This is a genomic window from Fundidesulfovibrio soli, from assembly GCF_022808695.1.
Classification (GTDB): Bacteria; Desulfobacterota; Desulfovibrionia; order Desulfovibrionales; family Desulfovibrionaceae; genus Fundidesulfovibrio; species Fundidesulfovibrio soli.
Map to the genome: position 1 here is coordinate 1 of NZ_JAKZKW010000019.1, position 57,671 is coordinate 57,671.

The window sequence follows — 57,671 nt, forward strand, 5'->3', positions numbered from 1 at the left end:
CCCCCCCCCCCCCCCCCCCCCCCCCCCCCCCCCCCCCCCCCCCCCCCCCCCCCCCCCCCCCCCCCCCCCCCCCCCCCCCCCCCCCCCCCCCCCCCCCCCCCCCCCCCCCCCCCCCCCCCCCCCCCCCTCTTCAACTTCCTCTTAGTCTTCCAGCTTCACGATGACGGGCTCGCCCGCCTTGGGGGCCCACACGTTGTCCAGAACGCGGTCCACCTCGCGGATGGAGGATTCCTCGCTGGACATGTAGACGTTGTTGCCGTGCTCGGCCACCACCAACGGACGCAGCTTGATGCGGTCGTTGAGGCCCATCAGGCAGGTGCCGTCGGAGACAAGGATGGCGAAGGGGCCGTTGAGCAGCGCTGAGCCGTAGACCATGCGCAGGGTCTCGTAGGCCTTCTTCTGCTCTTCGGGCATGCGGTCGATCTCGTCCCAGAACGGCGGGGCGAAGACCTTGCTGGCCATCTGCAGCGACAGGCCGTGCTTGCGCACCAGCAGGTCGAGCTCGTAGGCCACCACCTCGGTGTCAGTCATCAGCGTGCACTTGTAGTCGTGCTCGCAGAGGTAGCGCATGTTGATGCCGTAGGAGCTGATCTCGCCGTTGTGCACGACGGACCAGTCCAGCAGCGTGAACGGGTGCGCGCCGTGCCACTGGCCGGGGGTGTTGGTCGGGAAGCGGTTGTGCCCGGTCCAGATGTAGGCGCTGTATTCGTCCAGTCGGAAGAACTCGGCGATGTCCTCGGGGAAGCCGATGCCCTTGAACGCGCCCATGTTCCTGCCGGAGGAGAACACGAAGGCCGGCGTCTTGGAGTTGATCTCCATGATGACGTTGACCACGAAGTCCTTCTCGTCCAGGGAGCGCCACTGGGGCCGGTCCATGCCCTGCTTGGGGGTCAGGAAGTAGCGCCAGACGATAGGCGGGTTCTTGATGACCGGGGTGCGCTTGGTCGGGATCGGCTGGGACTCGTGCACCGTGAAGAACGACTTGATGATCTCCTCGGCCTTGTCCAGCCCGGCCTGGGTGTCGCACATGATGTGGAAGGCGTACTTGTCGGCCATGTCCGGGTAGATGCCGTAGGCCGCGAAACCGCCGCCGAGGCCGTTGCCTCGGTCGTGCATGGTGCACATGGCCTTGATGGGCATGTCGCCGGGGATCAGCTCGCGCTTGGTGTTGATGACGCCGAAGACGCCGCAGCCCGAGATGTCCTTCTGGAAGTCGTAATATCTGAAGGGAGCCTTCATTGGCTTGTGGTCTCCTTAAACGATCTCTTGCGCGCCGACCGGGTTGAACTTCTCGTCAAAGAAGCCTTCCGGCCACTGCAGGATGGAGGGGCAGCCCGAGACGAGCTTGGCCTTGGTGTCGGCGTCCAGGGGGAACTTGAACCGGATGAACCCGGTGTAGAGCCCGGCGTTGTCGATGTCGCCCAGCATCACGTAGCCCACGAGCCTGCCGTCCTTGAAGACGAGCTTGCGGTAGGTTCCGTTCTCCTCGTCCAGGTCTTCGGCCAGCTCGATGCCTTCCTCGCCGGGGGCGGGGTTGACGATGCCCACGCTCACGGTGGGCAGGCCGTAGAAGGCGATGGAGTTCATGGCCAGGCCGCCCAGGTAGGGGCTGTCGGCTCCTGCCATGTTCTTGCCCGCGTAGAAGCCCTGGTTGAAGGCGTTGGGCCAGATGGGCACCACGCGGTTGTCGTCGAGGATGAGGTCCTTGGCCTGGGCCACGTCGCCGGCGGCGAACACCGCCGGGTCGGAGGAGGCCAGCTTCTCGTCCACCACCACGCCGCGGTCCACCTTGATTCCGGCGTCCTTGGCCAGGGAGGCGGCGGGCACCACGCCGATGGCGATGACCACGGCCTGGGCGGGCAGGAAGGAGCCGTCCTTGAGGTGCACGCCCACGATGGCGCCGTCGGCGCCGCGCTTGATCTCGGTGGCCTGGGTGCCGCAGTGCACGTCGATGCCCACATCGGCCAGGCGCTTGGCCACCAGGCCGCCCGCCTTGTCGTCGAAGGCGGCGGAGAGCACGCGGGGAGCCAGCTCCACGATGGAGACCTTCACGCCGCGATCGTGCAGGGCCTCGGCGGCCTTGAGGCCGATGAGGCCGCCGCCGACGACCACGGCGGTCTTGCAGTTCTTGGCCACGTCCACCAGGGTCTCGGCGTTGGCCAGGGTGGTGAAGCTGTAGACCCCGGGGCCGTCCTTGCCCGGCAGGGGCGGCACGAAGGGCACGCCGCCGGTGGCCAGCAGCAGCTTGTCGTAAGGATGGGTGTTGCCGTCGTCGGTGGTGACGGTCTTGGCCTTGGCGTCGATGGACGTCACCTTGGAGCCCAGGGCCATCTTCACCTTGTACTTGTCATAGAAGGTGATGGGCCGAAGCGGCATGCGCTCGGGGCCGATCTTGCCCGCCAGCAGGTAGGAGATGAGCGGGCGGCCGTAGGTGGGGGTGCTCTCCTCGGAGATGACCAGAATCTCCCCGTCGGGATCAGCCCTGCGGATGCCCTCGATGGCGCCCACGCTGGCCACGCCGTTGCCCACAATCACGTATTTCATCGCAATTCTCCGCTTAGTCCTTGCCGCGATCTTCGTAGACGAGGCCGGCGTTGGGGCACGCTTCCACGCAGGCGGGCATGTCGCGCCCGGCGCACAAGTCGCACTTGATGATCTTTTCCTTCACCGGGTGCCTGCGGATGGAGCCGAAGGGGCAGGCCATCAGGCAGGACCAGCAGCCCACGCACTGCTCTTCGTTGTACTCGCAGCGCCCGGTCTCCGGGTTCTTGGTCAGCGCGCCGGAGATGCAGGCGGCCACGCACATGGGCTCCTCGCAGTGGCGGCAGGAGAGGGCCACGCACACCGGGCCCTCCTGGGCCACGTTGCGCCTGGGGGCCAGGCCCTCCTGGGCCTTTTCCACGTTGTGGGCCAGGATGATGTCCTTGGACTTGGAGTGGGCGGTGACGCAGGCCACTTCGCAGAGGTGGCAGCCGATGCAGACCGCCTTGTTGGGGTATATCTTCTTCATGGCCTATCTCCCGGCGGGCTTCACACCCAGGATGTCCATCTCGCTCTGGCTCAGGCCGACGGCGCGAAGCTTGTCGCGGTTGCCGCGCACGGACTCGATGGAGTTGAGACCCATGCCGCCGAGCATCTCCTCGATTTCGTGGGCCCAGGCCTTCATGAGGTTGGCCATCTTCTTGGCCGCGATATCGGGGTTCTGGCGCTTGGCCAGATAGGGATCGTTGGTGGCGATGCCCCAGGGGCACTTGCCGGTGTAGCAGCGGGCGCACAGCGTGCAGCCCACGGCCAGCAGGGCGGCGGTGGCGATGTACACGGCGTCCGCGCCCAGGGCGATGGCCTTGATCACGTCGGCGGAGCAGCGGGTGCCGCCCGCCACGACCACGGAGGCGTCGTTGCGGATGCCCTCGTCGCGCAGGCGCTGGTCAACGGAGGCCAGCGCCAGCTCGATGGGGATGCCCACGTTGTCGCGGATCATGGCCGGGGCCGCGCCCGTGCCGCCGCGCATGCCGTCGATGGCCACGATGTCCGCGCCGGCGCGCACCACGCCCGAGGCGATGGCGGCCACGTTGTGCACGGCCGCGATCTTCACGGAGACGGGCTTCGTGTAGTCGCTGGCTTCCTTGAGGGCGTAGATGAGCTGGTGCAGATCCTCAATGGAGTAGATGTCGTGGTGCGGGGCCGGGGAGATGGCGTCGGAGCCCAGGGGCACCATGCGCGTCTCGGAGACCATGGCGTTGATCTTCTCGCCTGGCAGGTGCCCGCCGATGCCGGGCTTGGCGCCCTGGCCGATCTTGATCTCGATGGCCGCGCCCGCGTTCAGGTAGTCGCGGTGCACGCCGAAGCGGCCGGACGCCACCTGCACGATGGTGTTGGGGCCGTACTTGTAGAGGCTCTCGTGCAGGCCGCCCTCACCGGTGTTGTAGTAGGTGCCCACTTCCGTGGCGGCGCGGGCCATGGCCACGTGCAGGTTGAAGTTGATCGAACCGAAGCTCATGGCCGAGAACATGATGGGAATGTTCAGCTTGATGTTCGGCTTCGTGGGGGTCTTCAACCTGGGGCCTTCGGGGGTCTCCTCGAATTCCAGGCGGTTGGGCTTGGAACCCAGATAGGTGCGCAGTTCCATCGGCTCGCGCAGGGGGTCGATGGAGGGGTTGGTCACCTGGCTGGCGTCGAGCAGGAGCTTGTCCCAGTAGACGGGGATGTCCACCGGGGAGCCCATGCCCGCGAGAAGGACGCCGCCGGAGTCGGCCTGCTTGTAGACGTTCTTGATGAACACAGGCCGCCAGAGGGCGTTGGGTTTGAAGTTGGAGGGCTTCTCCTGGATGAGAAGCGCCTGGGTGGGGCAGTACGCCTCGCAGCGGTGGCAACCGATGCACTTGGTGTTGTCGTGGCGCACGCACTGTCTGGCTTCATCCCAGTAGTGCACTCCGTATGAGCACTGGCGCACGCACACCTGGCAGTTGATGCAGGCGTCCTTGTCCCGGACGACGAAGAAGTCGTGGTAGTTCTTGTTGATGGGAGCGAAGGCCAAGTCGGTCACCTCTTCTGAAACGTTTTAGAGGGGTACTGGGGGCCGTCGGTTCGGCTTGCCCGGCCCGCTCCCCCTGCTCGGCTGCGGGCCCCTGCGATGCGTCCCGGCGGGTGGCCGGGCCTGAAAAAAGTGGGAAGTGGACAATGAAAATTATTGGCAGTTTCGTCAAGTTAAATAAGCACCACCATTTCAGCTAGATAGAACTCTGTTTTTTTAAAATCGAGGCCTGGCGGGCAAAAAAGTACATTTTTGCATGGTCCCCGGGGCTGAAAAAACACGTGCTACACTCCTGTAGGGCAGGCCCGGGAAGCTAGATATACCGGGATTCGTTCCGGTGTTGCCGTATTCTGGAAACGCCGTTCCGCCTACGGGTACGGCTGAATGTGTTTCATTTTTGTAGAGTGAAACAAAATATCATACCGTTGCGGTCTGGTATCTGGCGGACTCCACCTTGCCCGCCAGACCGTACCGTCAGTATTGGATTTAAGACTGGCGGGGGCACTGTCAATGGCGGTTCCCCGAATGCTTCCGAGCAGCCTGGGCCTTTGCTCGGTCGCTGACACGCTGCATCGCTCGCCATGCGAAGTGTCGGCCTGCCGACTCGACAGGGCCACAGTTCGGTGCCATAGGCTGCGGCGCGGCCCGGGCGCATCCGCCCTGCCCCGCGCATGCCACATACAGGACGTCCATCATCATGACCTCGCGCCTTACCCCTTTCCGGCTCCGCCGGCTGCTCCAGTACCTGTTCACGGCCATCTGCCTGTTGGCCGGCGTCCGGCTCTACCTTTTCTGCGCCTGGGCCGCGGGAGCAAGTGAGACCTTCGTGGCCCGGCCGCCCGTGGCCGAGGGCTTCCTGCCCATCAGCGCCGTGATGGCCCTGAAGTTCTATCTGTTCACCGGCCTGTTCGACCCGGTGCATCCTGCCGGGCTGACCATCCTGATGACCGCCCTGCTCGTCTCGCTCCTGCTGCGCAAGGGTTTTTGCGCCTTCGTCTGCCCGGTGGGCCTCGCCTCGGACCTGCTGAGCGCCCTGGGCAGGCGCCTGGGCTTCGGCGGCGCGGGGCCGCACTGGCTGGACCTCGCCGCGCGCCAGCTCAAGTTCGCGCTGCTGGCGGCCTGCCTCTACTTCTTCCTCTCCATGCCGCTCATGGCCATGCGCGGCTACCTGATGGGCGAGCACAACATCGCGGCGGACGCCTCCATGCTGCGTTTCTTCCTCTCGCCCTCGCCCACCACGCTGATCGTGCTCGGCGTGCTGGCCGTGGGCACCCTGCTGACGCGCAACATCTGGTGCCGCTGGCTCTGCCCGTACGGCGCCCTGCTCGGTCTCGCGGCCCTGACCGGCCCCACCGGAATCCGCCGCAAAGATGCCACTTGCACCAGATGCGGGCGCTGCGAGCGGGCCTGCCCTTCGGGCATCCTGATCCGGCGCAAGACGGACGTGCGCGTTCCCGAGTGCATCGGATGCGCTCAGTGCGTGGGGGCTTGCCCGGAGGAAGGAGCGCTGGGGGTTCGCGCCGCCGGGAAGGCGGTCTCATGGCGTTGGTTGGGATTTGGAACCGCCGGGGTGGTGCTGTCGGCCTGGCTGCTGGCCGAGGCCACGGGGCGCTGGGCCTCGGCCCTGCCGCTGGAGATGGTCAAGCCCATCTACGGGGCGATCTTCAGGACGTTCTAGCTGTAACCCAGCGAAGCGATATGGGAGTTGAGAGGGAGGAACTCCCTCTCGCGGGAGTGTCCAGAGAGGGCGGCGCCATCTCTGGCCGCCGGAGGCAGCCACCTTTCCTGGTGGCTGGCACGGGTTGAAGAGGCCTCCGGCGGCAAAAGGGAGTTCCTCCCTTTTGAATCCCGTATAGCTTCGCGCCGGGCCGGGGAGCTTGCCCGTTCGCCGGGACGTTCGCCCGGCAGGAGTCTACTGCGCGGGCGCGGTGGGCTCTGCCCTGTTCTGCGGGTCGGTACGCATGCCCGCCACATGGGCCTGCCATTCGTCCTTGCTGAGCTTGCCGTCGCCGTTGGTGTCGGCGCGCTTGAACTTCTCCTCGGTGAAGCCGGGGAAGGCCTTGCGGACCTCCTCCAGAGTCAGCTGGCCGTCGCCGTTCTCATCCATGCGAAGGAAAAGCTGCGGCTTGGGATGGTCCTTGTCGGGCTGTTGGCCCGGGGCCGCCTTGGCTGGGCCGGGGCGCTGGTTCGTCATCTGGGCGGATGCCCCCTGGGCGGCCAGGGCCGATGCCATCGTCAACACCACTGCGACTGCGATCTTCCTCACTGCACTTCCTCCAAGACGGACCTCCTGACTGGAGGCCCGGATAGCGTACCAGGTGACGCCGCGTACGGCGAAAAAAAGCCGGACGGCCTGGGCCATCCGGCGAACATGGCTCGACGCCACCTTATAGCAGGCAGCCCGGGAGCGGGCAAGCGCTGCGGCTACATGCCTCCGCTCTGACGCTTGGCGCGCACGGATTTGGCGTAGGCCTGCCACTCGTCCAGGGAGAGCTTGCCGTCACCATTGGTGTCGGCCTTGCGCATCGTGTCGTCGTTGAAGCGGGGGAACTGCCTCTGCACCTCGGATTTGGTGAGATAGCCGTCCTTGTCGGTATCCATGCGGTCGAACAGGGGGTGGCTGCCCGAACTCTGGGCGAAGGCGGCGGTGCTGAACAGGAGCGGGAACGCGAAGACGATGAATTTCATGCTGAAGCGCATTGGATGGTCCTCCTGGATGGTATCCGGCTTGGGCCGGGATTCCCAATGGAGTCTGCCGGATGGGGCGGGAAGTTACAATACGCGGTGGCCGCCCGGCGAGAAATCGGGCTGACATATGGCGCGTCAGAGGGGTTTAAGGTAGGTATCGTCCATGCAACTCGATTATGAGGGACTCTTCAAAGCCTTGAGCGAGGCCGGCATCCGCTACCTGCTTACCGGCGGGGTGGCAGTGAATTTCCACGGCCTGCCGCGCATGACCTTCGACGTGGACCTCATCGTGTTGTTCGAGCGGGACAATCTGGAACGGCTCACCACCCTGCTGGAGGGGCTCGGCTATGTTCCGAGGCTTCCCGTCCCGGCGGCCGGACTGGCCGACGAGGCCACCCGCGAACAGTGGAAGCGGGACAAGGGCCTGTTGGCCTACACCTTCATGCACCCCAGCCAGCCCATGGCCGAGGTGGACGTCATGATCGACACGCCCGCGCCGTTCGAAGAACTGGCGGCCAGGGGGATGAACGTCCCGTTCGGCTCCACGACGGTGCCGCTCATCTCCCGGGAGGATCTGATCGCTACGAAGCTCGGCTCCCCGAGGCGGCAGGATATCTGCGACGTGGAAGCGCTGCGAAAGTTGGAGGGCGGCTCGTGAAAGACGATGAACAGTCCCTGGTGGGCTTCTACCACGAACCGGACGAAGAGATGGTCAAGGAGTACGGGAAGTGGCCGCTGGAGCGACGGGCGGCCTGGCTGTTCGCGGGGCTCAAGATGCGGATGCTGCTGCCCAAGGAAGTGAGGGCGTTGCAGGATCAGTTTCGGAGGGGGGAGAGGTAGGCGAACAGGCTGGCTTGAGCGTCGATCACCGGCCATTGTGACAACAAAGCCCCGGACGGCATCACCGCCCGGGGCTTTCAATATGAGATTCCAAAGGGCGCAGCCCTTTGGCCGCCGGAGGCTTCTAACCCTCCAGCCTTTACTTCCTAGCTCTCGTAGTAGCTCCTCAAGTGCTGGCTCCGCACCGGGTGCCTCAACTTCCTCAAGGCTTTCGCCTCGATCTGCCTGATACGCTCACGGGTGACGTTGAACAGCTTGCCCACCTCTTCCAGGGTGTGGTCGCTCTTCTCGCCGATGCCGAAGCGTTTCCTGAGCACCTGCTCCTCCCTGGGGGTCAAATCCGACAGCACCCGGGCGATCTGCTCGGTGAGCTTGGTGTTGACCACTTCCTCGGCGGGGGCCAGGGCCTTCTTGTCCTCGATGAAATCGCCCAGGCTGGAATCTTCCTCGTCGCCGATGGGCGTCTCCAGGGAGATGGGCTCCTTGGCGATCTTGAGGACCTTCTTGACCTTCTCCAGCGGGTAGTCCATGCGCTCCGCGATCTCCTCGGGGGTGGGGTCGCGGCCGAGCTCCTGCACCAGGTAGCGCGAGGTGCGGATGAGCTTGTTGATGGTCTCGATCATGTGCACGGGGATGCGGATGGTGCGGGCCTGGTCCGCGATTGCGCGGGTGATGGCCTGCCGGATCCACCACGTGGCGTAGGTGGAGAACTTGTAGCCCCGCTGGTACTCGAACTTGTCCACGGCCTTCATCAGGCCGATGTTGCCCTCCTGGATCAGGTCCAGGAACTGCAGGCCGCGGTTGGTGTACTTCTTGGCGATGGAGACAACCAGACGCAGGTTGGCGCGGATGAGCTCCTGCTTGGCGCGGGCGGCGGCGTTGTTGCCGCGCTTGATGCGCCAGAGCACCTCCTCCAGGTCGGAGACGTGGTGGCAGCACTTGTCCTGCAGGCGGGTGAGGATCTCCATCTTGGCCAGGATCATCTCCTTGAAGGAGAAGACCTCGTCCACGGTCATGGAGAGGCTCTCGGCGGCCACCATGGGGTTGATCTCGCGGGCCTCCATCTGCTTGAAGATGGTCTGGATCTCCACCTGCGTCTTACCGGTGGAGAGCAGGTAGGCCGAGAGGTCGCGCTGGCAGTTGTGCATCTGGCGCACGTAGTCCTCGACGGTCTCGATGACGCGGTCGATGAGGGTCTTCTCCAGCTTGATGTCGCGCAGGCGGTTGACCACCTCGTCCTTGAAGGCCACGATCTCGCGCTGCACGCCAGCGACGCGGCGCTCCAGGCTGGCGCAGGAGTCGAGCTTGGTGTAGATTTTGCGGCGCTTCTTGAAGATCGCCTTGAGTTCGTCGAGCAGCAGGATGACGCGGGAGCGCTGGTTCATCTCGTCTTCGGAGGGGTCGTCCTCCTCGATGGTCTTGACCACGTCCTTGAGCTTGATGCGCCCGATCTTGAGGTCCTCGCCGACCTGGATCAGCTCCTCCAGGGCCACGGGGACTTCAACGAGGGCGTAGAGCACGTCCATCTCGCCGTTTTCGATCTTCTTGGCGATGGTCACTTCGCCGTCGCGGTCCAGCAGGGGCACGGCGCCCATCTCCCGCAGGTACATGCGCACCGGGTCCGTGGAGCGCGCGGAGTAGTCCAGCGCGTCCTCGCTCTCGGTAAGCTCCAGCTCCGGTTCCGGAGCCTCGTCGCCTTCGGTGGGCATCACCTCGATCTTGCGCATCTCCTTCTCGGAGTCCACAATGGCGATGTCCATGGAATCAAAGATGGAGATGACCTCCTCCACCTGATCCGGATTGGCGGTCAGCTCCGTGGGCAGCGCCTTGTTGACCTCTTCGAAGGTGAGGAAGCCTTTTTCCTTACCTTTGGCGATAAGGGTTTTTATCTGCTGGATGTCCTTGATATTGCTCACTGATCCCTCCCCACTAGATCACTTAAGGCGGCCATGAGGCGCTTCTCTTCCTCGAAGTCGCCCCTGTCCCTGGCGTCGCGCATGGACTCGATGAGCCCGCGCTTGCGCTCCTCCACCCTGACCCGCTGGCCGTGGGCCGATATGTCTTCCCACCAGCCGCGCGCCTCCTCCTCGCTGAGGGGCGGCTTGCTGGCGCATTGTCCCCAGAAGCTCTTCTGCTTGTCGTCCAGGTAGGGCAGCACGTCGTACTGGCCGTACCGGGAGAGAAGACGCCAAAAGGCCCTGGCTCTATCCGTGGCCAGGGTCTCGAAGATGTTCATCCGTTCCAGCTCCGGGATATGGGCCGGGCTGCGGATGGCGAATTCCAACACTTGAGCGTCCTTCTTGGCCTCGGAGCTCATGGGCTTGGCCGGCTGCTCGGGGGCCTCCCGCCGCTTCCCGGCCGCCGGGCGCGTCGCGTGGAGCCCGCGCAGTTCGTGCTCGCCCAGGCCCAGGCCGTGGGCCAGCCGGGTGAGCATGGCGGCGCGCAATCCGTCCGAAGACAATTCAGCCAAAAATTCCAGCGCCCAGTCCACAACGTCCTTGGGGGACGACGTTCTGCGCACGGCGGCCAGGCTGAAGTCCAGCCCCTCGCGGGCCTGGTCCAGGCAGGCCTGGAAGGCGGCCGCCCCGCCGCTCTTGAGCAGGCTGTCGGCGTCCTCCCCGTGGGGCAGCAGGGCCACGCGGCATTCCGCGCCCTGCAGCAGGAGCATCCGCGCGCTGCGCAGGGCTGCCTTCTCGCCCGCGGCATCCCCGTCAAACACCAGGGTCACCTGCCGGGTGAACCCGGTCAGCCGCTTGACTTGCTGCGGCGTGAGCGCCGTGCCGAGCACGCCCACGGCCTCGGTGAAGCCGTGCTGGTGCAGGGCGATGACGTCCAGGTAGCCCTCGGTGAGCAGCACCCGCCCGGCGCGGGCCAGGTTGGCCCTGGCCTGGTACAGGCCGTAGAGGTGCTCGCCCTTCTTGTAGATCACCGAGTCGGAGCTGTTCAAATACTTGGGGTCGCCCTCGCCCATCACCCGCCCGCCGAAGGCCACCACCTTGCCGGAGACCTCGTGGATGGGGAACATGAGCCGTCCCCGAAATCTGTCCCAGACGCGGCCGCCTTCGTTCTCGATGAGCAGGCCCGAGGCCACGGCGTCGGCGGAGCGGTATCCCTTGGGGCGAAACAGCCTCTCCAGGGAGTGAAAATCGTCCGGAGCATAGCCAAGCTGGAAGCGCTCGGCCATTTCCGGGCTCACGCCGCGCCGCTCCAAATATTGACGCGCCGCGTCTCCTGGGGGTCCATACAGGCAATCCCGATAAAAGTCCCGCGCCAGGGAGTGCATTTCGGCGGCCGCCTGCCGCTGCCTGCGCCTGGCCTCCTCCTGGGGGTCGGGCTTGAACTCGGCCAGTTGGACCCCGGCCTCCCGCGCCAGTTGCTCCAAGCCCTCCCGAAAGTCCAGGCCGTTGATGCGGCAATAAAAATCGATCACGTCTCCCGAGGCCTGGCAGCCGAAGCAGTGGAAGAAGCCTTTGTCGGGGTGGACGTTGAAAGAGCCTTTGGTTTCGTTGTGGAAGGGGCACGGACCGACCAGCCGGCCGCCGACGTTGCGCAACTCCACGTAGCGTCTGGCTATATCGGCTATGTTCAGCCTGGACTTGACGGCCTGTATGGCACGGGGATCGTTCTTCATGATCCTCGGTAGTTCCGGTTGTGCCCTAGGTAAGTCCGTTTCCGCGGGGAGCAAGTCCCCGCCTGCCACATTATTTCAGCTCCACCAGGGTCATGCCGTCGCCGCCCCTGTCTTCCGGCGCCAGAGAAAAGGAGGCCACGGCCGGAAAGTCCTTGAGCATGCCGTGCACTTCGCGGCGCAAGGCCCCGGTGCCGCGCCCGTGGATGATCTCCAGCCCATGCACGCCGCGCAGGATGGCCTTGTCCAGGAAGGCGGCCAGCTCGCCCAGGGCCTCGTCGGCGCGCATGCCGCGCAGGTCGAGGGTCAGGAACGGGCCGGAGGGCGCGCCCGGAGCCTCCTTGACCACGGCCGGGCCGGATGCCGAGGCTGCCTTGGCCTTGGCCGCCGCAATCCCGCTGGGGGGCGAGACGTCCTCGAAGGGGGCCCAGAGGCTCACGCCGCCCATGTCCAGCTTGAGGGCGCGGCGCTTCTCGTCCTTCTCGCGTACGAGGCCGGCCTTGTCCCAGCCCTTCAGGCTCACGGAAGCGCCCACGGCCACGTCCTCCCAGGCCCAGGCGGGCGCGGGGGCGGCTTCGGCTGGTTCCAGGCCCAGGCCCTCCACGGACTTGCGGGTCTGCGCCAGCTCCTTGAGGGCCTGCTTGCGGCTGATCTTGTCCTTCTGGGCTTCCTGCATCAGGGAGCGTGCCTGGGTGCGCAGCTCGTCCAAAAGTTTGCGGCGCTCCTTCTCGAAGCTCTCGGCCAGTGTGCGGCGGCGCTGCTCCAGCTTGAGTTTCTCGCGGGAGACCTCCTCAAGTTCGCGTTCGCGGGTCAGGGCCAGCTCGTTGAGCCGGTCGAACAGGCGGGCTGAGTCCTCACCGCCCATGAGCAGGTATTTCTGGGCCTGGTCCAGGATGTCCTCGGCCAGGCCGCACTCACGGGCCACGTCCAGGGCCACGGAGGCGCCCACCTGGTCGTAGGCCAGCACGAACACGGGCTTCTTGGTCTTGGGGTCGAAGAGCATGGAGGCCGAGCGCACCCCGGGCTTGGTCAGGCCGTAGGCCTTGAGCGCCGGGAAGTGCGTGGCAGCGGCCACGAAGGCCCCCTTCTCCATGAGCTTGTCCACCACGGCCTGGGCCAGCGCGGCGCCCTGGGAGGGGTCCGTTCCCGCGCCGAACTCGTCCAGGAGCACCAGGCTGTCAGCGCCCAGCGCGCCCCAGGCGCGGCTCAGGTGGCTGATCTGGGCCGTGAAGGTGGAGAGGTGGTCCTCAAGGCTCTGCTCATCGCCCATGAACACGTAGACCTTGCCCCAGAACGGCAGGCGGCTGCCCTCGCGCGCGGGCAGGGGCAGGCCGGAGAGGGCCATGAGCGCGCACAGGCCCAGGGTCTTCAGGCAGACCGTCTTGCCCGAGGCGTTGGCCCCGCTGATGATGAGGGCGCGCTGGTCCGGTTTGAGCAGGATGTCCAGGGGCTTGGCCTTGCCCGCCTCGGTGAGGGCCAGCAGGGGGTGGCGCGCGGCGAAAAGCTCCACCGAGCCCTCCCCGCCCACCTCGGGCACGCAGCCATCCATGAGCGAGCCCAGGGCTGCCTTGGCCAGGAGCACGTCGGTCTCCACGGCCACGGCGTAGGCGGCGCGCAGGGCGTCCTCCTCGGCGCGGGCCAGCCCGGTGAGGAACTGGAGCACCTTCTGCTCCTCCTCGCGCTCCTCGTGCTTGAGTTCCTGGAGGCGGTTGTTGATCTCCACCAGGAAGAGCGGCTCAACGTAGCAGGTCTCGCCGGTCTGGGAGTAGTCGTGGATGATGCCCTGGATGCGGCCCTTGAAGTTGGACTTGAGTGGCAGGACGTAGCGGTCGGAGGAGATGGTCATGTAGTCGTCCTGCAGGAACAGGGCGAGGCCCTCCTTGGCCACGAAATCCTTCACCTGGGAGGTGCAGCGCTGGTGGATGCGCCTGATCTCCTGACGGACGGAGAACAACTCAGGCGAGGCCTCGTCGCGCAGGCCGCCGTCCTTGGCCAGGCAGCGCTTGAGCGCCGGGTGCAGCCGGGCCGGCCAGGGCCTGGCCAGCACGGACTCGGCCAACAGCGGCCAGCGGGGGCTGTCGGCCTGGTCCTCGAAGCGCTCGCGCAGGGCTTTCGCCGCATCGAGCACCTCGCGCACGGCCCAGAGGCCGTCGGCGTCCAGGGTGCGGTGGGCCTGGGAAAGATAGTGGAGCACGCCCTCAAGCGCCGGGAAGGCCTGCATGCGCAGGCCCGTGTCCGCGACGCAGGCAGCGCCCTGGCGCAACAGTTCCTGCGCGGCGGCCAGCTCGCCGGGGTTGCCCAGCGGGGCCACTTCCAGGCAGGCCCTGGCGCCGGATTCGGAGACGGCAAGGCGGGCCAGGTGCCCGAGCACCTTGGAAAATTCGAGTTGGGTCAGCGTGCGCTGTTCCATAGAATGATGCCGCCGGTGCGGATGCGGCACCGCCCGGGGCGGGCCGATTCCTGATGAAGGTTCATGCGGCGCGCAGGCCGGACGGATGCAGCGGGGGCCGGTGCGCCGGCTGGGGCGTGATTCGGCGGCGATGCGGGGAAATGGGAGAAAAGTTCGCCAACGGACATGCTCGGCCCTCTGAGACAGGGTTCGGCTCGCTTCGCGGAGGCGAGGCTACGAGCTGAGTCTGGCTTTGACGATTTCGCTGACGGCCTTGCCGTCGATGCGGCCCTTGAAGCGGGCCATCACCGCCTGCATCACCTTGCCCATCTCCTTGGGGCCGGACGCGCCGGTCTCCGCGATGGCGGCGTCAACGGCGGCGGCCGTCTCCTCGGGGGTGAGCTGGGTGGGCATGTAGGCCTTGAGGACGGCCAATTCGGCCTCCTCGCGCTCGGCCATGGCCGCGCGGCCGCCCTGGCGGAACTGCTCGATGGACTCCAGGCGCTGCTTGACCTGCCTCCCGATCACCTCGAGGACCTCCTCGTCGGTGAGCGGACGCAAAAGCTCCACCTGGCGGTTCTTGATGGCCGTCTTGAGCATTCTCAAGACGGCCACCCGAACCTCTTCCTTGGCCTTGTAGGCCGAAAGAAAGTCTTTCTCTATCTGTTCTTGCAGATTCATTACATTTGGTTGATCTTGCGCATTTTCTTGAGCAGACGCTTGCGGGCCGCCGCTTTCTTCTTCTTGCGCATGACGCTGGGCTTCTCGTAATGCTGACGCTTTTTCAGCTCGGAGAGGATGCCGGCCTTCTCGACCTGCTTCTTGAAACGACGCAGGGAGATGTCGAAGTTGTCGGACTCTTCAAGGTAAACACCGGGCAAAGAAATCACCCCCTCTCTCGGTCCGGCCTGTGGCCGGACGCCCGTGGAATTTCGCGATGCCTAACCAAGGCCTGATAGCCCGGCTTCGGCAAAGGAGCAAGCACTATTTCGGGCAGCGCCCGTAAAACGAGTCCGCCCGGCATTCCTGCCGGGCGGATGGAATTCGCACGTCCCCTCGGGCTGATCGAAAACCGTCTCGCGTCACGATGTCCCACCATCCGGCAGGATTAACTGCCGCAGACGCTCGCCCGGCTCAAAACGAGGGAACAAAGGAGAGGTTCATGCCGCGTTCAAGGGGCAGCATGCCCTTTCACCCCCGAAAGTTATTTCACGGAGTCCTTGAGCAGCTTGCCGGGGCGGAACTTGACCACCTTGGAAGCGGGGATCTTGATCTCGGCGCCGGTACGGGGGTTGCGGCCGGTGCGGGCCTGGCGCTCTTCAACCATGAAGGTGCCAAAGCCAGTCAGGGTGAGCTTGCCATCGGCAACCAGGGTGGCCTCGACGGCCTCCAGGAAGGCGTTCAGGGCGCGTTCGGCGTTGGCCTTGGTGATGCCGGCCTTCTCAGCAATTTTGACTACCAGATCAGCCTTCGTCATCGGTCCTCTCCTCCTCGGGTTCTGTTTCGATACGCAGCAGACGTATCGTGACTAGCATGGGCGGTTTTTGGTTGGCAACCGCCAAAACCCGCGCCCCGCGCTGATTGCGGGGCTTGGCGTTCCGGCGGAAGACTGGTCAGCCTTATAGCAATAGCAGGCCGATGTCCAGGGGGAAGGCCCTGTTTTCCTTACTCCTGGCCAACAATTGCCTCTACCGGGGCCGAAGATTCCCCTCATCGGACATCCTCTATGCCGACGGCGTCCATCAATCCGGCGATTTGTCCGGGCGACAGCTCCTCGGGGCGGCACACGGGCGAGAGCCCCTGGGCATCCAGATAAGCGCGGGCCGGGTCTCCGAGGCTTTTGCCCAGGATGGAGCCCAGCTGTTTGCGGCGCTGGCTGAATATGCGTTTGATGAACGCCGAAATCCTCTCCGGATGGGCCGGACGCTGCTCGACGGGAAGGGGCGTGAAACCGACCACGGCCGAATCCACCTTGGGCCTGGGGTGGAACACCCCCGGCCCCACCTTGAACAGAACGTGCGCCTCCACATGGCTCTGCAGCCACACGGAGAGCCCGCCGTAATCGCGGGTGCGCGGCACGGCCGCGATGCGCTGGGCCACCTCCCACTGCACCATGAACACCGCCCTGGCGAAGCGGGTGGCCTGGCTGGCCAAATCCCACATGATGGGCGAGGCCACGTTGTAGGGCAGGTTGCCCACCACGCGTATGCCGGGCAGCCGGTCCAGGCGTTCCCAGTCGAAGCGCAGGGCGTCGGCGTTGACCACTTCCAGTTCCGGCCAGCGGGCCTTGAGGGCCGGGGCCAGGTCCCTGTCCTTCTCCAGGGCCAGCACGTGCGCCGCGCCGCTTTCCAGCAGGTGCTCGGTCAGCGCGCCGCGTCCGGGCCCGATCTCGAGCACCGTGTCCCCCGGGCGGATGCCCAACGCGGCCACGATCTTGCGGGCCACGTTGGGATCGGCCAGGAAGTTCTGCCCCAGGCTCTTCTTGGGCCTTGCGAATCCTTCGTGCTTCACGCTTGGCTCGCAGTGAGGGCCTGGTCGAGGTCGGCGATGATGTCCTTGGCGGATTCCAGGCCCACGGAGATGCGCACCAGGTCCGGGCTGACGCCGGCATCCAGCTGTTCCTGCGGGGTGAGCTGGGAATGCGTGGTGCTGGCCGGGTGGATCACCAGGGTCTTGGCGTCAAGGATGTTGGCCAGGTGCGAACAGAGCTTCACCGATTCGATGAACTTCGTTCCTGCCGCAAGCCCGCCCTTGACCCCGAAGCCGAACACCGCGCCCGGCCCCAGCGGGAAGTAGCGGGCGGAGCGGTCGTGGTCCTTGTGGCCGGGCAGGCCCGCGTAGTTCACGAAGCTCACGGCGGGGTGGGCGCTCAGGAAATTGGCCACGGCCAGGGCGTTCTCGCAGTGGGCCCTGGCGCGCAGGGGCAGGGTCTCCACCCCCTGAAGGATCAGGAAGGCGTTGAGCGGAGCGAGGCAGGCCCCGGTGTCGCGCAACATGCCGCAGCGCGCCTTGAGCGTGAAGGCCATGCACTTGAGCGCACCTTCCTCCAGCCCGCAGAAGCTCTTGTAGAAGTTGACGCCGTGGTAGGTGGGGTCCGGCTCGGTGATTTCAGGGAATTTCCCCCCCTGGGCCCAGTCGAAGGCGCCCTTCTCCACGATGGCCCCGCCGATGGAGTTGCCGTGGCCGCCGATGATCTTGGTCAGGGAATAGACGCAGATGTCGGCACCGTAATCGAAGGGATTGAAAATGGGCGGCGGAGCCACGGTGTTGTCCACCACCAGGGGCAGCCCGTGCTCGTGGGCCACCGCGGCCAGGGCTTCCATGTCGTCCACGTTGCAGCGCGGGTTGCCTATGGACTCTGTGTAGACCAGCCGGGTGTTGGCATCGATGGCCCGGGCCACGGCCGCGGGGTCGGAGGTGTCCACGAAGCGGGCCTCTATGCCGAAGCGCTTCAAGGTGTGGGCGAAGAGCGTCACCGTGCCGCCGTAGAGGTTCGAACCGGTGACGAAGTTCTGCCCCGCCTGGGTGATGGTGGTCACGGCGGCGAAGATGGCAGCCATGCCCGAGGCGAAGCACAGCCCTGCCGAACCGCCGTGCATGGCGGCCAGCCTGTTCTCCAGCACCTCGTTGGTGGGGTTCATGATCCTTGAATATATGTAGCCGAACTCCTTGAGGGCGAAGAGATTCGCCGCGTGCTCGGTGTCGCGGAAGGTGTAGGACGTGGTCTGATAGATGGGCACGGCCCTGGAGCGCGTCTGGCAGTCGGGGGACTGCCCGGCGTGCAGGGCCAGTGTTTCGATACCGGGTTTGTCTGCGCTCATGGCTTTTCTCCTTGCAGAGTATGCACCAGCGTCTACCCGCGCCAAGGGCAAAAGAAAAGAGGGTTGAGCAAAGGGCTGGGAAAAGGGTATCTTCAAACCATAGCCATGAACATCCTCAAAAAATTATACTCCGCCCTGACGGAGAGGAAGCCCCCCATGCCCGAACCGAAGCAAGACTACACATGGTACCTGCCGGAAAAGAGCCGTGAACAGCTCAGCGTCATCTTCCGGGAGATGCAGGAGCCTGTGAACCTGCACGTCTTCACCCAGAAGGGGGTGGGTGACCTCTACAACGAGTTCCTGCTGCACTTCCTGGAGGACGTGGCCCACCTCACGGACAAGATCATCCTGCACCGCCACGCCCTGGGCGACGAGGCGGCCCAGGCGCACGGCGTCACCTACTCCCCCACCCTGCTCGTGGAGCCCGAACGCTACCGCCTGCGCTTCGTGGGCGCGCCCATCGGGGAGGAAGGACGCAGCTTCCTGGAGGCGGTGCTCCTGGCTTCCAGGCGGAACTCCGGCCTCACGGACGAGTCCAAGGCCAAGCTGGCCACGCTGGAGGAGCGCCGCAGCGCCAAGGTGTTCGTCACGCCCACCTGCCCTTACTGCCCGGCCCAGGTGGTCAACGCCATGCGTTGCGCGGTGGAGCGCCCTGACCTGGTGGAGGCTTGGTGCGTGGAGACAAGCCAGATCGTGGAACTGGGCGACCGCTACAACGTGGGCAGCGTGCCCCACACCGTGTTCAATGAAAAGCTGGTGGTGCTTGGTCTGGAGCCCGAGGCCCGCTTCGTGGAGGAGTTGGTCACTCTCCGGGCCTCAGAGGTGATGGCGCCAGTGCACACCCACGCCCCGGGCGAGACGCTGAAAGTGGATTGCCTGATCCTGGGCGCCGGTCCGGCCGGGCTTACGGCGGGCATCTACGCCGGGCGGGCCGGGCTCTCCGCCCTGATCCTGGAGCGCGGCGCGCTGGGTGGGCAGGTCTCCCTCACGCCCGTGGTGGAGAACTACCCTGGCTACGTCAACGTGGCCGGGTTGGCGCTTATCGAGATCATGAGCGCCCAGGCCCGGCAGTACTGCGAGATCATCCAGGAGGAACCCCAGGAGCTCACGGCCACGCCTGAGGGCTTCAGCGCGCGCACGGCCACGCTCAACATCGAAGCGAAAACGCTGCTGCTGGCCACCGGGGCCACCTGGAAGAAGCTGAACGTGCCCGGGGAGGAGGAGTACTTCGGCCACGGCGTGAGCTACTGCGCCACCTGCGACGGCTATCTCTATAAAGGGCGCAAGGTGCTGGTGGTGGGCGGGGGCAACACGGCCCTCACGGACGCGCTCTACCTGAAAAACCTCTCAGTGGACGTGGCCATCGTGCACCGCCGCGACAGCTTCCGGGCGGAGAAGCACCTCGTGGATTCGGTGACGCGCGAGGGCGTGCCCGTGCACTTCGGCTGCACGGTGGAGCGGATCCTGGGGGACTCCAAGGTGCGCGGCGCCAGGCTGCGCTGCGCCGGTTCGGACCAAACCAAGGACCTGGAGGCCGACGGCGTGTTCGTTGCCATCGGGGAGACACCAAACACGGACGTGGCCGTGAAACTGGGCTGCGAACTGACCGAAGGGGGCGACATCAAGGTGGACGCACAGATGCGCACCAGCGTGCCCAAGGTCTACGCCGCGGGCGACGTGACGGGAGGCGTGCGGCAGATCGTCACTGCCGTGGGCCAGGGCGGCACGGCGGCCCTGACAATCTTCGACGACCTGACCAGGACGCGGAGCTGACAGCGGGAAAAGGAGCGCCACAGGCACGCTGGAGAACGGCGGGCAGAGGGAGGAAGCCGGGAGCCCCGCTTTGTGCCGGGGAACCCTGGGGCCAGTCATGGCTTGGAAAAGCTGCCGCGCCAGAGCGGGGCGGCCACGAGCCGAAGGAAGCCTCCGGCGGCCGAAGGGCTTCGCCCTTCGGAATCGCTTATCAATGCGTTGCTCCGAAGCCCGGCCTTCCTCAATGCCTGTGGCGGATCACGTCCCCGACGAGGATCATGGCCAACAGCCCCCAGCACAGGCAGACGGCCAGAGCGGCGCAGAGTCGTTGGCTTACGGTTTCCATGAAACACCCTCCTTGACCGCATGGCTGGCCCGCCGCTCGTGAAGACGTCCTCGCGCAGCGGCCCGTTTTCGATGCGGCTTATTGACTGACAGAGGTCTTCTTCTGCCAGGATTTGCTTTTGCCGTTGGGGCCGGTCACTGATTTGTCCTTGGTCCAGGTCTTCGTGGCGCTGTCCCAACTGCCCGAGGCGTCCTTCTCCACGCTCTTCCCGCCTGCGCCGGTGGTGGTCTCGGAGCGTGTGTAGCCGTTGTCCGTCCTTGAGCCGGTCACGCTTTTGGAGACGGTCTTGCCGCCGGAGCCGGTGACCGAGGTGTTGCGCTCATAGGCCCGCGAGAGCCCGGAGCCCCCCAGGACGAGGGCGGCGGTGAAGGCCAGGGACGTCAGGGCGGCAAAGGTGCGTTGCGAAGCAATCATGGATGTCTCCCGTCGGGTTGCTGTTGTTTCGGGCGGCCGGGACGCTCTGACTGCGCGGCCGCGACGAAACACAGACCGGAACTCTACCCACCAGGTTACACCAATACGAGGCCGTAGTTCAACGGATTTGATCGCGAAACGAATCGTCCGCAGGGATCGTGGGGAATAATCAGGACTTGGAGATGCCGAGCTTTTTGAGCCTGGAGTCGAAGGTGGATCGGTTGAGCCCTGCGCGCTTGGCCGCCTGGGAGACGTTCCAGTGCGTCTCCTCCAGAAGCTCCAGGGCGTAGGCGCGCTCCAGATCCTCCCAGGTGCGCCCGGCCAGGGGCGCGGCTGACTCGCCGGAGGCCCGGCGCTGCATGGGGGACGCGCCCGGCGCGCCGCCTTCCGGCCGGAAGTGGGCGGGCAGGTCCGCGACGCCGATCACCGGCCCCTCGGCCACGGTGAGCAGGTATTTCACCAGGTTCTCCATCTCCCTGATGTTGCCCTTCCACGGCCAGGCCGCGAGCGGCGCAAGGGCCTCGGGCGCCAGTCGCCGCACCGGCAGCCCGAGGCGCAGGCTGTCACGCTTGAGGAAGTACTCCAGCAGCGCGGGCACGTCCTCGGGGCGCTCGCGCAAGGGCGGCAGGTGCAGGGGCAGGACGTTCAGGCGGTAGAAGAGGTCCTCCCGGAAGTCACCGGCGGCGATGGCTACGGCCAGGTCGCGGTTGGTGGCCGAGACGATGCGCACGTCCACCGTGCGCGCGGTGGCCGCGCCCAGAGGCTTGACCTCCCCGCTCTGGAGCACCCGCAGAATCTTGGCCTGCAGGGGAGCGGGCATGTCGCCTATCTCGTCCAGGAACACGGTGCCGCCGTCAGCCGCCTCGAACAGCCCGGCCCTGTCGCGGTCAGCGCCTGTGAACGCGCCCTTGCGGCAGCCGAACAGCTCACTCTCCAGCAGGCCGTCGGGCAGGCAGGAGCAGTTCTGCACCAGGAAGGGCTTCGCGCGCCGCTCGCTGGCCTGGTGGATGGCCTGGGCGAAGAGCTCCTTGCCGGTGCCTGATTCGCCGGTGATGAGCACGGGGAAGTCCGTCCTGGCGTAAGCGGCCGTCTTGGCCAGGGCCTCGCGCACCGCGGGGGAGTTCCCCACGATGGGGGGCAGCGCCCGGTAGCGCTCCAGGGCCAGCTTGAGCCCGTGGCACTCCTTGCTCTTGGACTCGAAGGCCAGGGCCTGGCCCAGGGCCACCGAGCCCACCGCCACCAGGGAGGAGAGCAGCTCAAGGTAGTCCTCGTCCAGGTTGAGCCGGGCTCCGCGCTCGGAAGTGTCGATGAGCTCCACCGCGCCGTAGACTTCCCCGCTGGAGAGAATCAGGGGGAAGCACAGGATCAGGCTGCTCTTCACGGCCAGGTCCTGCTCCATCTCGGCGTAGTGGCGCGGGTCCGCCCCGGGGCGGGAGGTGGTCATGCGCGCATTGGCGATGACCCAGCCCACGATGCTGGGCCTGTCGGCCGGGATGGCGACGCCCAGCACGGCCTCGCTCTGGTCCCCCGCGGCCTCGATGCAGACGATCCGCTCGCCGCGCCGCACCCAGAGCGACCCGCGCTCCACGCGCTGCGTGGCCAGGAGCCCCTCCAGGAAGCGTTTCTGCAGCGCCTCGGGTTCCATCTCCTGGAAGATGGCGCGCGTGAACGCCAGCATCTTGTCGATCATGGTGTTCCCGGGGATCGATCCAGGCTGAAGCGCCAGGAGCAGTACTCGTCTTCGGGCAGGGGGTCCGGCGGACAGGCCAGGCAGCGCGTCCTGATGCGCGGGTCCACGGCCCGGGCGAAGCCCTCGTATTCCGTGACTCCCGCCGAGCGGCAGGGGTAGTCCGGCAGGTTCTTGCGCCGCCTGGCGGCCTGGACGCGGCAACTGGTCACGCGAAGGACCAGCGCGCCCGGCTCGCGTTCGATCAGCACGGTGTTCACGCGGGAGTTGAAGCGCTGGCGCAGGCAGGCCTCCAGGGCCTCCAGGGGGTCGCTTGCAGCGGATATGCCCAGCAGGGCCTTGATGCGCACGGCCTCCAGGGGGGCGAAGCGCGCCCAGCAGGTATCGTTGACGCGCTTGGCCCCGTCCATGCCGGAAATGCCCTCAACGGCCTGGAACCAGACGCCGTCCATGCCCAGCCAGAACTTGGAGAGGCTCTCCTCCAGTTGGTGGAGGCTCTCCGGGGTCCAGCCCTCGAAGGGGTTGGCTCCGCCGCCGAGCCGGTTCAGGGCGAGCCCCACGGCGGCGTCGCCGGCGGCGCGCTCCGCCTGCAGCGCGCTCTCCAGTCCGAACTGGTGCACGGCCTCGGCGAACCAGAGCCCATAGTGGGCGGCGATGAGCCTGATGGATTCGAGAATGCGGGCCGGGGCCTCGGGCGCGGCAGTGTCGGGCGGCGTCTCCTCAAACTTCTGCAACCTTGCGGACGGGGACGCGGTCCGCTGCTCCGCGGCTTCGGGAGCGGCGTGGGCGGAAGGCGCTTCTTCAAACATCTGCTACCTCGCGGACGTGGACGCAGTCCGCTGCCCCTGGGCCTCCCCGCAGGGAACGCCAGGAGCAGGAACACGCACTGTTACAACCCGGTGGAGGAAAGCGGCCCCCACCCTACGACGAAACATCCCAGAAATTCCAAGGAGCCTCGCCCCCCGAACCGCCGGAATCGAACAGCTGCCGCCAGCCGCACGGCGCCTACCGGGCGGGCGCGGACGCCAGTCCGGGTCCGGACGGCCCGCGCTAGCGCGCCAGCTGTCTGGGCTGCGCCACGGCCACGGCCTCGGCCCCTTCCCAGTCCTTCAGGCGCAGTTCCACGCTGGAGAGCCCGTTGTAGGTATCCAGGCGCGGGGTGAAGGCCAGGCGCACCTGCTTGCCCTGCACCTCCGGCCCGATCTCCTCGGCCATGCGCCAGGCCTTGGCCCGAAGCGTCACCCCCGCCCCAGGGTCGCGGACCTCCAGCAGCACGTGGTTGGCCCCGAACACGCGCCGGTTGCGCACGTCCACCGGGGGGGAGCAGAACACCGGCTCCGGGTTGCCGCAGCCGAAGGGGCCCAGCAGGTCCAGCTCCTTGAGCAGGGCCTGGTGCACCTCCGAAAAGGGCATCTCGCCATCCAGGCGCAGGGTCGGAGTGGGCATCACCGGCCCCAACTGTTTGAGCACGGCGGCCCGGAAGCTCTCCCGCAGGGCGTCCAGGTTCTCCGGCGCCAGGCTCATGCCCGCGGCCTGCCGGTGCCCGCCGAAGCCCAGCAGCAGATGCGAGCAGTCGGACAGGGCCTCGTAGAGGTCCACCTCGGGGATGGAGCGGCCCGAGCCTTTGAGCCTGCCCTGATCATCGGTGATGATGAGCGCGGGGCGGTAGTGGGTCTCCACCACGCGCGACGCCACGATGCCGATGACGCCCTGGTGCCACTGCGGCGAGAAGAGCACCATGGCAGGCTCGTCGGCCTGGGCCTGGGCCTGCTCCAGGGCCTGGGCGGAGATCTCGCCCTCTTCCTGGCGGCGCTGGGTGTTGATGGTATCCAGCGCCGCGGCCAGGGGCCTGGCGGTGTCGATGTCGGGGGCCAGCAGCAGGGCCAGGGCCTCGTCGGCCTTGCCCAGCCTGCCGGCGGCGTTGATGCGCGGGGCCAGCCCGAAGGTGACCTGGGTGGCCTCCAGCGGGGCCTTGGCGTAATAGCCCGCCGCCTCCTTGAGGGCGAAGAAGCCGGGCCGCGCGGCGTCGCGCAGCAGCAGCAGGCCGTTTTTCACCAGGATGCGGTTCTGGCCGGTGAGGCTGACCACGTCGGCCAGGGTGCCCGTGGCCACCAGATCCAGGAACTGGCGCATGTCCAGGGCTTCGCCCGGCAGCAGGCGGTTGAGGGCGCAGGCCAGGAAGAAGGCCACGCCCACCCCGGCCAGGTCGGTGCCGGGGCAGTCGCCCAGCTTGGGGTTGGCCACGGCGCGGGCGTCGGGCAGCTCGGGGCCTGGCAGGTGGTGGTCGGTGACGATGAGGTCCAGCCCCAGCTCGCGGGCGCGGCGGGCCTCATCCACGGCGCTGATGCCGCAGTCCACGGTGAGCACCATGCCCACGCCGGAGGCGGCCAGCTTCTCGAGCCCCGCGCAGGAGAGGCCGTAGCCCTCCTCCAGGCGCACGGGGATGTAATGCTCCGCCGGTATGCCGCGCCTGCGCAGGAAATCCACCATCAGGGCCGTGGAGGTGACGCCGTCCACGTCGTAGTCGCCCCAGACGGCCAGCCTTTTTCCCTGGGCCAGCCCCTCGGCCAGGGCTTCGGCGGCGTCAGTGAGCCCCGGGATGGCGGAAGGCGGCATGAGGTGGCGCAGCCCCGGGCAGAGGAAGACGTCCATGGCCTCCATGCTGCGCTGCCCGCGATGCCAGAGCAGTTCGGCGATGCGGGGGGATATGCTCAGGGCCGAAGCCCACTCGTTCAACATGGGCGGGGCGGGTTCGCACGCGCGCGGGCGCCAGATTTTACGCACCGTGACTCCTAAATATAAAAGGGCGTTTGGACACTCCGCGGCCTTAAGGCCCCGGAGTGTTTCAGGCGGCCAGCCCGGCCGCGAAGACGCCGGGATCGTGTTTGATGAGCAGGGCCTTGGCCCTTTCCAGCATGTCCGCGTCGCTCAGATTGAATTTGCAGAGCACCTCGCGCCAGGGGCAGGTGACCACCGCCCCCGTTTCGGCAGCGATGTGGGCCATGGCGTCGGCCACGCAGAGCGCCAGCGCGTCGCGCCGGTGCGAGGGGGCGTGCATGGGCGCGTGGTGCCAGTTGACCGGCTCGGTCAGGTCGGCCGGGAGGTTCCAGGCCCCCATGACCATGGAACCCACGACCCCGTGCTCGATGCCCCAGTATTCGTCCTCGGCCTCCGAGTAGGAGATGGAGCCGCCCTCGGCCAGGGCCGAGATGGCCCGCCAGTCCTCGGGGCGGTGCAGGGCCGTGAGCAGCTTGCCCAGATCGTGCAGCACGCCCGCCGTGAACAGGTTGTCGGGGTCCCCCCCGCCCATGAGCGGGGCCAGCATGCGCGCCAGGATCGCCACGCTGAGCTGGTGCTCCCAGTAGGGGCCGACAGGAAAGTCCTTGGGGAAATCCTTGGAGTCGGTCAGCGCCTTGACCCCCACGGCCAGCACCAGGGTGCGCACCTCCGCGAGGCCCAGCACCGCGATGGCCCTGGCCACGGTGTTCACCTCCTGCTGGAGGCCGTAGAAGGCCGAGTTGGCCACGGTGAGCACCTTGGCGGTGAGGCCCTGGTCGCGGCTGAGGGTCTCGGCGATCTCGTCCAGGGGGGTCACGGAGGTCTGGCCCGTCTGGCTATAGAGCGTGGTGAGCAACGCTGGGGAATAGGGCAGGTTGTGCCGCATCCCCGGCAGGTCCAGCAGGAACCGCTGTCCGATCTCGTGGCTCATGGACGCTCCCGGCTCAGGTGGCTTCGGATTCCTCGGGAAGCAGCTGCGCTATCCCCGGTGTGTCGGCGGACACCTTGCCCTGGTCCACCAGGTACTTCACGAACAGCCGCGCCTCCTTGAGCCGGGGATTGATGCTCAGCGCCTTGGACAGGTAGGCGATGCACTGCTCCACGTTGTCCTTCTCGAAGTGGGCCCGGGCGATGTTGTAGAAGAGGTTCTCGTCGGATTCGGCCAGCGTCTCGGCCTTGGAGTAGTACTCCAGGGCCTGATCCAGCATCTTGTTCTTGCGCAGGCTGATGCCGAAATCGTTGAAGAGGTGCTTGTGCTCGGCCTCGAAGGCGGCGTCCAGGCGCACCAAGCGCTCGAAAATGTCGTTGGCCTTGTGGGATTCGCCCCTGTCCAGGTAGGTCAGGCCCAGGCCGAAGTTGGCCCGGACGTTCTCCTCGTCCACGGTGAGGGCCTGGTCGAACTCCAGCTCGGCGCTGAAATTCTCGCCCTTCTCGCGGTGCCGCTCGCCCTTCTGGATGGTACGGTTGAGTTCCTGGATCTTGGGGTAGACGGTGGAGACGTAGAATTCGGGCTCGGGAGCGAACTTGGCCAGCAGATCCTCGATGGAGATGGCCCGCTTGGGGCCGGAGGGGATGTAGTTCTTGTTCAGCGGCTGAATTTCCAGGTTGCCGTCCTGCTGCTCGTTGACGAACCAGTAGGTCTTCTGGATGGTCTTGCGAGTTGTGGTGCCGGTGCCGACCTTCTGGATGGACTGGGTTGAGAAGATGCCTTTGATCTTCTCGCGGCCGCGTGGCGCACCGCTGTGCGGCTGTTGGGCGTTCTCCATCGTCTCCGAATCGCTCATGGCTGGGCTCCAGTGCCGCAGGGCGGCGGCTGTCCCTGTGCGGGGTGTAGCCGCCTAAATACCCGCAACGCAAGAGCAAGGCAAGCGCCCGCTAAACCCCCTCCCAGCCCTCGAGCAGCGCCTCCACAAGGCCCGGGCGCAGTTCGGGCGCGCAGCGCCCCGCCAGGTAGACGGCCCGCAGCTCGTCGTAGGCCGTGTCCAGGTCGTCATTGACCACAAGGTGCTGGAACCATGGGGCCTGGGCTATCTCCCGGGAGGCGTTGGCCAGGCGTTTGGCGATCACATCCGGGGAGTCTGTGCCGCGCCCGGTGAGCCTGCGCGCCAGCTCCTGGCGCGTGGGCGGCAGGATGAACACCGTGCAGCCCAGGTTCAAGCTGGCGCGCAGCTGCTTGGCGCCCTGCACGTCGATGTCGAAGAGCACGTCGCGCCCCTGGGCCAGCATGTCGAGCACCTGCTGGCGCGGGGTGCCGTAGTAGTTGCCGTGCACCTCGGCCCACTCCGCGAAATAGCCCTGGGCGATCCTCTCCTTGAAGAGGGCGGCGTCGATGAAGTGGTAGTCCACCCCGTCGCGCTCCGCCCCCCGCGGCGCCCGGGTGGTGCAGGAGATGGAATACCCCACCCCCGGGAACTCGGCCCTGAGCCGCCCGATGAGCGTGCTCTTGCCCGCGCCGGAAGGCGCGCTCACGATCAGGGCCAGGCCCTGCCTGCCGCTGGAGGGGGTGGGATCAGACATCTTCGTCCTCCTGGCTGAACCGCTGCGAGATGGTCTCGGCCTGGATGGCCGAGAGCACCACGTGGCCGGAATCCGTCACGATGATGGAGCGGGTCTTGCGGCCCTGGGTGGCGTCCACCAGCCGCTGGGTGTCCTTGGCGTCCTCGCGCAGGCGGCGCATGGGGGACGACGCGGGGTTCACGATGGCCACAACCCGGGAGCTGACCACGAAGTTGCCGAAGCCTATGTTGAGCAGTCCTGTTTTCTGCACGGGGCCCTACTCTATGTTCTGCACCTGTTCGCGGCACTTCTCCAGTTCGGCCTTGAATTCCACCACCACACGGCTGATCTCGATGTTCTGGGCCTTGTTGCCGCAGGTGTTGATCTCGCGGAAGGCCTCCTGCAGCAGGAAGTCCAGCCGCTTGCCCACGTCGCCGTCCTGCCCGAGCAGGGCGCGGATTTGGTCCAGATGGCAGCCCAGGCGGGTGAGCTCCTCGGTGATGTCCAGCTTGTCGGCCAGAACGGCCACCTCCTGCAGCACGCGCTCCTCGGAGGACTCCACCCCGAGCTTCTCCAGCACGGTCGAGAGCCTGGTGCGCAGGGCCTGGAACTTCTCCTCCTTCACGCGGGGGGCCTGCAGCTTGATCTCGGCGTGCCAGCCGGCCAGCTTGTCCAGCCTGCGCAGGATGTCCGCCGCCATGAGCTCGCCTTCGTGCTGGCGGGAGGCGGCGTGGTCCTCCAGGGCCTTCTCGAGCCCCGCCACGAGAGCTTCCATCAGCTCGGCCGGGGCGTCCTTGAGCCCCTCCTGCCACAGGGAGGAGATGGTCAGCAGGCGGGTGTAGTCGGGGGCGAAGCTCTGGCCCATCTCCTCCGCCAGTTCGGACACACTGAGCAGCATGGCTTTGGCCATGGGTTTGTTCAGGCTGAAGTCCAGCGCCTCGGCGCGGTGCGCCTGGAAATTGCAGACCACCTCCAGGCGGCCGCGCTCCACGTAGCGGCGCACCACGCGCTCCAGGTCGGATTCATGGGAGCGCAGGAACAGCGGGAGCCTCCACTTGAGGTCCAGGTAACGGCTGTTGACGGAACGGGCCTCCCAGACCACGCTGGCGAAGGGATTGTCTGTGATGCTGCGGCCGAAGCCGGTCATGCTTTTGGTCATGTTTCTCTCTCGGAAATCGTGGTCGCCAGGCCGAAGCCGTGGCGCATCAAGGTGACTTTACCGGCGGACGCCGGAAAAAAAGACAGCTAACGCGACTCGCCCGGATCGTAAAGGGCCTCGCCTGGATCGTAAAGAGCCTCGCCTGGCTCGCCAAGCGGCTCGACCCGCAGGACGCCTCCCTCCCCCAGGCCCAGCGGCCTCACGGCCAGCAGCCCAGCCGGGACCTGCCCCTCCGGGATGTTCTCCACCCGGCACTCAACATAATATTCGCACAGGCCTCCCGGCGGGTCGGCCTTCTCCATGGCGACCTCCAGCCTGGGGAGCGACAGGAGCCGCCGGGCAAAAGCCTCCTCCAGACGGAGCGACTCGGCCCGCAAGGCGGCGGCGCGCTCCTTCTTCAGCTGCAGGGGCAACTGCCCGGGCGCCTTGGCGGCCACTGTGCCCGGCCTGCGCGAAAAGGGGAACACGTGGGCGTAAGTCAGCCCCGCACGCGCCATGAACTCCAGGGTCTGCCGGAATTCAGCGTCGTCCTCACCTGGGAAGCCGGTGAGCAGGTCTGCCCCCAAGGCCATCACCGGCCGGACGCCGCGAAGTGCGTCCAGGAAGCGCAGAACCGCGTCTGCGCCGTAATGGGCGCGGCCCATGGCCGAAAGCACCTTGTCCGACGCGCTCTGCATGGAGAGGTGCAGATGCGGGCAGGTCATGGAGGCACCCGCCAGCACGTCCAGGGCCTTGGGACCCAGCATCCCCGGGTCCAGCGAGGAGAGGCGCAGCCGCGCCCGCCCCGCCCACCGCGGCGCGAGGCCGCGTTCCAGGTCCGCGAGCATGTCCCAGAAATCGCCTCCGCCCTCCCGGGCGAACTGCCCGAGGTTGATGCCGGAGAGCACCACCTCGCGGTGTCCCGCGGCGAACAGGGCGTCCGCCTCCCGGGCAATCTGGTCGAACGGCCGGGAGCGCGCCCCGCCGCGCGCCCGGGGAACGATGCAGTATGTGCAGCCGTGCGAGCAACCGTCCTGCACCTTGAGCACGGGTCTGGAGCGGTTGAATCCGCTGATGGAGAACTCAGGCCAAGCGCGGGAAGGCGCTGGTTCGCAGGGCTCGGGCCAGCGGGCCAGGCCCGCTTTGGCGGCCTGGGGGATCACCGCCGCGACGCCCGGCAGGGGCCTGAACATCTCCGGCTCCACCTGAGCGGCGCAGCCGGCGACCAGAATGGAGGCATCCGGAGCCTCTCGCCCCATCCGCCGCACAGCGCCCCTGCTGTCGGCCACCGCGCCCGAAGTCACGGCGCAGGTATGCACCAGCACCACCTGCGCCTGAACGGGGGAGGCCGTTTCCAGCCAGCCCCGGCTGGTCCACGATTCGCGCAGTGCCTGGGATTCGTACTGGTTGATCTTGCAGCCGAGGGTCTGAATGAAGAAACGCATCCCCGCCCCCTACTCCATTCCTCCTCCGGGGTGAAGCACCCCGCTCATCCTCAATACAGGACTGCGTCCACTATTCAGGACTCATTCTGCCTACTTTCAGGATCGACACAACCAGAAAGGTTGCACTGGTGTTTACATCGGCTCAAAAATACAGTAGATTTGACACAGGCATACAACTTGCTGGACTTAAAGCATGTTCCGTACACATTACAAAATTGCGGATTCCGCCAGTCACCCCCCTGTCACCCTGCTCCCCCTGGTGGATCTGGGCGACGGGTCGCTCAAGGCCGTGGACATAGAGTTCCATCCGCCGCATCCGGCGGTTTCCTGTCCTGTCGAGCTTCTGGCAACGGCAGTTCATTCAGCCCGCTCCGTTCTGGATCAGGGGGCCTTCATCTGCCTGACGCTGCCCGCCGAAACCCTCACCGACAATCACCATATCTTCGCCCTGGCCGCAAAAGCCCAGTCGCTGGGCGTAGGAGCGGGCAGCATCTGCCTGTTCTTCCCCGACCAGCAATGCCGCGACCTGGGCTTCATCGGCATAGAAGGTTTCATCACCCTGAAGCGGCACGGATTCCTCCTGGGCATCGATGTCTGCTGCCTCGGCGCCATGCCCTCGCTCTACGTGGAGCGACTGCCCGCGGATGTGCTGCGCCTGGACCCCCTGGACACCCTCTGCCACGAGAACGACTCGGAGGCCCGCGCCGCGCTGCTCGACTTCAGCGCCTACGCGGCCAACCTGCTCATGCTCCCAGCCGCGCGGGGCGTGCGCAGCAGGCCCCAGGTCTCCATGCTGCGCAACATGGGGATACAGATCGGGCAGGGCCCCTTGTTCGCGTCGCGCTTGGCCCGGAACCCGCTGCAGGCCGACATCCATGAACCGGCATAACCAACCCGCCGGGCCGACATGTTGCACGGATCAATAAATTACATATTTACAATTCCGCAATATTCGCTACTCCTCCTGGAGCCTAACGGCCTCAATCAGGATGACGTACGATAATCACGAAGGAGACCGCATGGACGACTATCTCAAAGAAGCCCTTGAAATCGTAAGGGCCCAGGCCAAAGTTCGGATCATGACCGCCCAAGAGATCGTGACGATGGTCCAGAACCTTGTGGTTGGACTCAAGGCAGTGGTGCAGGGCTTCACCCCCTCCTCTCCCGTGGAGGGCGCCCCCGGACGTCCGCTCGACGCAAAAAAAGCCATCCGCGAAAAAAGCATCATCTGCATGGAATCCGGCAAGTCCATGAAGGTCATCACCAAGCGCCACCTGGCAAAATTCGGGCTCACTCCGGACGAGTACCGTGCCAAGTGGGGCTACACCAAGGACATGCCCCTGGTCTGCAAGGAACTCCAGCGCGCACGCCGCAAGAAAATGCAGGACATGCGCCTCTGGGAACGCCGCAAAAAGGCCGACTAATCCGCCAGATTACGAAAACATCGAGCCGGCTTCCCGTAGCGGGACGCCGGCTCGCTCGTGTTGCGCCGCATTGACACCCAGTGCGCCGGGTGACATTCAGGAGCCAGCGAGGTTTGACATATTCATCCTTGAACGAGGGTGGACCATGACCAGACTGTTCGACGCCTCACTGCTCTACGCCGAATGCGGCCGTTGCAGGTCCCCCGTCATCTTCCGCGACCCGAGTGAGGTCCTGTTATGGATGGGCATCCCAGCGGACAGCCTCGGCTCTGACTGCCTCCTGATCTATGACGGCTGCCCCAAATGCTCCCCGGACGGGTCACTGCCCGAACCGCGCTTCGTTCGCTTGCGACTGCGGGGCCGGCAGCAGGCTCCGCACTAGCCTCCACCTCATCCCCACGCCACGAGCCGTAACGTTCCCTGTCGCGCCCAGGCAGATTGAGCCGCGGATTCGGCTCAATGCATGTGGAGAAACATCATTTTCTTTATTACGGTTTGGTAACGTTGGACAGCCTGTTCCGTTACCCCGGCTGTTCCGGGCTGAAGGGGCGCACAGACCAGCGCCAGCCCATGCCTGAGCGGCACTCCGTGAGGCATGGACGCAATTCACACCAAGAATCCGTGCGATCCCAGACCATTAGCCACCCTTCCATCGCTAGGGAGCTGGCTGGGGGGACTGCATGCCCCGCTGCGGCCTGCTTCTGCCGGTTGAAAGATTTGAACCCCTCCGTTCCGGTCACCGGAATTTTCGCTAACCCCGTACATTTCAAGAAGGGATGATCCGAAGCTTTTTTGATGCAAACGACAAATTTGTTATTTATTTTGTCTTGCCACCTGTAACATTTCCATCTACAGAAGTTTCGGCCGTGGAAAGGTACAAGTTTTTTTACCGACACGCGCGGGCTGCCCAGGCCGTAACGCGCATCCACAGGCCACAGGGCACGAGGGGATTCCCGGAAGCCTCCGCTTCCGGAGGGCGAATTCCCACCTGGACGTGCCCTCGGCAGAGGCCCTTTGGATTATTCTAAGAGGAGGATGGAACAATGAAACGCCTTATGGCCCTGGCTCTGCTCGTCAGCTTTGCCCTCGGCGCGGTTGCCGCTCAGGCCGCCACCGAAGTCAAGATGACCGGCGACGCCCGCATCTACGGTAACTTCTGGTCCCAGTACAACTACACCGGTTGGGACGCCCGCGGTCGGCAGACCTACGACTCCTTCACCATCTGGGAGCGTTTCCGCCTGCGCACCGACTTCATCGCCAACGAGAACCTCAAGTTCCGCCTTGGCATCCGCGTGAACGACAACCCCTGGGGTTCCGGCACCTTCACCGTGGACAACCCGGCCGTGTCCATCCAGGTCTACCAGGCCTTCATGCAGTTCAAGTGGCCCAACACCGACGTGCAGTTCACCATCGGCCTGCAGAACGTCGACCTGCCCATGTCCGTTGACTGGCTGGGCTCCAACCCCGTGTTCGGCGGCACCCGCGCCGCTGCCGCGCTGGTGTCCATCCCCGTCATGGACAGCCTGAAGGTCGTCGGCGGCTTCATCCGCTTCCTTGACTCCAACAAGGACTTCGACCCCACCACCAAGCAGGTGCCCGACGAGTTCGACGGCTACTTCCTGAGCCTGCCCATCTCCGTCAACGGCTTCAGCGCCACCCCCTGGGGCCTGATCACCGTCGCCGGCAAGAATGCCAACTACTCCACCTGGGTTGGCAACGGCGGCCCCAACACCAACGAGAACCTGGCCAACTACCTGCTGTCCGCCTCCACCTACTCCGGTCTGAGCCGCATCAGCGCTTCCCAGCCCGTCTACTGGTGGATCGGTTCCTCGTTCGCGGTGACCGCTCTTGATCCCTTCAAGTTCTACGCCGACGTGATCTACGGCGAGGGCAACACCCAGGGCAGCTCCGGCAACAAGCGCGGCGGCTTCTTCTTCGACGTCGCCGCCGAGTACACCGGCTTCGACATGCTCACCCCCCAGCTCACCTTCTGGTACTCCACCGGTGAGGACAGCTCCACCCGCAACGGTTCCGAGCGTATGCCCTCCGTGGTCAACTACTGGGGTCCCTCGAACTCCTTCCTGTTCGACACCAACCAGGAGCTGAACTTCGGTTCCATCACCACCAACTCCGTCGGCAGCTGGGGCTTCGTGTTCGCTCTGGACAAGATCACCTTCATGCAGGATCTGACCCACCGCCTGACCTTCGCTTACGCCCGCGGCACCAACTCCTCCCGCGCGCTGAAGAACGCCAACCTGCTGACCGGCGGGCCTGGCAACTACGTGATGATGGGTCGTGACCTGTCCGTCAACGAGTACACCCTGGGCATCAACTTCGATTCCCAGTACAACATCTACGAGAACCTGGCCCTCATCTGCGAGACCGGCTGGGCTCACGGCGAGTTCGAGAAGTCCATCTGGGGCCGCCGCTTCGTGAACCAGGCCAAGAATGGCGACGCCTGGAAGGTGGCCTTCGGTCTGCGCTACCACTTCTAGTGGCTGCTTGACCAAGCGACCTGCGGCCGGGGCGAAAGCCCCGGCCGTTTTTATTTCTGGCGTCATCGAATGTGACGGTCCCAACGCCCCTCCTTTTTCTCCCGCCTTGTTCTACAGCCGCAAACGCCCGCGGCTGACGGAAGGCCTCCACGCCCGATGACACGAGATATCTTCGACCTGATGTGGGAATGCCTCATATCCTCCGTGCCGTGTTTGCCTTCATCCTCAACAGCCTGCATCGTGCGGCAACCCGCCGGCACTGTTTACGCTTTGGCCATCGGCACATCCCATCAATGCCATACCCCGTCTGCGCTTCCCCTACCTCGCCCCGCTACCTCGCCCCGCTGCCTCGCCCCGCTACCTCGCCCCGCTGCCTCGCCCCGCTGCCTCGCCCCGCTGCCTCGCCCCGCTACCTCGCCCCGCTGCCTCGCCCCGCTGCCTCGAAGTGCATTCACCTCCCCCTTTCGAGTGCAGGCGACGGGACGCGCAGCGGTCAGCTTGACCCTCACTCCTCCGTTTTGACAGCTATTTTGTCGAGTCGCCTCGCCCGGTGAATCCGCTCGGCGTTTGCCGTCCCCTCGCCCCCTTGATGCGCATTCCGGCTCATTCTCGGCATGTGCTGTTTCTGTTTCCCTTGCATTGACATTGAAAATCATTTTCAGCATGAGTTCCCAGCACAGCGCCGAAAGCCAGACCAGAGCTGCTCGCATTCCGCATCAAGGGGGGCCTCGCCTCCCGGGCGGACGGTGATCGCGAGCAAAGGTCATGTGTCCCTTCTGATGACCACCCAACGGCGGTCATCCCTTTATCCTGGAAGACGCGGAAATGTCGGGGCGGCTAGCGCGACGAATCGAACGGCTGAAGCCTTGAGCATGAGCACCATAACACGGAGGAAGTAATGAAAATGAAAGGATTCATGGCCCTGGCCTTTATGGCGGGGCTGGTCCTGCTTGGGGGGGCCGCCAAGGCCGGCTCGGAAGTGAAGATGACCGGTGACGTCCGCGTCCACGGCAACTGGTTCAGCAAGACCAACTACACCGGTTGGAACGGTGACGGCGCCCAGACGGGGGACCCCTTCACCGTGTGGGAGCGCTTCCGCCTGCGCACGGACTTCATCGCCAACGAGGACCTGAAGTTCCGCCTGGGCATCCGTGTGAACAACGGCGTGTGGGGCGACGGGACCTTCAAGGTGGACAACCCCGCCGTGGCCATCGACGTCTACCAGGCCTACCTGCAGTTCAAGTTGCCCGGCACGGAGGCCGAGTTCACGGTTGGCCGCCAGCCCTTCACCGTGGCGCACAGCTCCTTCTTCGGAGGCAGCTCCATCGTGCTGGACAGCGAAGCCGCGGCGGCGATGGTCAGCCTTCTCCTCATCAAGGATACCCTTTCCTTCACCGGCGGCTTCATGCGCCTGCTGGACACCAACAAGGATTTCGACAAGACCACCCGCCAGGTTCCCGACGAGTTCGACGGGTATTACCTGAGCCTGCCCGTGACAGTGGAAGGCTTCAGCGCCACTCCCTGGGCCTTGCTGGCCGTGACCGGACGCGACGCCGACTATGCGGGCACCTCCGTGGGCGGCGGAGGCCTCTACAGCAATACCCTGGCCCAGACCTTGTTCTCGGCCGGGCAGTACGCCCTTGAGCCCTTCGGCGTGCGTAACGCCCAGAACATGTTCCTCTGGGCGGGCGGGGCGTTCGAGGTTACCACCCTGGACCCCTTCAAGTTCTACGCTGACCTGATCTACGGAGGGGGCAACCTCTCCGACAGGGCGCACAACAAGCGCCAAGGCTGGTTCCTGGACTTCGCGGCCGAGTACACCGGATTCGACGCGCTCACCCCGCAACTGGCCTTCTGGTGGTCAACCGGCGAAGACGGCTCCCTGCGCAACGGCTCGGAGCGCATGCCCCAGATCGTTTCCGCCTGGGGTCCCAGCACGTCCTTCCTTTTCGACACGGACCAGGCCTTCGTGAACAACACCATGGGCGTCAACGCGGTGGGCACCTGGGGCTTCTCCGCCTCGCTGAACTCCGTGAGCTTCCTGCCGGACCTCAAGCACCGCCTGACTTTCGCCTACGCCCACGGCACCAACTCGGCCAAAGGCTTGCGCGCGGCCAATGCCCTTCTCGGCGCCGGAACCTACTACCAGATGGGGCACGACCTGGCCGACTCCGAATACGTGGCCGGCATCAATCTGGATAATACCTACAACATCCATGAGAACCTGGCCCTGATGGCCAACCTGGGCTGGTCCCACGGGGAGTTCGACTCCTCGGTGTGGGGCAGGAGGTTCGTGGACCAGGCCAAGAGAGGAGACGCCTTCCTGATCGCCGTGGGCCTGCAGTACAAATTCTAGCCCTGCGGAGTCCTGAACACAGAAAGCGGCCTGGGCCTGTCGCCCCGGCCGCTTTGTTTCGTGCTGAAGGGGAATGCACGAAATATTTCGTAGCCTTAGCTGCGGAAACAGCCTACCAAGTTCGTCTGCAGCGGGAGAGCGGGACTCGCCTCCCCCCCAGACGCACGAGATGGACGATCTGCCGCCACCCGGTGACCAAGAGCTACGTGGTTAAAGCAAGGTTCAGGGTGTCATGCCTGGAATGGTGGGCGTCTGAAAAATCGGAAACAGCGCTTTCATCCGAAAAAACAGACGCTGTTCGAGTGGCACGCAATCGTCGCACAACAGTTCTTAACCAGCTTCAATCATAAACAAAAAAATCCAATCCGGCTTTCTGGACGCTTAACCCCTCTTAGGCAGGCCCAGCGCGTAACAAATCGATTTTACAGCTTTATTTTCATTCTCCGTGCTTGGCACGGAAGTTGTTAAGAGCATGCGACCGAATTCCCTCCCTGACCGGGGAGAACACCGCAACTATTTATCACCGGGAGAAGATTCGATGGTCAGCGCATCGCTCAAGCAAACTCTCGCCTCCTACGTCGGCGCCGAAAACGTCATGGATGCCGAGGCGGACAAGCATTCCTATTCCTACGACGCCGCGGTCCTCGACCCCGTGCTGCCCTCCGTGGTGGTCCGCCCCACCGAGATGGAAGCCGTGGGCAAGATTGTGAAGCTCTGCAACGACAACGGGCTGCCCCTTACCGTTCGCGGGGCCGGCACCAACCTTTCCGGCGGCACCATCCCCAGCAAGGGCGGCGTCGTCCTGCTGACCAACGCCCTCGACAAGATCATCGAGATCAACGAGGAGGACATGTACGCGGTCGTGCAGACTGGCACCATCACCGCCAAGTTCGCCAACGCCGTGGCCGCCAAGGGCCTCTTCTACCCCCCCGATCCGGGCAGCCAGGCGGCCTCAACCCTGGGCGGCAACGTGGCCGAGAACGCCGGTGGCCTGCGCGGCCTGAAGTACGGCGTCACCAAAGACTACGTCATGGGCGTGAACTTCTTTGATAACGAAGGCAACTACTGCAAGTCCGGCTCCAAGACGGTCAAGTGCGTCACCGGCCTGAACATCCCGCAGCTGATGGTCGGTTCCGAGGGCACCCTCTCCGTCATGAGCGAGTTCATCCTCAAGCTCGTGCCCCCGCCGCAGGCCTCCAAGGCCATGATGGCCATCTTCCCCGACGTCATGACCGCCTCCCGCTCCGTGTCGGCCATCATCGCCGCCAAGGTCGTGCCCTGCACCCTGGAGTTCATGGACAACTTCACCATCGGCGCCGTGGAAGGCTTCGCCAAGGTCGGCCTGCCCACCGACGCCGGTTCGCTGCTGCTCATCGAGGTGGACGGCCACCCCGCCCAGGTCGCCGAGGATGCCGCCAAGGTGGAGAAGATCTGCCAGGACAACGGCTGCGTGCGCCTGCAGGTTGCCAAGGACGCCGTGGAGCGCAACAAGGTGTGGGAAGCCCGCCGCGCCGCCCTGTCCTCCCTGGCGCGCCTGCGTCCCACCACCGTGCTGGAAGACGCCACCGTGCCCCGTTCCAAGATTCCGGCCATGATGGAAGAACTGGCCAAGATCGCCAAGGAATTCAAGCTCACCATCGGCACCTTCGGCCACGCGGGCGACGGCAACCTGCACCCGACCATCCTTTGCGACCGCCGCGACAAGGAAGAGTTCCACCGCGTTGAGAAGGGCGTTGACGCCATCTTCGCCGCCGCCCTGGCTCTGGACGGCACCCTCTCCGGCGAGCACGGCATCGGCCTGGCCAAGTCCAAGTACATGGAGAAGGAGACCAACCGCGCCAGCGTCCTGTTCTCCAAGCGCATCAAGGCCGCCGTGGACCCCAAGAACATCCTGAATCCTGGCAAGATCCTTGGGGAGTAAGACAATGGCCGACCTGAACCAGATGCTCAAACTCCTCGGCGAACTCGACGACCAGATCGTCGGCTGCATGCGCTGCGGCATGTGCCAGAGCGTGTGCCCCCTGTTCGCCGAGACCGGCCGCGAGGCCGACGTGGCGCGCGGCAAGATCGCGCTGCTCGAATTCCTCGCCCACGAGATGATCAAGGACACCAAGGCCGTTAAGGACCGCCTGGACAAGTGCCTGCTGTGCGGCTCCTGCGCGGCGGCTTGCCCCTCGGGCGTCAAGGCCGTGGATATCTTCATCAAGGCCCGGGCCATCATCACCGCCTACATCGGGCTCTCTCCGATCAAGAAGGCGATCTTCAGGGGCATGCTCACCAAGCCCAAACTGTTCAACACCCTTCTGGCGCTTGGCTCCAAGTTCCAGGGGTTCTTCACTTCCCCGGTGAACGACATCATCGGGTCTTCCTGTTCCAAGCTGCTCTCACCGCTTCTGGGCGATCGTCACCTGCTCTCCCTGGCGGACAAGCCTCTTCGCAGCGTCGGCAACCTGAACACCGCTCCGGGTAAAAGCGGCATCAAAGTCGCTTTCTTCTACGGCTGCGTGGTGGACAAGATGTTCACCAGCGTCGGCGAATCCATCCTGAAGGTGTTCGAGCATCACGGAGTGGGCGTTTACATGCCCACCGCGCAGGTCTGTTGCGGCGTTCCCTCCCTGGCCTCCGGCGACCTGGCGAGTTACCAGGACCTCGTCCGGATGAACCTCAAGGTGTTCGGAAAGGGTGATTTCGATTACATTATCACCCCTTGCGGCACCTGCACGTCGGCTTTCCACCATGTGTGGCCGCTGATGAACGAAGGGTTCTCCCAGGCGGAACGCGACCAGATCGAGATGCTTGCTGGCAAGGCCATGGACATCAACGCCTTTATTGTGGACATACTGGGCGTTACCACGGTCGAACCGACTTCCGACGCCAAGAAGGTCACGGTCCATGATCCCTGCCACCTCAAGAAGAGCTTGGGTGTGTCGGGTCAGGTCAGGACCGCGCTCAAGGCCAACCCCAACCTGCAGGTGGTGGAGATGACGGGCTCGGACGTCTGCTGCGGCTGCGGCGGATCGTTCAACCTGCAGCATTACAGTGTCTCCACGAAGATCGGCAAGAAGAAGCGTGACAGCATCGTAGCCACAGGGGCGGATATTGTGGCGGCGGGTTGCCCCGCCTGCATGATGCAGATCGCGGACATGATGTCTCAAGCCGGCGACCGTATCGCCGTCAAGCATCCTGTGGAGCTTTACGCCCAAACCCTGAGGTAATTCGTACAACCCATTGAAGGAGGAAATGATGGAAGCCTGGACCCAAATCTATGACCCCATTAGCAAAAGCATTGGGATTTCGGCATTGGTAGCCGGTATCCCGATCTACGCCCTGTTTTACTTCCTGGCCGTGAAACGCATGAAGGGCCATGTGGCCGGCGCTATCGCCTCTCTGCTGGCCCTGGTGCTGGGCATCGCCTTCTGGGGTATCCCGGCGTCCACCGCCATCGGTTCCTACTCGTACGGCTTCGTGTACGGTTTGTTCCCCATCGTGTGGATCGTCATCACCGCCATCTGGGTCTACAACATGACTGTTGAGTCCGGCGAGTTCGAGATCATCAAGAACTCCCTGGCGTGCATCACCGACGACCGCCGCCTGCAGGCCGTGTTCATCGGCTTCGCCTTCGGCTCCTTCATTGAAGGCACCGCCGGCTTCGGCACCCCCGTGGCCATCACCGCGGCCATGCTGGTGGGCCTGGGCTTCAACCCCCTGTACGCCGCCGGCCTCTGCCTGCTGGCCAACACCGCCCCCGTGGCCTTCGGCGCGGTCGGTATCCCCATCACCGCCCTGGCCGGCGCCACCAAGCTGGACGAGATGCACATCTCCGCCATCGTTGGCCGCCAGCTGCCCTTCCTGGCCGTGCTCGTGCCCATCTGGCTGTCCGTCACCATGTGCGGCTTCAAGCGCACCATGGAAGTCCTGCCCGCCCTGCTCGTGGCCGGTGTGTCCTTCGCCGGCACCCAGTTCCTGATGTCCAACTTCCACGGCCCCACCCTGCCCGACATCCTGTCGGCCATCGTGACCATCATCGCGCTGTGGGGATTCCTGCGTGTGTGGAAGCCCAAGACCGTGTTCCACTTCCCCGATGAGCCCGCGCCCACCGGCCCCGCCGTGTGCAACTACTCCGCCGGCGAGATCGTGCGCGCCTGGATGCCCTACATCATCCTGGCCGTCCTGGTGCTGATCCAGGGCTGGCCCTCCATCAAGGGCCCCCTGGCCAAGATGGTCAACGTGGAAATCCCCTGGCCCATGTACCACAACATGATCGCCAAGATGGTCAACGGCCAGCCCGCTCTCCAGGCCGTGATCTTCAAGTTCCAGCCCCTGGCCGCCGCCGGCACCGCGATCCTGCTCTCCGGCATCATGGCCATCTTCATCATGCCCAACTACGGCGTGGGCAAGGCCATCGGCTGCTTTGGCCGCACCATCCACCAGCTGCGCTGGCCCATCGTCTCCATCGGCAACATCGTCGGCCTGGCCTTCATCATGAACGCCAACGGCATGTCCACCACCCTGGGCCTGGCCCTGGCCGGCACCGGCGTCCTGTTCCCGTTCTTCGCCCCCATCCTGGGCTGGCTGGGCGTGTTCCTGACCGGTTCCGACACCTCGTCCAACCTGCTCTTCGGCAACCTGCAGAAGACCACCGCACAGGCCATCGGCGTCTCCCCCGAACTGTGCGCCGCCGCCAACACCTCCGGTGGTGTTACCGGCAAGATGATCTCGCCCCAGTCCATCGCCGTCGGCGTGGCCGCCACCGGCCTGCACGGCAAGGACGGCGACATCTTCCGCTTCACCCTGTGGCACTCCGTTGCGATGCTGCTCTTCATCTGCGTGCTGACCATGCTCATGGCCTACCCGCTGAAGTGGATGCTGCCTTCCTAGCAACGGCTTGACTCTGCCTTGCATGGGGGAGTCCGCTCTGGACTCCCCCTTTTTTCTGCAACGTTGCATGTGCCTGCGGAAGGCGACGCGCCCTCGGAAAGCCTCCCCACAGGATTACTAGACCAACCCAAAAGTTTCTTTCGGACTATCATATTGTTAGCGGCCGCTTTGACGCGAGCGGCTTGAGGAGGCTCTCTCCATGGCCAACCCTACGCGCTCAGCATCGGGAATCGTCGGTTTCTTCAGAAATTTTTCCATCTCCTGGCGTTTCGCACTGCTGTTGATACTCTTCTCCGTCTTCACCGGCGGCGCGGTGACCGTGTTCTACCTGGGCATCAAGCAGGTGCTGGACAACAACATCCAGGCCGCCCAGGAGATCATGCTGGCCGAACAGAAGCAGAAGCTCTCCGTGGCCTCAGAATCTCTGGCGCAGGGCATCGGCGTGGCCATCAAGGACGAGAAGGACTCCGCACGGCGCGTGGAGATCATCCGCGCCATGGTGGACCCCATCCGCTTCGAGCAGGACAAGTCCGGCTACTATTTCGTCTATGAGAACACGGTCAACGTGGCCTTGCCGACCAAGAAGGACGCCCAGGGCCAGGATCTTGGCCAGACCAAGGACAAGAACAACGTCTACTTCGTGCGCGAGCTGATGGACAAGGCCAAGGCCGGCGGAGGATTCGTCGAGTACGTCTTCCCCAAGCCCGGCCAGGGCGACCAGCCCAAGCTTGCCTACGCCACCATGATTCCCGGCACCACCATGTGGCTCGGCACAGGCGTGTACATCGACAACATCGACAAGGAGAAGGCGCGCATCCGCAACAACAGCGAGGAGCGCATCGGCTCCATCCTCACGGCCATCTTCTCCGGCATCGGCGGCGGCCTTGTGCTTATCATCGGCCTTTCGGGGATCATCATCGCAAGCATCTCCGGCCCCATCCGCGAGGCCACCGCAGCCGCCACCCGCTGCGCCGACGGAGACCTTGACGTGCACCTCGACGTCTTCGGACGCGACGAGGCCGCCCGGATGCAGACCGCCCTGAACACCATGGTGGCCACCCTGCGCCGCAACATCCAGGACATCGAGGCCAAGACAGCCGAAGCCGAGGAAAAAGCCCACGCCGCCGACGAAGCCCGCGCCCAGGCCGAAAAGGCTACCGCGCTGGCCGAACTGGCCCGCAGCGAGGGAATGGCCGCCGCCGCCTCACGCCTCACATCCGTTGTGGCCAGCGTGGGCTCGGCCACCAACGCCATCTCCGGCCAATCCGAGGAAATCCGCTCCAGCGCCGACGAGCAGAACGAGCGCATCCAGGTGACCGCCACCAATATGGAGCAGATGGCCGAGGCCGTGATGGACGTGGCCCGCAGCGCCGCCGCAGCCTCCACCCAGGCCGAGCAGGCCCGCGCCAAGGCGCAGCAGGGCCGCCAGGTGGTTGACGACTCCATCCAGGCCATGCGCCAGGTGGGCGAGCAGGCCCAGGCCCTCAAGTCCAACATGGACGACCTGGGCAAGCGCTCCCACGACATCGACCGCATCCTGACCGTGATCTCCGACATCGCGGACCAGACCAACCTGCTGGCCCTCAACGCAGCCATCGAGGCTGCCAGGGCGGGCGACGCCGGGCGGGGCTTCGCTGTGGTGGCCGACGAGGTGCGCAAACTGGCCGAGAAGACCATGAGCGCCACCCAGGAGGTCAGCGCGAGCATCGGGGCCATCCAGCACTCCGCACGGGAGAGCATCGCCAACACGGACCGCGCCCTGGAGTCCATCTCCCTGGCCGGCAGCCTGGCCGACCAGTCCGGCGAGGTCCTCTCCGAGCTGGTGCGGGGCGCCCAGGCCGCCGCCGAACAGATCCAGAGCATCGCAGCCGCCTCCGAGGAGCAATCCTCGGCCTCAGAGGAGATCAACCGCTCCCTGGGCGCCGTGAGCGAGCTGACCCAGAGGACCAAGCACAGCGTGGGCAGCTCCGCCGAGTCCATTCGTGGCCTGCTGGAGCAGTCCAACGAGCTGCAGCGTATAATTGACGAGTTGCACGGCGAGGCGGGCGGCTCCGTGCGGGCCCTGCCGCGCGGCTAACCCCGCCTCTCTTGCACGAAAAAAAGGGCCTGTCCGCAATCGCGGGCAGGCCCTTTATTCTGTTGCTTCACCACGGCTGGAGACTTGCCCCCTCCGGCCACAAGCGTGCCCGGGCGAACGCGAAGCGCAGCGGGATTCCAAAGGGAGGAACTCCCTTTGGCCGCCGGAGGCATCCTCTTCCTGACTGTCCCATCCCGGCTTCGCGACTCCGCCAGGCATCCAGCGCGTTCGCCCCTCCCCGTCGCGGCCTCAGGCCGCCTCCTCGGGACGCCCGTTGGCCGCCGGCAGCCTGATGAAGAAGCTGGCCCCGCCGTCATCGTTGTTGGTCACGTTGATGCTGCCGCCGTACTCCTTCACGATGCCGTAGCTGATGGAGAGCCCGAGCCCCGTGCCCTTGCCCACCTGTTTGGTGGTGAAGAAAGGCTCGAAGATCTTGTCCGCCAGGGATTCGGGCACTCCCGTGCCGTTGTCGCTGATACGCACGGTGACGCTGTCGCGGTTGTGCATGGTCTTGATGGTCACCCGCCCGGGGGGCGCGCCGGGGCCGTCCTTCTCCCTGCGCTCCTCGATGGCGTCGCGGGCGTTGATGAGGAAGTTGGTGAAAACCTGCTCCATGCGGTTTGGCTCGCAGCGCACCAGGGGCAACTTGTCGTCCAGGTCCCAGACCACCTCGATGCTGCGCAGGGCGAGCTGCTGGCTGAAGAAATCCAGGGAGCGGCGCAGCACGTCGTTGATTGCCACCTCCTCCATTTCGATCTTGGACTTGCGCCCGAACTCGCGCATGTGGGTGATGATCTTGGAGGCCCGCTCCACCTGCGTGCCGATGAGCTCCGTCACGCGCTTGAGCAGGGATTCCGGGGGCATCTCCTGTTTGTTCAGGCTACGCTTCACCAAGTCCACGCTGGTCTGGATCACGGCCAGGGGCTGATTGATCTCGTGGGCCACGCCCGTGGCCATCTCGCCCAGGGTGGCCATCTTGCTGGCCTGGATGAGCTGCTGCTCCGTTTCCAGCCTGGTGGTGATGTCGCTGACGGTGACCAGATACACCTTGTTCTGGTTGAACTCCGAGGGCGAGATGCTGATGCTCACGAAGATCTCGCGCCCCTCCTTGGTGTGGTGTTTGGCCTGGCTTATCTCGCCGCCCTGCTCGGCCGCATCGATGAACTCGTCCTTCTCCAGGTCCGAGAAGAGGTCCAGGAAGGACATGCGGGAGAACTCGCCCTTGGTCCAGCCGTAGAGGCTCACAGCGCCGCGGTTGCAGTCGCGGATGGTGAAGTCGGCCTGGTCCAGCACGAAGACGGCGCTGGGTATGTTGTTGAAAATGTCCACATACTTCTTCTCCGAACGCTTGAACTCGCCTTCGAGCTCCTTGCGCTCGGTGATGTCCAGACACATCTCCATGGCCGCCACCAGGTTGCCGTCGGAGTCGTACACCGGGGCCGTGTTCACGATCCAGTGCGCGCGGGAGCCGTCGCGGTAGCAGCCGCTCTCTTCCGTGGTGTAGAACTCACCGGTCTTGAAGGTCTTCTCCACGGGGCAGTCCGGGCATTTGGAGTCCCGGTTCTTGTAGGCCTTGTAGCAGAACTCGCCCACGCTGGCGTTGAATTTCTCCTCGAAGGTGCGGTTGAAGCGCAGCAGCTTGAAGTCCCTGTCCTGCACGGTGATGATGCAGGGCACGCCCTCGAAAAGATCCTGGTAGAGGTTCTTTTGCAGGGAGAGCTGGTTGTTCTTGGCCACAAGGTCGTTGCCCATCTGGTGGATGGCCTGGGCCAGCTGCCCGATCTCGTCGCCGGACTCGATGCGTTTGGGCAGGAGGCCGCGGCCCTGGGCGATGAGCCTGGCGTCCTGGATGATGCTGTTGATGGGCTTCTTGATGAGCACCACGAACAGGAGCGCCAGCGTGGCGAAAGTGACCAGGAACTGGATGAAGGCCAGGTAGGCCGTGTGCTGTTTGCTCTGGCGGATGAGCGGGTCGACGTCCGTGAGCGAGAAGGCCAGGTCCAGCACGCCGAGGATCTGCTCGTCCGGGCGGTGGAAGTGGCAGCCGGAGGCGTCCGAGCAACCGGGTTCGTTGGCGATGGGGCTCACCAGCCGCAGCACGCGTTCGCCGTCTTCCTGGGCGTCCTTGTAGATGGCCTCGCCCAGGGTGGGCTTGAGCTTGGGCACGGTGTAGATGTGGCAGGCCTGGCAGAGCGGGTCGCGCCGGGAGACCACGTTGTGGGCCTGCTCGGGGTTGCTGGCGAACATCACCTCCCCGGCCTTGTTGATGATGCGCACGTTGCGCACCTCGCGCAGCTTGGAGAGGTTGTTGACGATGGCCTGGATGTCCTCGCGGGAGTTGAGCATCATGGCGTAGTGCAGGCCGAGCTTGATGGTGCTCGAAACGCGGTCCGCGCCCATGATCACGTTCTCGATGGTGGCTTCCTTCTGGTACTCGACGTGGTAGAAGGACCACAGGAAGATGCTGGCGAACAGGATGAACGCCACCGGCAGCGTGATCTTGACGATCAGCTTGCTCTTGAGCGATTCGAATAGATGCCGCACCCTGGCCTCCCTCGCCCCGGCGAACCGGAAATGCACCCACCAGATAAGACTGATTCCTGGAAGGCACCAGTGGCCTAGACAGCCTCTACATTGTTGTGTGGCCTCCAGCGGCCAAAGGACGAACTCCTGCAGTGCCCTTTGGAACCCCATACGGCTTCGCGGCACGGTCCCGCGTCCCCGTCAAGACCGGCGCCTCCGCGCATCTGGAGCGTCACGCTCCGCCAGTCTTCCCCCCTCAATCCTCGCAGCGCGCCTTGCCCTCCTCCCCGTGGAGCCTTGGCAGCTTGATGATGATCGTGGTGCCCTTGCCATGCTCCGACTCCACGTCGATCCTGCCGCCGTGGCGCTCGATCACCTGGTTGGAGATGAACAGCCCCAACCCCGTGCCCCGCGACCCCTTGGAGGAGAAGAACAGCGTGAACATCTTCTCCCTTGTCTCCTGGTCCATGCCGATGCCGTTGTCAGCAATCTCGAAGCGCACGCAGTCGGCGTCGCCGGCGATGCGGAAGGCCACGAAATGGTTGGGCTTGGTGTCGTCCTCGGCGCAGGCGTCCACGGAGTTCTCCAGGAAGTTCACCAGCGCGGCGGACATGGCCGTCTCGTCCATGTCCATGACGCCTGCGTCCCGGGCGACCTCCAGCTTGAACTCCACGTTGCGCGACGCCGCCTTGGGCCCGATGATGGCGGCCATGTCGTCCCCGAAGGAGTCCAGGCGCACGGGCACGCACTCGGTCTCGCGCGATTTGGCGTAATAGAGGATATCAAGCACCATCTTGCGGATGCGCCCGATCTTGTCGCGGACGATGGCCCAGCCCTCGCGCACGCGCTGCGGATCCTCGCGCTTGAGCCCCGCCTCCACCTTGTACACGCCGCCGTCCAGCGAGGTGAGCAGCCCCTTGACCCCGTGGGACATGGAGCCGAGCATCAGCCCCAGGGAGGCCAGATGGTCCTGGAGCTGCCTGATCTGGGTGATGTCCGTGGATATCTCCATGACCTGCTCGATCTCGCCCTTGTCGTCGTAGATGGGGGCCGTCTGGATCAGCACGATGAGTTGCTCGCCACCCTTGGTGGTGACCACGGTCTCCCACTGGTGGGTCTGCCCGTCGGAGAAGGTGGTGACGATGGGGCACTCCTGGCAGGGGTCTTCGCGGTGCTTGAACAGCTCGAAGCACTTGCCCATGCGGCATTCGCCGAAATCCTGGCGGAAGCGGCGGTTGGCCTCCACCAGCTTGTGGTCCCTGTCCACCACGGAGATGTAGCAGGGCACGGCGTCGAAGAGGCGGTGGTATTTTTCGCGGGCGGCGCGCAGCTCCTCCTGCAGGCGGCCGACCTCGGTGACGTCCACCGAGAGCTCGATCACCAGCTCCACCTGCCCCTCGTTGTTGAAGATGGGCGCGGTGTGCACAATCACGGGAAGCTCCTGGCCGTCGACGCCCATGAGGGTTTCGCGGCTGCGCAGGCCCTTGCCCTCGTTGATCGTCTTCCAGACCGGGCAGGCGTTGCCGCTCCCCTGGCGACCGGCGTAGGCCTCCCAGCTGTTATGGCCCACCAGGTCGCCCAGGCGGTCCTGGTAGAGCTGGTTGACGGCCACTATCTCGAGGTAGCGGTTGTGGATGGAGATGAAGCAGGGGAGCTCGTTGAAGTAGCTGGGCCCGTCCGTGAAGGACTGCACCAGGCTGCGCATGGCGGTGGAGAGCCCCTCCACCACCTGCCCGACGGCCAGCTGCCGCTCCAGCTCCACCAGCTTGGCGGACTTCTCCTTGACGATGCGCTCCAGGTTCTGGGTGTGCTCCTTGATCTGGCGGCGCATCACGATCTTGTCCGTCGCGCGCTTGAGGGCGTTCACCAGGAGTTCGTCGCGGATGGGCTTGGTGATGAAATCCAGGGCTTCGTACTGCAGGCTCTTGAGGGCCAGGTCCATGTCGCCGTGACCGGAGATCATGATCACCTCGGCCTCAGGGTCGAGCTGCTTGAGCCTGCGCAGGAGCTCGATGCCGTCCATGCCCGGCATCTTGATGTCGGTCAGGACGATGCTCGGTTCGTTGACCGTGAAGGCCGCGATGGCCTCCTCGCCGTTGGCCGCGGTGATGACGTCGTATCCCAGGTCCGCGATGGAAAGGCCCAGGATCTCCCTGATGGCGTCGTCATCGTCGACCAGCAAGACTTTCTCGCCCATTTCACCTCTCCTTTGGCTGGCGCGCGCCGAAAACGGCGGATGCACCCTGTGTACCCTGCTCCGCAAGAGGCCACAAGATGCAGTAAAAAATCGACCTTGGAGGTGGAGAAACAAAGAAGGCGCGGGCCTCCCGTCAGGAAAGCCCGCGCCTTGCGGATTATCTGCCCGTGATGCGTGGGGACTAGGCGTCGCCCAGCATCTCCTTGACCATCTTCACGGTCTTGGCGGGGTCCACCGGCTTGGTCAGCACCGGCACGTTCTTGGACAGAACGGGCGGGCGGGGGCCGACGCCGCTGATGACGATAACGGGGATCTCGGCCAGGGACGGTTCCTGGCGCAGCTTCACATAGAACAGGGTGCCGCCGCGGGCGGGCATGTCCATGTCCAGGGTGATCAGGTCCGGCTTGCTGGCCTGAGTCTTCTCCAGGCCTTCGATGCCGTTCTTGGCGCCGTCGGTCTCGTAGCCGGCTTCCTCAAAGACATCCTTCAGATACGAGATGATCTCGGGATCATCGTCGATGATAAGGATCTTCTTGGCCATAATTACCTCGCAAGTTTCGCGGCGAGGGCCGCAAAATGGTTATTTCAGCTTGCCCAGGGCCTTGACCATCTCCATGGCCACGCCGATGCCGGCCTTGACCTCGGAGTTGGAGACCGCGCCCACGAGGCCCATGGGGCCGATGGGCTTGGCGTTTTCCAGCTTGATGTTCGCCGGAAGATCCGTGAGCTTGTCCAGCAGCTCGATCATCTCCGGGGTGGACATCTTCTTCAAGAGACCCAGCAGAGCGACGAAGCTGTCGCCCATGGCCTCGATGTCCTCGGGGCCGTAGTGCTGGGCCACCTTGGCGCGCACCTCGAGCATGGCCTCGTAGGTGCGGAACACGCCGCGCGCCTCCAGGGTGCCCAGGTAGCGGACCGTGCTGTGCAGGGCGCTCTTCATCATCGGCTCCATGGTGTTCCACATGTCGATGAGGCTTTCGAGCGTATCCATGCACCAGGTCAGGTTTTTAACGTTGACCATGATCTTCTTGACCAGGGGCATCACGTCCTCGAGCTGGAAGGCGTCTTCGACGTCCTTGAACTCGTTGATCATGACATAGAGCGCCTGTTTCATGATCGGATTCAGATCACGAATCAGATCTTCCATGGGCTCCCTGGCCTCACGCATATCAGCCAGCTCGGCTTCTATCTTGCCGAGTTTTTCGAGAATCAGATCCTCTTTGCTGCTCATGTTCCGGTCTCCTAGAAGCCCTTGGGGCGTTTTTTGCCGGCCATGAACATCTGGGGCTCGAGGGGCAGATCCTTACCTTTGAGCATGAGGTTGAAGTAGACCCACTTGAACATCATCTTGCCCCAGTAGTTCATGTAGGACTCTTCCAGCAGGCCGAAGGGACCGACGCCCGGGAACGGATACTTGCCCGGCAGCGGCTCGACCTTGTAGTTGAAGTCGATGAGCGCGGCCTTTTCGTAACCGGTGACGATGAAGCAGTTGGAGTGGCCGTCGAACTCGGGGCGCGGGGCCAGGCCTTCGATGTCGCGGTGCAGGTTCTCCACCAGCACGTCGGCCTCGAAGTGGGTCACGGAGCCGGCCTTGGAGGTCGGCACGTTGGTGGCGTCGCCCAGGATGTACATGTTCTCGTAATCCGGGGACTTCAGGGTGTAGTGGTCGGTCTTGAGGTAGCCCATGGGGTCGCCGATGTCGGAATCGATGATCACCTGGGAGCCGAAGTTGGGCGGAATGGCGACCATCAGGTCGAACTCCACTTCGTCGCCCTTCATGGACTCGACAACGCCGCGCTCGGCGTCGACGGCAGCGATCTCGAAGTTGGGAACGATCTTGATGTTCTTCTCTTCGCAGATCTTGCCCAGGATGGAGGCGGCCACGGGCTTGGTGAACGCGCCGGTGAGCGGGGTCACCAGTTCGATCTCGATGTTGTGGCGGGTGTCCTGAGTGGAGAAGTACCAGTCGGCCAGGAACAGGAACTCCAGAGGAGCCACCGGGCACTTGATGGGCATCTCCGCGATGTTCAGGATCATCTTACCCTTTTCGAAGCGCTGGAGCTTGTGGAAAAGGTCCACCGCGCCGTTGGGGGTGTAGAAGTCGTGGATGTTCTTCTTCCAGCCGTCCATCATGCCTTCGATTTCCTCGGGCATGATCGAGCAGCCGGTGGCCACTACGATCCAGTCGTAGTCATGCTTGCCGTTGGTGGTGGTGACGACCTTGCCAACGGGGTCGATGTTGGTGATCTCCTCGTTGACGAAGTCCACGCCCTTGGGAATGAAGCCGGACAGGGGACGGACGCAGTCCTTGATGTCGTAGACGCCGAAGGGCACGAACAGCCAGCCGGGCTGGTAGTGGTTGACGGTGGAGCGATCGATGATCGTGATCTTCCACTCTTTCTCGTCCAGTTTCTTGCGCATTTTGTTGGCGATTATGCAACCGCCGCAGCCAGCACCAAGAATGAGAAGTTTTTTCATGTCCTGACGGCTCCTATCGTAGTTTGAACCTTAGGTTCTGACTTCAACCTCCAAGCGTCCTTGGAGAGTCCCCTTCCAACGGTTCCCCCTAAAGCAAGGGCCGGGCCAGGACGGGAAACTCCAATTTGTTCCTGAGATATCAGGGTGATAAATTGAAATGCACGCCGAGCCCGCCCCAGCGTGCGCAACATATGTTTACGTGCCCCTCCTCCCAAACAGGACATAGCCCCACCATAGCGTCATCCAAAGGAATTGCAACAATTGTTGACACGTCAATATTTGTTGCACGGGCATCGGCGCGGCAACCGACGCAATACCCTGAAACGGCTGGTAAAACTGGCCTCTGCCGGTTCCGCGGCAAGATGGGGAGAACTTCTGGAAGATGTCGTGGTGTGGCGCATTTGGCTCTGCTTGTGCCGGGGGTGGGTGCGCCAGGCCGGATGGCGGCGGCCAGCTGCCGGGAGGCGGTCAACCGGACGGCCGCCGTAATGCGGTCGAGGGAAGCTGGAGAAGGCAGGAGTTGCAGGAACAGGGTGCACAATGGGTTGAGGCGGCTTGCTTCGGCCGACCCGTTCAAAGCGTGGGAGGTTCAGGGTGCTCGAAAGTTCCAAGGCCCGGGCGGGCCTGCGCCCGCCTCGCAATATGCTGATTCTGCTGGCGGCCCGATCCGAGCTAGCCGACGTAGCCGCCCAGGTTGCTCCGCATCATGCCGGATATCTGGCCGGAGAGATCCGTGCCTTGGTTGCCGTTGAGGTAGTCCAGCAGCGTCAGGCTGGACTGCCCCGAGTAGCTGCGCATGGAGGAGGACGTGGCTTTGCCCAGGTTGAAATCCTTCAGGCTGCCGGAGAGTGAGGCGTTGGAGAACTGTCCGGCCAGGGATTCCATGCTCAGCCGCTGCAGGGTGTCCGAGCACTGGGGCGCGGCGTCGTGGAAGTCCTGGGCGATGCCCGCGGCGACCTCCTTGAAGGCCTCCGGGTCGCTTTTCTCCAACTGGGAGAGTTTGCTGAGCAGCGAGGCGATCTGGGAGATGCTGGCCGCCGAGATGGACGAGGACGAACCGTCTGAGGACTGGCCCCCCAACGCGGTAATGGAATCCGACGAGGAAGCGCCGGACATGCCGTCGGCCTTGTTGGGGTCGAGGTAGCCCATCTGCGCGATGAGATTCTGTCTGCTGATGCTGGAAACGGCCATGGAGTGTCCCCTTTTTGCCGGTAGTCCCCATGCGAAGCACTATCCGTTCCACGGCAGTTAAACAACAATATTTCAGCATGTTAGCGAAACGCGCGGCGGAATTTTCCCACCGTTCCGCCCAGCGGACCTGAAGATCAAGAAGCCTCCGGCGGCCAAAGGACGAAGTCCTGCCTTCGGCCCTCTGGACTCCCATGCGGCTTCGCGCCGAAGCGGCTACATCAGGTTGTATTCCGATATCTTGCGGTAGAGCGTCTTTCGGCTGATCCCCAGGGTCTGCGCCGCCAGGGAGCGGTTGCCGCTGTGCAGCTGCAGCACGCGCTCGATGTGCGTGCGCTCCATGGAGTCAAGCGTGAGCCCGCTCTGTGATTCGGGCACCCGCTTGTCCAGCAGCTCGCGCGGCAGGGCGTGCTCGGTGATGAGCCCGTTCTCGGCCAGGATCATCCCGCGCTCGATCACGTTGCGCAGCTCCCGGATGTTGCCCGGCCAGGAGTAGTTGAGCAGGCAGCGCATGGCGCCCTCCGTCATGGTGCAGGCCCCCTGCCCCGTGGCCAGTCGGCTCAGGAAGTACTCCACCAGCAGGGGGATGTCCTCCTTGCGCTCGCACAGCGGAGGGATGTGGATGTTGAAGACGTTGATGCGGTGGAAAAGCGCCTCGTGGAAGCGCCCGGCCTCCACCTCGGCCTGGAGGTTGCGGTTGGTGGCGAAGAGCAGGCGGATGTCCGCGCGGCGCTCGTCCTTCTCGCCCACGCGGCGGTAGCTCTTGCTCTCTATCACACGCAGCAGCGAGCCCTGGACCTCGATGGGCAGCTCCCCGATCTCGTCCAGGAAGAGCGTGCCCTGGTGGGCGAATGTCATCAGGCCTTCCTGGCTCTCGGTGGCGCCGGTGAACGCGCCGCGAAGGTGGCCGAACAGCTCGCTGCGGGCCAACTCCTTCTGCAGCGTGGCGCAGTTCTTGATGATCAGGGGCTTGGTGTTGCGCTTGCTCACGGAATGCAGGGCGTGGGCCACCACGTCCTTGCCGACGCCGGATTCGCCAGTGATGAGCACGGGCACGTCCGTGGGGGCCACCTTGTCGATGAGGAAGCGGATCTGCTTCACCCCCTGGGAGAGCCCCACCAGGGAGGGCGGCTGCACGCTCATCTGGGAGTGCTTGAGGCTGCGGTTCTCCCGCCCCATGCACACGCGCTGCCAGGCGCGCTCCACCACGATCTCCACCTGATCGAGCTTGAAGGGCTTTGTGATGTAGTCGTAGGCGCCGTGCTTCATGGCCTCCACGGCGCTGTCGATATTGCCGTGGCCCGTGAGGATGATGACCTCAACGTCCGGGATCAGCCGCCGGAACTCCACCAGGAGCTCCAGCCCGTCGGCGTCGGGCAGGCGCAGGTCCAGCACCACCACGTCGAACTGCTGCTTGCGCAACATCTCGCGGGCCTGCTTGCCTGAACCGGCCGTGTGGATGAACCGGTCGGGTGTGGAAAGCTCCTTCTTGAAGAGCTTGGAGAGGGACTGCTCGTCGTCCACGACCAGCACGCTATAGGGGTTATTCACAGTGCGCTTCCGGGTTGGCGGGGAGCCTGACGATGAAGCGGGAGCCCTTGCCCTGCTCGCTGAACACCAGAATTTCCCCGCAATGTTCCTTCACGATCCCGTAGCAGGTGGAGAGGCCGATGCCCACCCCCTTGCCCACGGGCTTTGTGGTGAAGAAGGGTTCGAACAACTTGTCCAGATTTTCCATTGGGATGCCGCAGCCCGTATCCGAGACCACCAGCCCCGCCCCCTCCTGCCCGTCCGCGTAGGTGCGGATGGTGATGAGGTTTTCCTCCGTGCTGCGGCCGTCCTCGTTCTCCAGGGCGTCCATGGCGTTGGTGAGCAGGTTGAGCAGCACCTGCTTGAGCTGGGGCTCGTCGCCGTAGATCAGCGGCAGGTCGTAAGCCAGCTCGGTGTGCAGGGTGAAGCGCCGGTCCTTGTTTTTCAGGTGGCTGTTGAGGAGCTTCAGGGTGTCGGCCACGATGTCGTTGAGGCTCAGCGGCGAGAACCCCGAGGACACCGGGCGGCTGAAGGTGAGCAGGGAGTGGACGATGTCCTGGCAGCGCTCGCACTCGCGCAGGATGGTGTCCAGGTAGTCCTCCACGGCCTCCAGCGGTTCGGTCTCGCCCTGGCGCAGTTTGGGGATGCGGCGCATGATGCCCTCCGCGAACCCGGAGATGGCGGCCAGGGGGTTGTTGATCTCGTGGGCAACGCCCGCCGCCAGCATGCCGATGGTGGCCATCTTCTCGGCCTGGTAGAACTTGGCCTGGTACTCCTTCTCCATGGTCACGTCGCGCTTGAAGATCAGGATGCGCTGCTCGCCCTTGCCGTCGTCCTGGATGGGGGAGGCAACCATCTCGAATTGCCTGTTGCGCCCGCCCACCTTGAAGATGGCCGTCTCCCGGCAGACCTGCCCCGTCTGGAAGGATTTGTGCGCCGGGCACTCCGGGCAGGGGTGCTCCTCGTTGCGGAACAGCTCGTAGCAGGCGAGCCCCACGGGGTCGTCCACGCCCATGACCTCGCGGAAAACGTGGTTCACGGAGACGATGCGCATATCCGCCGAGAGCACCATCATCATGTCCGTGATGCCGTCCAGGATGGCGCTGATCTCCTGCCGGCGCTGTTCGGACTCCTGGTTGGCGTCCTGGAGTTCGTCGAGCTTCTGGCGCAGCTCCTGGTAGAAGCCCAGCTTGCAGTGTTCGATGCCGATGAGGTCGTCGAGGGAGGGGCGTTCCTGCATCACCATGCTTCCTCACAGATGCCCAGAAGGGATTCGACGTCCGCCGGGCGCGGATTGGTGACGTTGCAGGCGTCGCCCACGGCGGCCTTGGCCAGCTTGGGCAGCAGGGCCTTGTCCGGCAGGATGTCGCGCAAGCGCACAGGCACGCCCAGGCCGGAAAAAAACTCCTGGAGCTTCTCGATGCCCGCCTGGGCGTTGTAGGCGGCCGAGCCTTGGGTCTTGCCCAGGATCATGGCGCCGATGGTGCCCATTTTCTCCGTGCAGGCCGGCGAGTTGAAGCGCATCACGGCCGGCAGCAGGATGGGGTGCACCAGCCCGTGCAGCACGTCGAACATGCCGCCGAGGGAGTGGGCCAGGGCGTGCCCGGCGCCGAGCCCGGCGTTGCTGAAGGACATGCCCGCCGCCGTGCTGGCGATGGAGAGCTGCTCCAGGGCGTCGATGGACTTCTCCTCAACCGCGGCCTCGATGTTGTGCATGATCAGGTCGATGGCGCGCAGGGCCTGCAGCTCCGTGAACGGGGAGGCGATGCGCGAAACGTAGGACTCCACGGCGTGGGCCAGGGCGTCCACCGCCGAGGCGATGATCAGCTCCTGGCTCTTGGTGAGCAGGATCATGGGGTCGATGATGGAGATATTGGGCACCAGCGACCGGCTGATGATGGACATCTTGAGCTGGCGGGGAACGTCCGTGACGATGCAGAACTGGGAGATGTCCGAGCCGCTGCCCGCCGTGGTGGGCAGGCAGATCATGGGCGGCAGGGGCTTGTCCACCCGGTTGGCGCCCTCGTAGTCGGCGATGGAGCCGCCATTGCCCGCCAGGATGGCGATGCCCTTGGCCGCGTCGATGGGGCTGCCCCCGCCCACGGCGATGATAACGTCGGCCTTGGCCTCCAGATAGAGGTTGGCGCCGTCGTGGATCTGCCTGTCCCGGGGGTTGGAGTTGACGTCGCCGAAGTAGATCCACTCCAGGCCGTCGTCGTAGAGAACGTCCTTGATGCGGTCCACCCAACCACTGGATTCCAGGCCCGAGTCGCTCACCAGCAGCACGCGGTTGGCACCCAGGCCCCTGGCGCAGTGCGCCACATGCACCAGCGCCCCCCTGCCGAAGATGATCTCGGGCACGGCGAACTTCGTCACTTTCATGGTATCTCCTCACAGGAGCCCGGCGCCGGCGTCCCCACACGACAGGTTGGAAACTTGGCAGCTGATTCCGGGAGGATACACCACAAGTTGCGCAGGGCTCAAGTTCCGTGCGCTTCCCTACCGGATCAGCCAGCCCTCCGCGCCGCACGGCCCACTGATACGTAAGCATGAAGCAGCGCGAGGGAAGCCCCCGGGGGCTGTGCCCGCTCGGCCGGTGAAAGGGCCGTCGCGGGCCGGGGGCGCGCTGCGCGAAAATAAGGGCGCGGGCCGGGCGGGGCAGGATCCGCCGGGCCCGCGCATGAGCTAGGCGCTAAACAGCAAGCCTACAGGGCTGCCGTGTAGATGGCGACCACGTCCGCGTCCTTGGGGCAGCGGGGGTTGGTCAGGCCGCAGGCGTCCTTCTGGGCGTTGGCGGTCATGGTGGGGATGTCCGCCGCCTTCACGTCCTTGCCGTAGCGCTTGCCGAGTTCCACCAGGCCGGCCGGGATGCCCACGTCGGTGGAGAGTTCCTTGATGGCGTCCAGGGCCTTTTCGGCGGCCTTGCGCAGGGGCAGGCCCGTGATGTTCTCGCCCATGATCTCGGCCATCTTCGCGAAGCGCTCAACCCTGGCGATCAGGTTGAACTTCTCGACATGGGGCAGCAGGATGGCGTTGCACTCGCCGTGGGGCAGGTCGTAGAAGCCGCCCAGCTGGTGCGCCATGGCGTGCACGTGGCCCAGGCTGGCGTTGTTGAAGGCCATGCCGGCCAGGTACTGCGCGAAACACATGGCCTCGCGGGCTTCCAGGTCCTTGCCGTTGGCGACGGCCTTGCGCAGATACTTGAAGATCAGCTCGATGGCCTTCTCGGCGGCCGAGTCGGTCATGGGGGTGGCGATGGTGGAAACGTAGGCTTCCACGGCGTGGGTCAGGGCGTCCATGCCGGTGGCGGCGGTGAGCGCCGGGGGCATGCCGACCATGAGCAGAGGATCGTCGATGGCGATGTTGGGGGTCACGCGCCAGTCCACGATGGCCATCTTCACGTGGCGGGACAGGTCGGTGATGATGCAGAAGCGGGTCATTTCGGAGGCGGTGCCCGCGGTGGTGTTCACGGCCAGGTAGGGGGGCATGGGCTTGGAGGACTTGTCCACGCCTTCGAAGTCATGGATCTTGCCGCCGTTGGCGACCACGAGGCCGACGCCCTTGCCGCAGTCGTGCGAGGAGCCGCCGCCCAGGGTGATCAGGCTGTCGCACTTGTTCTTCTTGTACACCTCGACGCCGGCGTGGACGTTCTCGTCCGTGGGGTTGGGGATGGTGTCGGAGTAGACGACATATTCCATCTTGGCGGCGTCGAGCAGATCGGTGATCTGTTTGCAGATGCCGGCGTTGACGATGCCCTTGTCGGTCACGATCAGAGGCTTGCTGCCACCCAGGGCTTTGATTTTCTCGGGGATCGCCTTGGAGGCGCCGATGCCGATCAGGGTGACGCTGGGGATGAAGAATCCGTAGACCTGCTCGTTAACAGCCATGTCGCTATCTCCTTGAGGTTGAAGTTGCTGTGCCGGTTACTCTCAGGTGCACCTCTTAAGGCAACTTCCGGGCCAAAGTGATTTGGTCAATGTATGCAGCATCTTAAGATAGTTACTTAAATCACATGGCTCCGCCTGTTCCCGAATTGTCCTCCCCGACAGGCCGGCTCTCCTGCGGCAGGCCCACGATCCACGGGGACAATCGACACTTATTCCATGATTTCAGTGAGCTAACGCACGTTGTATCCAAATGGCCTCCGGTTTTCCGGCAACTGTTTCATTATGACCCACACGCCCAGTACACACCATACCGAATGAAACGGCCTGAGATTTCCTGACGACTGGACTGTAAAATGTCTGTAGAGTCGCAAGCCTGAACATGACTGAGCCACCAGTTTCAGGCAGGATACGATCATGACCAAGCACCGTCCCGGGCCAACAGCGCCCGACGCCGAGGCTGGCAAGCCGGATTCGTTGCACGACCATATCAAGCCCCACGACATACAGCTCGGGCCCGAGGAGGAGTTCACGCAGAGCCTGGCGCACTTCGCCCAGAAGGCCCACGTGTTCGCGGCCCTGGCGGCCCAGCGCAAGCTCAAGCCCCGGGACGCTTACGAGCATTTGCGCAGCCTGTGGGGCCAGCTCTCCGCCGTGGGCGAGGCGCTCCAGCAACCCACCGCGG

Annotated in this window: 48 protein-coding genes (1 of these 48 running past the window's edge); 14 read left to right on the forward strand and 34 right to left on the reverse strand. The window is 64.8% G+C overall.

The features are described 5' to 3' along the window. Positions 1-141 precede the first annotated feature (141 nt). Genes MLE18_RS14250 through MLE18_RS14265 form a run of 4 tightly spaced genes read right to left on the reverse strand, consistent with a single transcriptional unit; the run spans position 142 to position 4,537 of the window. Positions 142-1,239, reverse strand: a complete 1,098-nt coding sequence (locus MLE18_RS14250) for a class II glutamine amidotransferase (protein WP_243439471.1) — start codon at positions 1,237-1,239, stop codon at positions 142-144. Positions 1,240-1,254: 15 nt separating this feature from the next. Beyond that, entirely contained in the window at positions 1,255-2,544 is a 1,290-nt protein-coding gene (locus MLE18_RS14255; protein ID WP_243439472.1) for an NAD(P)/FAD-dependent oxidoreductase, read from the reverse strand. Between the two features lie 13 nt (positions 2,545-2,557). After that, complete coding sequence (locus MLE18_RS14260; protein ID WP_243439473.1) at positions 2,558-3,010, reverse strand: 4Fe-4S dicluster domain-containing protein; 453 nt, start codon at positions 3,008-3,010, stop codon at positions 2,558-2,560. Positions 3,011-3,013: 3 nt separating this feature from the next. After that, on the reverse strand, positions 3,014-4,537 hold the full coding sequence (locus MLE18_RS14265) for a glutamate synthase-related protein (protein ID WP_243439474.1): 1,524 nt from the start codon (positions 4,535-4,537) through the stop codon (positions 3,014-3,016). A 694-nt stretch (positions 4,538-5,231) separates the two neighbouring features. Here MLE18_RS14265 and MLE18_RS14270 point away from each other — a divergent pair. After that, positions 5,232-6,212: a 4Fe-4S binding protein gene (locus MLE18_RS14270; RefSeq protein WP_243439475.1), complete on the forward strand. Its 981-nt coding sequence runs from the start codon at positions 5,232-5,234 to the stop codon at positions 6,210-6,212. A 234-nt stretch (positions 6,213-6,446) separates the two neighbouring features. Here MLE18_RS14270 and MLE18_RS14275 read toward each other — a convergent pair whose 3' ends face one another. Both MLE18_RS14275 and MLE18_RS14280 read right to left on the reverse strand, forming a co-directional pair. Then, positions 6,447-6,800 (reverse strand): EF-hand domain-containing protein, encoded by a 354-nt coding sequence (locus MLE18_RS14275; protein ID WP_243439476.1) that lies wholly within the window; start codon positions 6,798-6,800, stop codon positions 6,447-6,449. A 158-nt stretch (positions 6,801-6,958) separates the two neighbouring features. Next, positions 6,959-7,234 carry an EF-hand domain-containing protein gene (locus MLE18_RS14280; RefSeq protein WP_243439477.1) on the reverse strand — a complete coding sequence of 92 codons (276 nt, stop codon included), beginning with the start codon at positions 7,232-7,234 and terminating at the stop codon, positions 6,959-6,961. Positions 7,235-7,385: 151 nt separating this feature from the next. Between MLE18_RS14280 and MLE18_RS14285 the strand changes: the two genes are divergently transcribed. Together MLE18_RS14285 and MLE18_RS14290 are read left to right on the forward strand one after the other, a co-directional pair. Beyond that, entirely contained in the window at positions 7,386-7,880 is a 495-nt protein-coding gene (locus MLE18_RS14285; protein WP_243439478.1) for a nucleotidyl transferase AbiEii/AbiGii toxin family protein, read from the forward strand. After that, positions 7,877-8,062 (forward strand): hypothetical protein, encoded by a 186-nt coding sequence (locus MLE18_RS14290; protein ID WP_243439479.1) that lies wholly within the window; start codon positions 7,877-7,879, stop codon positions 8,060-8,062. The genes MLE18_RS14285 and MLE18_RS14290 overlap by 4 nt, the downstream gene beginning before the upstream one ends. Positions 8,063-8,208: 146 nt before the next feature. On the opposite strand, the gene rpoD is transcribed toward MLE18_RS14290, so the two are convergent. The 8 genes from rpoD to MLE18_RS14330 form a co-directional block, all read right to left on the reverse strand. Next, on the reverse strand, positions 8,209-9,978 hold the full coding sequence (gene rpoD, locus MLE18_RS14295) for an RNA polymerase sigma factor RpoD (protein ID WP_243439480.1): 1,770 nt from the start codon (positions 9,976-9,978) through the stop codon (positions 8,209-8,211). Beyond that, positions 9,975-11,693 carry a DNA primase gene (gene dnaG / locus MLE18_RS14300; RefSeq protein WP_243439481.1) on the reverse strand — a complete coding sequence of 573 codons (1,719 nt, stop codon included), beginning with the start codon at positions 11,691-11,693 and terminating at the stop codon, positions 9,975-9,977. Before dnaG ends, rpoD begins: the two co-directional genes overlap by 4 nt. Before the next feature lie 70 nt (positions 11,694-11,763). Further along, positions 11,764-14,100, reverse strand: a complete 2,337-nt coding sequence (locus MLE18_RS14305) for an endonuclease MutS2 (protein WP_243439482.1) — start codon at positions 14,098-14,100, stop codon at positions 11,764-11,766. A 213-nt stretch (positions 14,101-14,313) separates the two neighbouring features. Beyond that, positions 14,314-14,760, reverse strand: coding sequence for a GatB/YqeY domain-containing protein (locus MLE18_RS14310; RefSeq protein ID WP_243439483.1), 447 nt, complete (start codon positions 14,758-14,760; stop codon positions 14,314-14,316). Beyond that, positions 14,760-14,960, reverse strand: coding sequence for a 30S ribosomal protein S21 (rpsU, locus tag MLE18_RS14315; protein WP_173081155.1), 201 nt, complete (start codon positions 14,958-14,960; stop codon positions 14,760-14,762). Before rpsU ends, MLE18_RS14310 begins: the two co-directional genes overlap by 1 nt. Positions 14,961-15,283: 323 nt before the next feature. Beyond that, positions 15,284-15,556: an HU family DNA-binding protein gene (locus tag MLE18_RS14320; protein WP_243311144.1), complete on the reverse strand. Its 273-nt coding sequence runs from the start codon at positions 15,554-15,556 to the stop codon at positions 15,284-15,286. A 233-nt stretch (positions 15,557-15,789) separates the two neighbouring features. Then, positions 15,790-16,590, reverse strand: a complete 801-nt coding sequence (gene rsmA / locus MLE18_RS14325) for a 16S rRNA (adenine(1518)-N(6)/adenine(1519)-N(6))-dimethyltransferase RsmA (RefSeq protein ID WP_243439484.1) — start codon at positions 16,588-16,590, stop codon at positions 15,790-15,792. Further along, positions 16,587-17,900, reverse strand: a complete 1,314-nt coding sequence (locus MLE18_RS14330; protein WP_243439485.1) for an O-acetylhomoserine aminocarboxypropyltransferase/cysteine synthase family protein — start codon at positions 17,898-17,900, stop codon at positions 16,587-16,589. Before MLE18_RS14330 ends, rsmA begins: the two co-directional genes overlap by 4 nt. Positions 17,901-18,056: 156 nt before the next feature. On the opposite strand from MLE18_RS14330, the gene MLE18_RS14335 reads away from it, so the two are divergent. After that, the gene (locus MLE18_RS14335) at positions 18,057-19,673 is read left to right on the forward strand and encodes an FAD-dependent oxidoreductase (protein ID WP_243439486.1); all 1,617 of its coding nucleotides are present in this window, start codon (positions 18,057-18,059) and stop codon (positions 19,671-19,673) included. Between the two features lie 403 nt (positions 19,674-20,076). Here MLE18_RS14335 and MLE18_RS14340 read toward each other — a convergent pair whose 3' ends face one another. The 10 genes from MLE18_RS14340 to MLE18_RS14385 all read right to left on the reverse strand — a co-directional run bounded on the left by MLE18_RS14340 (position 20,077) and on the right by MLE18_RS14385 (position 29,956). Next, positions 20,077-20,412: a hypothetical protein gene (locus tag MLE18_RS14340; protein WP_243439487.1), complete on the reverse strand. Its 336-nt coding sequence runs from the start codon at positions 20,410-20,412 to the stop codon at positions 20,077-20,079. 169 nt (positions 20,413-20,581) lie between these two features. After that, on the reverse strand, positions 20,582-22,102 hold the full coding sequence (locus MLE18_RS14345; RefSeq protein WP_243439488.1) for a sigma 54-interacting transcriptional regulator: 1,521 nt from the start codon (positions 22,100-22,102) through the stop codon (positions 20,582-20,584). Continuing rightward, a complete protein-coding gene (locus MLE18_RS14350) occupies positions 22,099-22,908 on the reverse strand; it encodes a DUF6125 family protein (protein ID WP_243439489.1) in 810 nt (269 codons plus the stop codon). Before MLE18_RS14350 ends, MLE18_RS14345 begins: the two co-directional genes overlap by 4 nt. A 241-nt stretch (positions 22,909-23,149) precedes the next feature. Further along, complete coding sequence (gene recJ, locus MLE18_RS14355; RefSeq protein ID WP_243439525.1) at positions 23,150-24,838, reverse strand: single-stranded-DNA-specific exonuclease RecJ; 1,689 nt, start codon at positions 24,836-24,838, stop codon at positions 23,150-23,152. Positions 24,839-24,944: 106 nt separating this feature from the next. Continuing rightward, positions 24,945-25,808, reverse strand: a complete 864-nt coding sequence (locus MLE18_RS14360) for an HDOD domain-containing protein (RefSeq protein WP_243439490.1) — start codon at positions 25,806-25,808, stop codon at positions 24,945-24,947. Between the two features lie 13 nt (positions 25,809-25,821). Continuing rightward, on the reverse strand, positions 25,822-26,661 hold the full coding sequence (locus MLE18_RS14365) for a tetratricopeptide repeat protein (RefSeq protein WP_243439491.1): 840 nt from the start codon (positions 26,659-26,661) through the stop codon (positions 25,822-25,824). 91 nt (positions 26,662-26,752) lie between these two features. Then, positions 26,753-27,394 carry a guanylate kinase gene (gene gmk, locus MLE18_RS14370; RefSeq protein ID WP_243439492.1) on the reverse strand — a complete coding sequence of 214 codons (642 nt, stop codon included), beginning with the start codon at positions 27,392-27,394 and terminating at the stop codon, positions 26,753-26,755. Beyond that, positions 27,387-27,644: a DUF370 domain-containing protein gene (locus MLE18_RS14375; protein ID WP_243439493.1), complete on the reverse strand. Its 258-nt coding sequence runs from the start codon at positions 27,642-27,644 to the stop codon at positions 27,387-27,389. Before MLE18_RS14375 ends, gmk begins: the two co-directional genes overlap by 8 nt. 6 nt (positions 27,645-27,650) lie before the next feature. Then, a complete protein-coding gene (locus MLE18_RS14380; RefSeq protein WP_243439494.1) occupies positions 27,651-28,532 on the reverse strand; it encodes a YicC/YloC family endoribonuclease in 882 nt (293 codons plus the stop codon). 86 nt (positions 28,533-28,618) lie between these two features. Further along, entirely contained in the window at positions 28,619-29,956 is a 1,338-nt protein-coding gene (locus MLE18_RS14385; RefSeq protein WP_243439495.1) for a MiaB/RimO family radical SAM methylthiotransferase, read from the reverse strand. 193 nt (positions 29,957-30,149) lie between these two features. Here MLE18_RS14385 and MLE18_RS14390 point away from each other — a divergent pair, with 193 nt between their 5' ends. From MLE18_RS14390 to MLE18_RS14430, 9 genes are all read left to right on the forward strand, one after another. Beyond that, complete coding sequence (locus MLE18_RS14390) at positions 30,150-30,845, forward strand: EAL domain-containing protein (RefSeq protein WP_243439496.1); 696 nt, start codon at positions 30,150-30,152, stop codon at positions 30,843-30,845. Positions 30,846-30,975: 130 nt separating this feature from the next. Continuing rightward, positions 30,976-31,380, forward strand: coding sequence for a Ros/MucR family transcriptional regulator (locus MLE18_RS14395; protein WP_243439497.1), 405 nt, complete (start codon positions 30,976-30,978; stop codon positions 31,378-31,380). 145 nt (positions 31,381-31,525) lie between these two features. Next, positions 31,526-31,762: a hypothetical protein gene (locus tag MLE18_RS14400; protein ID WP_243439498.1), complete on the forward strand. Its 237-nt coding sequence runs from the start codon at positions 31,526-31,528 to the stop codon at positions 31,760-31,762. A 661-nt stretch (positions 31,763-32,423) separates the two neighbouring features. Next, the gene (locus MLE18_RS14405; RefSeq protein ID WP_243439499.1) at positions 32,424-33,875 is read left to right on the forward strand and encodes an outer membrane homotrimeric porin; all 1,452 of its coding nucleotides are present in this window, start codon (positions 32,424-32,426) and stop codon (positions 33,873-33,875) included. An 898-nt stretch (positions 33,876-34,773) separates the two neighbouring features. Beyond that, on the forward strand, positions 34,774-36,231 hold the full coding sequence (locus MLE18_RS14410; RefSeq protein WP_336605588.1) for an outer membrane homotrimeric porin: 1,458 nt from the start codon (positions 34,774-34,776) through the stop codon (positions 36,229-36,231). A 538-nt stretch (positions 36,232-36,769) separates the two neighbouring features. Beyond that, a complete protein-coding gene (locus MLE18_RS14415; RefSeq protein ID WP_243439500.1) occupies positions 36,770-38,152 on the forward strand; it encodes an FAD-binding oxidoreductase in 1,383 nt (460 codons plus the stop codon). A gap of 4 nt (positions 38,153-38,156) precedes the next feature. Next, a complete protein-coding gene (locus MLE18_RS18255) occupies positions 38,157-39,446 on the forward strand; it encodes a (Fe-S)-binding protein (RefSeq protein ID WP_243439501.1) in 1,290 nt (429 codons plus the stop codon). A gap of 28 nt (positions 39,447-39,474) precedes the next feature. Next, complete coding sequence (locus tag MLE18_RS14425; protein ID WP_243439502.1) at positions 39,475-41,109, forward strand: L-lactate permease; 1,635 nt, start codon at positions 39,475-39,477, stop codon at positions 41,107-41,109. A gap of 199 nt (positions 41,110-41,308) precedes the next feature. Further along, on the forward strand, positions 41,309-43,186 hold the full coding sequence (locus MLE18_RS14430; protein WP_272881684.1) for a methyl-accepting chemotaxis protein: 1,878 nt from the start codon (positions 41,309-41,311) through the stop codon (positions 43,184-43,186). Between the two features lie 249 nt (positions 43,187-43,435). Here the strand turns inward: MLE18_RS14430 and MLE18_RS14440 are convergent, their stop codons facing one another. The 10 genes from MLE18_RS14440 to MLE18_RS14485 all read right to left on the reverse strand — a co-directional run bounded on the left by MLE18_RS14440 (position 43,436) and on the right by MLE18_RS14485 (position 56,989). Continuing rightward, positions 43,436-45,730, reverse strand: a complete 2,295-nt coding sequence (locus tag MLE18_RS14440) for a PAS domain S-box protein (protein WP_243439504.1) — start codon at positions 45,728-45,730, stop codon at positions 43,436-43,438. Between the two features lie 235 nt (positions 45,731-45,965). Beyond that, positions 45,966-47,906 (reverse strand): hybrid sensor histidine kinase/response regulator, encoded by a 1,941-nt coding sequence (locus MLE18_RS14445; protein WP_243439505.1) that lies wholly within the window; start codon positions 47,904-47,906, stop codon positions 45,966-45,968. A gap of 181 nt (positions 47,907-48,087) precedes the next feature. Next, on the reverse strand, positions 48,088-48,447 hold the full coding sequence (locus MLE18_RS14450; protein WP_243439506.1) for a response regulator: 360 nt from the start codon (positions 48,445-48,447) through the stop codon (positions 48,088-48,090). A 39-nt stretch (positions 48,448-48,486) separates the two neighbouring features. Next, entirely contained in the window at positions 48,487-49,137 is a 651-nt protein-coding gene (locus MLE18_RS14455) for a DUF1641 domain-containing protein (protein ID WP_243439507.1), read from the reverse strand. 11 nt (positions 49,138-49,148) lie between these two features. Next, a complete protein-coding gene (sqr, locus tag MLE18_RS14460; protein WP_243439508.1) occupies positions 49,149-50,384 on the reverse strand; it encodes a type III sulfide quinone reductase, selenoprotein subtype in 1,236 nt (411 codons plus the stop codon). A 672-nt stretch (positions 50,385-51,056) separates the two neighbouring features. Continuing rightward, a complete protein-coding gene (locus MLE18_RS14465; protein WP_243439509.1) occupies positions 51,057-51,575 on the reverse strand; it encodes a hypothetical protein in 519 nt (172 codons plus the stop codon). Between the two features lie 213 nt (positions 51,576-51,788). Further along, a complete protein-coding gene (locus MLE18_RS14470) occupies positions 51,789-53,123 on the reverse strand; it encodes a sigma-54-dependent transcriptional regulator (RefSeq protein WP_243439510.1) in 1,335 nt (444 codons plus the stop codon). Continuing rightward, positions 53,116-54,342 carry an ATP-binding protein gene (locus MLE18_RS14475; protein ID WP_243439511.1) on the reverse strand — a complete coding sequence of 409 codons (1,227 nt, stop codon included), beginning with the start codon at positions 54,340-54,342 and terminating at the stop codon, positions 53,116-53,118. The genes MLE18_RS14470 and MLE18_RS14475 overlap by 8 nt, the downstream gene beginning before the upstream one ends. Next, complete coding sequence (locus MLE18_RS14480) at positions 54,342-55,484, reverse strand: iron-containing alcohol dehydrogenase (protein ID WP_243439512.1); 1,143 nt, start codon at positions 55,482-55,484, stop codon at positions 54,342-54,344. The genes MLE18_RS14475 and MLE18_RS14480 overlap by 1 nt, the downstream gene beginning before the upstream one ends. 323 nt (positions 55,485-55,807) lie before the next feature. Continuing rightward, a complete protein-coding gene (locus MLE18_RS14485) occupies positions 55,808-56,989 on the reverse strand; it encodes an iron-containing alcohol dehydrogenase (protein ID WP_243439513.1) in 1,182 nt (393 codons plus the stop codon). Positions 56,990-57,403: 414 nt separating this feature from the next. On the opposite strand from MLE18_RS14485, the gene mgtA reads away from it, so the two are divergent. After that, positions 57,404-57,671, forward strand: the 5' portion of a protein-coding gene (gene mgtA, locus MLE18_RS14490; RefSeq protein ID WP_243439514.1) for a magnesium-translocating P-type ATPase. 2,525 nt of this gene lie beyond the right edge of the window; only the first 268 of its 2,793 coding nucleotides appear in the window; it begins with the start codon at positions 57,404-57,406; its stop codon lies beyond the right edge, outside the window.

Excerpts from the sequence above, each read along its gene's own strand:
- MLE18_RS14250 (WP_243439471.1), bottom strand. The coding sequence starts at position 1,239 with ATGAAGGCTCCCTTCAGATATTACGACTTCCAGAAGGACATCTCGGGC.
- MLE18_RS14255 (WP_243439472.1), bottom strand. The coding sequence starts at position 2,544 with ATGAAATACGTGATTGTGGGCAACGGCGTGGCCAGCGTGGGCGCCATC.
- MLE18_RS14260 (WP_243439473.1), bottom strand. The coding sequence starts at position 3,010 with ATGAAGAAGATATACCCCAACAAGGCGGTCTGCATCGGCTGCCACCTC.
- MLE18_RS14270 (WP_243439475.1), top strand. The coding sequence starts at position 5,232 with ATGACCTCGCGCCTTACCCCTTTCCGGCTCCGCCGGCTGCTCCAGTAC.
- MLE18_RS14280 (WP_243439477.1), bottom strand. The coding sequence starts at position 7,234 with ATGCGCTTCAGCATGAAATTCATCGTCTTCGCGTTCCCGCTCCTGTTC.
- MLE18_RS14285 (WP_243439478.1), top strand. The coding sequence starts at position 7,386 with ATGCAACTCGATTATGAGGGACTCTTCAAAGCCTTGAGCGAGGCCGGC.
- dnaG (WP_243439481.1), bottom strand. The coding sequence starts at position 11,693 with ATGAAGAACGATCCCCGTGCCATACAGGCCGTCAAGTCCAGGCTGAAC.
- MLE18_RS14305 (WP_243439482.1), bottom strand. The coding sequence starts at position 14,100 with ATGGAACAGCGCACGCTGACCCAACTCGAATTTTCCAAGGTGCTCGGG.
- MLE18_RS14310 (WP_243439483.1), bottom strand. The coding sequence starts at position 14,760 with ATGAATCTGCAAGAACAGATAGAGAAAGACTTTCTTTCGGCCTACAAG.
- MLE18_RS14320 (WP_243311144.1), bottom strand. The coding sequence starts at position 15,556 with ATGACGAAGGCTGATCTGGTAGTCAAAATTGCTGAGAAGGCCGGCATC.
- MLE18_RS14330 (WP_243439485.1), bottom strand. The coding sequence starts at position 17,900 with ATGAGCGCAGACAAACCCGGTATCGAAACACTGGCCCTGCACGCCGGG.
- MLE18_RS14335 (WP_243439486.1), top strand. The coding sequence starts at position 18,057 with ATGCCCGAACCGAAGCAAGACTACACATGGTACCTGCCGGAAAAGAGC.
- MLE18_RS14340 (WP_243439487.1), bottom strand. The coding sequence starts at position 20,412 with ATGATTGCTTCGCAACGCACCTTTGCCGCCCTGACGTCCCTGGCCTTC.
- MLE18_RS14345 (WP_243439488.1), bottom strand. The coding sequence starts at position 22,102 with ATGATCGACAAGATGCTGGCGTTCACGCGCGCCATCTTCCAGGAGATG.
- MLE18_RS14350 (WP_243439489.1), bottom strand. The coding sequence starts at position 22,908 with ATGTTTGAAGAAGCGCCTTCCGCCCACGCCGCTCCCGAAGCCGCGGAG.
- recJ (WP_243439525.1), bottom strand. The coding sequence starts at position 24,838 with ATGTTGAACGAGTGGGCTTCGGCCCTGAGCATATCCCCCCGCATCGCC.
- MLE18_RS14360 (WP_243439490.1), bottom strand. The coding sequence starts at position 25,808 with ATGAGCCACGAGATCGGACAGCGGTTCCTGCTGGACCTGCCGGGGATG.
- MLE18_RS14365 (WP_243439491.1), bottom strand. The coding sequence starts at position 26,661 with ATGAGCGATTCGGAGACGATGGAGAACGCCCAACAGCCGCACAGCGGT.
- gmk (WP_243439492.1), bottom strand. The coding sequence starts at position 27,394 with ATGTCTGATCCCACCCCCTCCAGCGGCAGGCAGGGCCTGGCCCTGATC.
- MLE18_RS14380 (WP_243439494.1), bottom strand. The coding sequence starts at position 28,532 with ATGACCAAAAGCATGACCGGCTTCGGCCGCAGCATCACAGACAATCCC.
- MLE18_RS14385 (WP_243439495.1), bottom strand. The coding sequence starts at position 29,956 with ATGCGTTTCTTCATTCAGACCCTCGGCTGCAAGATCAACCAGTACGAA.
- MLE18_RS14390 (WP_243439496.1), top strand. The coding sequence starts at position 30,150 with ATGTTCCGTACACATTACAAAATTGCGGATTCCGCCAGTCACCCCCCT.
- MLE18_RS14395 (WP_243439497.1), top strand. The coding sequence starts at position 30,976 with ATGGACGACTATCTCAAAGAAGCCCTTGAAATCGTAAGGGCCCAGGCC.
- MLE18_RS14400 (WP_243439498.1), top strand. The coding sequence starts at position 31,526 with ATGACCAGACTGTTCGACGCCTCACTGCTCTACGCCGAATGCGGCCGT.
- MLE18_RS14405 (WP_243439499.1), top strand. The coding sequence starts at position 32,424 with ATGAAACGCCTTATGGCCCTGGCTCTGCTCGTCAGCTTTGCCCTCGGC.
- MLE18_RS14410 (WP_336605588.1), top strand. The coding sequence starts at position 34,774 with ATGAAAATGAAAGGATTCATGGCCCTGGCCTTTATGGCGGGGCTGGTC.
- MLE18_RS14415 (WP_243439500.1), top strand. The coding sequence starts at position 36,770 with ATGGTCAGCGCATCGCTCAAGCAAACTCTCGCCTCCTACGTCGGCGCC.
- MLE18_RS18255 (WP_243439501.1), top strand. The coding sequence starts at position 38,157 with ATGGCCGACCTGAACCAGATGCTCAAACTCCTCGGCGAACTCGACGAC.
- MLE18_RS14425 (WP_243439502.1), top strand. The coding sequence starts at position 39,475 with ATGGAAGCCTGGACCCAAATCTATGACCCCATTAGCAAAAGCATTGGG.
- MLE18_RS14430 (WP_272881684.1), top strand. The coding sequence starts at position 41,309 with ATGGCCAACCCTACGCGCTCAGCATCGGGAATCGTCGGTTTCTTCAGA.
- MLE18_RS14445 (WP_243439505.1), bottom strand. The coding sequence starts at position 47,906 with ATGGGCGAGAAAGTCTTGCTGGTCGACGATGACGACGCCATCAGGGAG.
- MLE18_RS14450 (WP_243439506.1), bottom strand. The coding sequence starts at position 48,447 with ATGGCCAAGAAGATCCTTATCATCGACGATGATCCCGAGATCATCTCG.
- MLE18_RS14455 (WP_243439507.1), bottom strand. The coding sequence starts at position 49,137 with ATGAGCAGCAAAGAGGATCTGATTCTCGAAAAACTCGGCAAGATAGAA.
- sqr (WP_243439508.1), bottom strand. The coding sequence starts at position 50,384 with ATGAAAAAACTTCTCATTCTTGGTGCTGGCTGCGGCGGTTGCATAATC.
- MLE18_RS14465 (WP_243439509.1), bottom strand. The coding sequence starts at position 51,575 with ATGGCCGTTTCCAGCATCAGCAGACAGAATCTCATCGCGCAGATGGGC.
- MLE18_RS14475 (WP_243439511.1), bottom strand. The coding sequence starts at position 54,342 with ATGCAGGAACGCCCCTCCCTCGACGACCTCATCGGCATCGAACACTGC.
- MLE18_RS14480 (WP_243439512.1), bottom strand. The coding sequence starts at position 55,484 with ATGAAAGTGACGAAGTTCGCCGTGCCCGAGATCATCTTCGGCAGGGGG.
- MLE18_RS14485 (WP_243439513.1), bottom strand. The coding sequence starts at position 56,989 with ATGGCTGTTAACGAGCAGGTCTACGGATTCTTCATCCCCAGCGTCACC.